Below are 55202 nucleotides of genomic sequence, written 5' to 3'. Positions count from 1 at the left end.
CGGACCAGCCCGCAAAGGCCGCACGAGCGGCTGCAACGGCGCGGTCTACATCGGCAGCGGAACCACTGGCAACGTGCGCCACGACCTCTTCAGTCGCCGGGTTGACCACCGCAATACTGACGGGGCTCAGCGGCGCAGACCAGTGACCATCGATGTAGAATTTTTGCGCCGTGTGCGGATCAACGCGATGGCTGTTCAAGGGCTGTGTGGTCATCCAGCGGGCTCCCTGGAGCGATAATGATTTGATAGCCATAAGCTAACAAAGCGGTCTGGACAAAGAGCGCCGATCTGGCGGGCTGCAAAGAATAATCTGCTGTATGCAGCCCGCTAACCTCGCGGACCTGTTTCAGCCCGCCATCCGCCCTTGGTTCAGCCAATCGCCTGAGTCACCAGCGCAAACTGCTGCACGTCCGGGCTCTTCGGCGGAGGCGTGCCGAGCACCATGCGCGGCGCTCTGTCGACACACGCCAGGCCCAAGCTTTCCAGCCACGGCGCGAGCCCGCAGTCGGCCATGATGTCGAAACGCACAAACCGCTCGGGTATCAGGCGCAGCAAGTGGGTGATCAACCGTTGCGCCTGCCCGACATCCTGCGCGACCACCGGGCCGATGATATGGCCGCGACCAAAGCGCCGTAGCAGGGCGATACCTTGCAACTGGCCATCATGCTCGATACCCACCGCCTGTTCGGCATCATGCAGCAGATCGGTCAGCACCACGCTGCGGTCCAGACCGCTGCCAGCGTTAGCCAGGCGGATCAACTCGGCGTGGTCGGCAGGCCCCAGTGTCCGAACAGGCAAGCCCTCGCCCAGCCTTTCAGCATCAGGCACCTGAGCAATGCCCTGATGCTGTTGAATCCGTGCAAAGTCAACGAAACCCATGCTCCTGTAGAGCGGTGCGCCCGACTCCGTGGCATTGAGGATCGGCGTGCGGGGCGCGGTGGCGTCCAGGCACAGGTTCATCAAGCGACGACCGAGGCCTTTGCCCTGATGTTCGTCACTGACAATCACCAGGCCAATCGACGACCAGTCGCCCTGATGACAGGTGAAGGCTACGCCCACCAGTTGCCCGTCATGTTCGGCGACAAAGCCATCCGAGGTGCGTTGCACCATCGCCCAGTCCTCTTCGCGGTGTGGCCATTTGAGGTGCACCGACAGCGCATGGGCTGCCAGTGTGTCTGCGGCAGTGGCCGGGCGGTAGTGATAGCGGATGTCCGAAGTCGTGGGCATGGCGCCTTCCTGAGAATGAATGATCGGGCTCATATCAGCTTGCCTGCGCTCATCAGGCTGGAGACAAACGGCGTTTCGATAGCACTTGGGTCAGTAAAGCGGCGGATATCGAATGGGCTGATCAGCGTGCGAGTGCTGCCGGTGCTGATCAGCTCGGCCATCACGTCACCGACACCAGGGCCGAGCTGGAAGCCATGACCGCAGAAGCCGAAGGCGTAGAACAGGCCATCGACCTTGCCGCTGCGGCCCATGATGGGCAGCGAGTCCGGGGTGTAGCTTTCGATGCCGCTCCAGACGCGGATGATGTTGAGCTTTTCTGCGCCGGGTATCAGGCGGCTCATCTGTTTCATCTGGTTGATCAGGCTTTGCGGCTTGAAATAGGCGCGACGGTTGACCATGTCCGGCTTGTTGCGATTGCCGCCGCCAATGATGATGTTGCCGCGTGGGATCTGGCGGAAATAGATCACTTCCTCTTTGATTTTGGTGAACACCCCGATGACCGTGGGCAGGGCGTAGGGCACCGGTTCGGTCACGGACATTTGCGGGCCGTTGGGCTCCAGCGGAACCGGCTCGCCAAACTGCTCGGCCAGCTTGGCCGCCCAGGCTCCTGCGGTGATCAGCAGTTGCTCGGCGACGAACAGCTAGCCGTCAGTGGTGGTGACGTGAAACTCGCCGCCGACCTTCTGCACCTCGGCCACTTCGGTGCGCTCTTCGATTCTTGCCCCGGCGCGAATCGCCGCACGGGCGAAGGCGGGTGCGGCCAGGCGCGGGTTTGCGTGCCCGTCGTGCGGCGCATAAGAGCCGCCTTTGACCTCCGGGCCGAGAAACGCGAAGCGCTCATGCAGCGCCTTGCCTCTGATGACCTGCAAATCCAGCTCGCGGGCTTCGGGTGCCGCGGCGTAGGCCTCCAGCTCGGCGATTTCGTCTTCGCGATAACACACGCGCATGTGGCCGCTGGGAATGAACTCCAGGTCTTCGCCGATCAGCTCGGGCAGGCGTTTCCACAGCGCCCAGGAGCGATTGGAGAGTTCAAGCTGGCCGAGAAACCGGCCCTGACGGCGCACATTGCCGAAGTTGACGCCGCTGGCGTACTGGCCGATCTGGTCGCGTTCCAGCAGGGTCACCGAGCGCCCGTGCTGGCGCAGGAAAAACGCCGATGACGAGCCCATGAAGCCGCCACCGATAATCAGAACGTCGCTTTTTTGCGGGGTCATGAGGTGCTCCCGATAATGTTCATCGTACGGCGCGCGCCAGGGCTTCGATCTCGATCAGGTAGCCGTGATGCAATTCTGGAACCGGCACCACAGCGCGGGCCGGACGATGCTCGCCCAGATAGCGCGCATAGATCCGGTCGAAATCAGGCCAGTGCCGGATACCGGCTACATAGACCGTCACTTTGAGCAGGTCATCCGTGCCACAACCTGCTGCGCCCAGTATCGCGACCAGATTGTCCAGCGCAATGGCCGCCTGCACCTCGAACGGCTCGTCAACGCTGTGGCTGCCGTCGGCGCGCACCGGCAATTGCCCGGAAACATGCAAAATGCCTAGGTGCAGCACCGCCTGGGAATAGTGCCCGCCCGGCGCTGCGGCCGAGGGGGTGCGAATCAGTTCGATATCACCAGCCATGCAGACGACTCCAGATGTGCACTGCGCCTTCGGCGTCGCAGGCGTGATAGTCCGGGAATTGCGCGCCGGTCGCGCACGCGTGATTGGGCAGAATGCGCAGCCGGCTGCCAATCGGGAAGCGGCCGGTGATGTCTGTGCTGTCGCCTGTGGCGAGGGTGATAATGCCGTGCTCCTGATTGGCCCCGGTCACTCGCGCGCCATCGATCCACTCGCCGGTTTCAGTGCAGACCTGGCCGTAACCGAAATCCTGACGCTGGCGCTGGGTGCCGCGATCCCGGCTCATGGCCATCCAGCCTGCGTCGACGATAACCCAGCCCTTGTCCTGCTGATGGCCGATAACGGTGGTCAGCACGCTCAAGGCCAGCTCGTCTGCACCGCACACGCCGATGTTGTGCATCACCAGATCGAAGAACACATACACGCCCGCGCGCACCTCGGTCACGCCTGCAAGACCTTGCGCAGACAATGCGGTGGGTGTCGAGCCGATGCTGACTTCCGGGCAGGGCAGCCCGGCTTGGCGAATGCGTTCGGCGGCGCTGACGCAGAGCAGGCGTTCCTGTTCGGCCAGGGCTTGCAGTGCTTCAGGCGTGTCGAGGTCGTAGCTGGAGCCTGCGTGGGTCATGACCCCGCGCAGTTGCATGCCGCCTTCGACCAGTGTTCTCGCCACCTCGATCAACGCGTTGTCTTCGACCGTCAGCCCCGAGCGATGGCCATCGCAATCGATCTCGATCCATACCTGGAATTGCTCATCGTGCTGCTGGCCAAAGGCAACAATGGCCTGTGCTGCGACCACGCTGTCGGTCAGGATGCTCAGGCGGCAGCCAATGCGCCGCAGCTTGAGTGCCTGATCCAGTTTGCCGGGTGCAATGGCAACGGCGTAAAACACGTCGCTGATGCCCTCGGCAAAACAGTGCTCGGCCTCTTTCAGGGTCGAGACCGTCACACCACGGGCACCCGCAGCCATCTGCGCCTGAATGACCGGCAGCGACTTGCTGGTCTTGACGTGCGGGCGCAAGCGCACGCCCAGTTCATTCATGCGTTGCTGCATGCGCTGAATGTTGCGCTGCATGCGCGGCATGTCCAGCAGTGCAACAGGCGTATCGAGAGAGGGCAGAAAAGCTGACATGGGCAAGGCTCGCATGACGGGGTACGACAGGCACTCTACTCACTGATGATGAAGCTGTGGTTCAATGGATTGTCATCAATCCTTAAGCTGAGCTGAATGATCGCCATCGAAGACCTGCGTCTGGCCGTGACGCTTTCGCGCTGTGAATCCCTCAGTGCTGCCGCCCGAGTGCTGAATGTCTCGCCGCCCGCGTTGTCGATGCGCTTGCGCAAACTGGAGACGCAACTGGGTATCACCCTGGCCAACCGCGACGCCAGACGCCTGAGCCTGACCGCCGATGGCGAACGTTTCGCACGGGAAAGCGCGCACCTGCTGGAACAGCTTGAAGCGCTTCCGGAATCTTTCAAACAGCGCGACGAACGACTGGTCGGCACCCTGCGCCTGGCTGCGCCGTTTGGTTATGGCCGGCAGCGCATTGCGCCGCTGCTGGCACGCTTCGCCAAGCTGCATCCGCAATTATCCCTGCACCTGGACCTGCGCGAAACGCCGTGGCCGGATCGCCACGACAGCGACGCGGTGATTCACATCGGTAACCTCAATGACAGCCTGTGGATCGCCAGGCCTCTGGCGCAGAACCATCGCTGGCTGTGCGCCAGCCCGGCTTATCTTGAGCAGCACGGCGTGCCTTCGATGCCCGATGAACTGGCCAGCCACCGCTGCATCTGCATTCGTGAAAACGACGAAGACGTGACCCTCTGGCACCTGAGCAAGGGGCACGCAAAAAAGACCCTGCGCATCGAGCCCGCACTGCTCAGCAACGACGGCTCGGTGGCGCGGCGCTGGGCCGAGCAGGGGCTGGGGATCGTGTTGCGCTCGCAGTGGGATGTCAGCGATGCGATCGCCAGCGGCAACCTGGTGCGCGTCCTTGCCGATTGGCAACTGGCCAGCGCCCCGATCAACCTGCTGGTGCCTGTGCGCAAGCACCGCAGCGCGAGGGTGCAGGCACTGACGGAGTTTCTGGAGACGACGTTGAAGGGCTGATCACGTCAGTCGCACAGGCGCTATTGGTCGCAGTATCGAACACCTCAATTGACGCTCACAGCAACGCGCGGGTATAAACCGCGTCTTGTGTTTTTGTCGGATTTTTCTCCATGAGCTTCAGCCCCCTGATTCGCCAGTTGATCGATGCCTTCCGCGTGCTGCCGGGCGTAGGTCAGAAAACCGCGCAACGCATGGCGTTGCAGCTGCTGGAGCGCGACCGCAGCGGCGGTTCGCGGCTGGCATTGGCGTTGGGGCAGGCAATGGATGGCGTCGGTCATTGCCGCTTGTGCCGCACGCTGACCGAAGAAGAGCTCTGCCCGCAGTGTTCCGACCTGCGTCGCAATGACACCCTGCTGTGCGTGGTCGAAGGCCCGACGGATGTCTATGCGGTGGAGCAGACCGGTTATCGCGGTCGTTATTTCGTGCTCAAGGGCCACCTGTCGCCCCTCGACGGCCTGGGCCCGGAGGCCATCGGCATTCCGCAACTGATGGAGCGCATCAGCCAGCAGGCCACCTTCACGGAAGTGATTCTGGCCACCAACCCGACCGTGGAGGGCGAGGCCACCGCGCACTACATCGCCCAGTTGCTCCACGACAAAGGCCTGGTGGCCTCGCGCATTGCCCACGGCGTGCCGCTGGGTGGCGAGCTGGACCTGGTTGACGGCGGCACCCTGGCGCACTCGTTTGCCGGGCGCAAACCGATTGCCTTGTGAAGCCGTTCAACTGCTTCGCTGTCAGTAGCGCGGGGTGATATCCCGCTCTACAGGCGGCGCATCGGGGTCCTGACCGGCCGGAAACTTGCCTTTCAGGTGCCAGGCGAAGGCGATGATTTCGGCAATCGTGCGGTACAGCGGCTCGGGGATGCTGTCGCCCAGCTCCATGCGGGCCAGCAGTTTGACCAACTCGGCGTTTTCGTAGATCGGCACTTCGTATTCGCGGGCAATGGCCAGAATGGCTTCGGCCAACTGGTCGTCACCCTTGGCGCTGAGGGTCGGCGCCTGTTGGCCGTCGTAGCTCAGGGCGATGGCCTGGCGCGGGACATGATCGGGTAGGGTCATCAGGCGTTCTCGTCGATCCAGCGTTGTTCGAGGGCGGTGCGCGGCCCTTGCGGCGGAACGCCATGGCTGCACGCCAGTTCCCCGACGGCCAGGCCGCAGGCAATCAGGCGCTCGCGCAAATGCCCCAGTTCATGTTCGATCAGTGTTGCGCTATCCGGGCGCTCGGCCCATAACTGGCTGGACAGCGTGCCGCGCAGCAGTTGCGCATGCACCTGCATGGGGCCAAGCGGCTCCAGGTCGAAAGCCAGATCGACTTTCCAGAGTTTTTCACGGGTTTCCTTGATCTCGATATCGTCGCGGTCTTCGGTGGCGTCCTGATCAGGCTTGTCTTCGCGCTGCACCTTGACCTGCAACGGCACGATGTCATGGGCGTTGCGCATCGGCACTTCCAGTTGCCATGTAGTCACCTGAGTGCCATCGGCATTGGTACGGGTCTGCTCCAGGCCGCCCAACTGGTGGCTTTGCAGGCGCGAAACAGCGGCGGCCGCGAGTTTGAGCAGAATCTCCAGGTCGTCCTCTTTTTCGCCACCGCTGACGTTGCGCGACGGCAACGGAAAGATGCTTGGCTGGGTGCGCGCAGCCACCAGCCCCAGGGTGCCCAGCGCATTGCGAATGGCGTTGGGCATGGCCCGCGCCAGGGTGTTGGACGCAGCGGCGGCGCTGTAAGTGGTGTTTTCCGGCAGGCCGGGCAGAATCTGCGCGATCAGGCGCATCAGGTTGGCCTTCATGTCCGGGACCTGCGCCGGATTGAGCCCGGCGAGCAGTTTTGCTTCCAGAAATGCGCCGCTGGCATTGAGCGCCTGCGCAACGCCTTTGGGTGTGGTCATCTGATCGATATCGGGCAAATCGTCCAGCAACTGGCCGATGGCGGCTTGCAGCGGCGCGCTGATGGCTGGCGTGTTCGCAACCGGATTGCTGTTCGCCGCCGTGTTGCTCTGCACGTTTTGCAGATTTTGCAGGGCATTGATCAGGGTGCTCAGCGAGCCCTGACGGTTTTGCTGGGTGGCCAGTTGTTGCGCCACTGCCAGTTGATCAAAGCGACCGGGCAGGGCGACGAAATTCAGTGCCTGACTGCCTTGCACCTGGGCACTCAACAGGCTGCCGACGGTCAACGGCTGCGGGCTTTCGATGGTCAGGCTGGAGCCTGCCAGTGCGGTGTTGAGCAGCATCACGATGGAGCGGTACGTGGGCGTTGCCGCAGCCGGGTTTTGCCCGGCCAGCAGGTTGACCGCCTGCGCGATCGCCTGGCTGGTCATGACCTTGCCTTGCAACAGGGTGCCGACCGGCAACCGCTGAGTATCGAGGCTGGTCATCGAGTTTTTCAGCGCGCTGTTGAGCTGTTGCAGGGTCAGTGTCAGTTCGTTGGACGACGCCTGCGCCACCTGCAACAGGCTACCGGGCGTGAACGGTACGCTGCTGGTGACCGGCAGGCTGGTCTGGGTGCCATTGGCCAGCACCAGACGCAGCAGCAACTGGAAGTTCTGGTTGACCTGCTTGAGGGTCAGTACTTCGGCGTCGGCGGTCTCGCCTTCGGGGATGAGATTTTCCGCCGATTGCACTAAGGTCAGGACCTGCGCAGGGGAGATGCCGGCGCGCAGCAATGTGGTGATGGCGGTAGCCGCCGGAACGCTGGTGATGTCGCCTGTCATTGAAATGTCGACCTGAGGAAATTGCCCCTTTGATAACAGGACTCGTATGTATAATACCGGCCGAAACCGGGCTGGCCGCCATTAAGTTCTCTTCATGTAACGGCTGCATCAATCCTGACTTGAACCGTCTTTTACTCCGTATGTGTCTGTTTTGACACATTTCGCGACGCAACAGCACTGGAAACGCCTGATGACCCCAGCCCCCCCATTTTTGCAAGCGACGGCTCTGGCATGCGAGCGGGACTGGCGGGTGCTGTTCGAAAACCTCGATCTGCACCTGTGCGCCGGGGACATGTTGCAGGTCAGCGGCCCCAACGGCAGCGGCAAGACCAGCCTGCTGCGCCTGCTGTGCGGGCTGATGCAGCCGACCGCCGGGCAGGTGCTGCTCAACGGGCAAGTGCTGGGCCGCCAGCGAGCGCCGGGCTGCGATCTGTTGTGGCTTGGCCATGCGCCAGCGCTCAAGGACTTGCTCACACCGCTTGAGAACCTGGCCTGGCTCTGCGCGCTGCATCAGCCAGCCGGTGCCGACGCTATTGGTCATGCGCTGAACGCGGTCGGGCTGGCCGGGTTCGAGGACGTGCCTTGTCACACCTTGTCTGCCGGGCAGCAGCGTCGCGTTGCGCTGGCACGTCTGCATCTGCCCGGCCCGTCGCTCTGGATACTCGATGAGCCCTTCACCGCGCTCGATCAACAAGGCATCGCCCAGTTGGAGAATCACCTGGCAGACCACTGTGAACAGGGCGGTATGGTAGTGATCACCACTCACCACACCCTGAGTCGCTTGCCTGCGGGTTATCGCAGCATCGATCTGGCAAAGGGGTCAGCATGAGCTGTGTCTTTGCGGCGCTGATCCTGCGCGAAGCACGCCTGCTTGCGCGTCGTCCGGCCGAGCTGGCCAACCCGCTGGTGTTCTTCGCGCTGGTCATCGCCCTGTTCCCGCTGGCCATCGGCCCGGACACGCAATTGTTGCAAGCCTTGTCGCCGGGACTGCTCTGGGTGGCGGCGCTGTTGGCTGTGCTGCTTTCGCTGGACGGGCTGTTTCGCGGCGATTTCGAGGACGGCTCACTGGAACAGTGGGTCCTTTCGCCGCACCCTCTGGCGCTTCTGATTCTGGGCAAAGTACTGGCACACTGGGTTTTTTCCGGGCTGGCGCTGGTACTGTTGTCGCCGGTGCTGGCATTGATGCTCGGTCTGCCGGTGCAGTGCCTGCCGGTGCTGATGCTTTCGCTGCTGCTCGGCACGCCGGTGCTCAGCCTGTTGGGCGCCGTGGGCGCCGCGTTGACGGTGGGCCTCAAGCGCGGCGGTGTGTTGCTCGCCCTGCTGATTCTGCCGCTGTACATCCCGGTGTTGATTCTGGGCAGCGCTGCGCTGCAAGCCGCCCTGCAAGGCGTGTCCGCGACCGGCTACCTGTTGTGGCTCGGCAGCCTCACGGTGCTGGCGATTACCCTGACACCCTTTGCAATCGCCGCGGGCCTGAAGATCAGCGTCGGCGAATAATTGAGGTGCCGGGCATCGGGTTACCGATGTCCGGCAAAAACCCTGGATACACCTGATGAAAAGCAACGCCATGAAAAGCAGCATCGGTTGGGCCTGGTTGCACAGGCTCGGCTCACCGAAAGCGTTTTACCGCATTAGTGCGCGCCTGCTGCCGTGGCTGAGTGTGGCTGCGTGTCTGTTGCTGGGCATCGGTATGGTCTGGGGCCTGGCGTTCGCGCCGCCGGATTACCAGCAGGGCAACAGTTTTCGGATCATCTACATTCACGTGCCTGCCGCCATGCTGGCGCAGTCCTGCTACGTGATGCTGGCGGTGTGCGGCGTGGTCGGGTTGGTATGGAAGATCAAACTGGCCGACGTTGCGCTGCACTGCGCGGCGCCCATCGGGGCGTGGATGACTGCGCTGGCGTTGGCAACCGGGGCGATCTGGGGCAAGCCGACCTGGGGCGCCTGGTGGGTCTGGGATGCACGACTGACTTCAATGCTGATTCTGCTGTTCCTGTATCTGGGCCTGATCGCGCTGGGCAACGCGATCAGCAATCGCGACAGCGCCGGCAAGGCCTGTGCAGTGCTGGCCATCGTCGGCGTGGTGAATATTCCGATCATCAAATACTCGGTCGAGTGGTGGAACACCTTGCATCAGGGCGCGACGTTCAGCCTCACGGAGAAACCGGCCATGCCTGCCGAAATGTGGCTGCCGCTGCTGTTTACCGTGTTGGGTTTTTACTGCTTCTTTGGCGTCGTGCTGCTGTTGCGCATGCGGATTGAAGTGCTGCGTCGCGAGTCGCGCACCCAGTGGGCAAGGGCCGAGATTCAGCGCAGCCTGGGGCACACGCCGACGCCGTTGGAGAACACGCCTTGAGCTTCGAGTCATTCAGCGATTTTCTCGCAATGGGCCGCCACGGGCTATTTGTCTGGTCGGCTTACGGCCTGTGTCTGCTGGTGCTGCTGATCAACGTGGCGTTGCCGGTGCTGGCGCGGCGGCGTTATCTGAAGCAACAGGCGCAACGCTTGAAGCGGGAGAGCCGGCCGTGAACCCGCTGCGCAGAAAGCGCTTGTTGATCATTCTGGCCGTGCTGGGCGGTGTCGGTCTGGCCCTGACCCTGGCACTCAGTGCGCTCAAGGAAAACATCAATCTGTTCTATACGCCAAGCCAGATCGCCAATGGCCAAGCCCCGCTCGGCACCCGCATTCGCGCGGGTGGCATGGTAGAGAAGGGGTCATTGCAGCGCTCGACGGATTCACTGGACGTGCGTTTTGTGGTCACCGATTTCAACAAGTCGGTGACCATCGCCTATCGCGGCATCCTTCCCGACCTGTTTCGCGAGGGGCAGGGCATTGTCGCGTTGGGCAAGCTCGATGCTCAGGGCGTGGTGGTTGCCGACGAAGTGCTGGCCAAACATGACGAGAAGTACATGCCCCCCGAAGTGAGCAAAGCACTGCGTGAAAGCGGCCAGGCGACACCGGCTCCGGCCTCCATGCCCGCTAGGCAGGCTGATCGATGATTCCCGAACTCGGCCATCTGGCCATGATTCTGGCGTTGGGTTTTGCGCTGGTGCAGGCCATCGTCCCGCTGATCGGTGCGTGGCGTGGCGACCGCTTGTGGATGAGCCTGGCGCGTCCAGCGGCGTGGGGCCAGTTCAGCTTTCTGATCTTCGCCTTCGGTTGCCTGACCTACGCGTTCATGACCGATGATTTTTCCGTTACCTATGTGGCGCAGAATTCCAACACCGCGCTGCCCTGGTACTACAAGTTCAGCGCCGTGTGGGGCGCGCATGAAGGCTCGTTGCTGCTCTGGGCGTTGATTCTCGGTGGCTGGACCTTCGCGGTGTCGGTGTTTTCCCGGCAACTGCCACAGGTGATGCTGGCGCGGGTACTGGCCGTGATGGGCATGATCAGCCTGGGCTTTTTGCTGTTTCTGATCCTCACGTCCAACCCGTTTGCCCGCCTGCTGCCGCAAATGCCTGCCAACGGGCGCGATCTCAACCCGTTGTTGCAGGATATCGGCCTGATCGTGCATCCGCCGATGCTGTACATGGGCTATGTGGGGTTTTCCGTAGCCTTTGCGTTTGCCATTGCGGCGCTGCTCGGCGGGCGACTCGACGCTGCCTGGGCGCGCTGGTCGCGACCCTGGACACTGGTGGCCTGGGCGTTTCTCGGCATCGGCATCAGCCTTGGCTCGTGGTGGGCGTATTACGAACTGGGCTGGGGCGGCTGGTGGTTCTGGGACCCGGTGGAAAACGCCTCGTTCATGCCCTGGCTGGTGGGCACGGCGCTGATTCATTCGCTGGCGGTCACGGAAAAACGCGGCGTGTTCAAGAGCTGGACGGTGCTGCTGGCAATTGCGGCGTTTTCCCTGAGCCTGCTGGGCACGTTTCTGGTGCGTTCCGGGGTGCTGACGTCGGTACACGCTTTCGCCTCGGACCCGGCACGCGGCGTGTTCATTCTGATGTTCCTGCTGGTTGTGGTGGGCGGCTCGCTGACCCTGTTCGCGATTCGTGCGCCGGTGGTGAAAAGCCACGTCGGCTTTGGCCTGTGGTCGCGGGAAACCTTGCTGCTCGGCAATAACCTGTTGCTGGTGGTGGCCGCGTCGATGATCCTGCTCGGCACGCTTTATCCGCTGGTGATCGACGCCATCAGCGGCGACAAGATGTCGGTCGGTCCGCCGTATTTCAACGCGCTGTTCGTGCCGTTGATGGGGCTGTTGCTGGCAGTCATGGCGGTCGGTGTACTGGTGCGCTGGAAGGACACGCCGCTGAAATGGCTGCTGGGCATGCTCGCCCCGGTGCTGATCGGCAGCGCCGTGCTGGCGGTGATCGCCGGGCTGGTCATGGGCGATTTTCAGTGGGCGGTGCTGGCCATCTTCATGCTCGCTGCCTGGGTGCTGCTGGCCGGGCTGCGCGACCTGTTTGACAAGACCCGTCACAAGGGGCTTCTCAAAGGCGCACGCAGCCTGACCCGCAGTTATTGGGGCATGCAGCTTGCGCACTTTGGCATCGTGGTGTGCGCGCTGGGCGTGGTGCTATCCAGCCAGAACAGCGCCGAGCGCGATTTGCGCATGGCCCCGGGTGAGTCCACCGAGCTGGGCGGTTATGTGTTTGTGTTCGAGGGCGCGAAGCATTATGAAGGGCCCAATTTCACCTCGGATCGTGGCACCGTTCGCGTCCTGCGTAACGGCGTGCAGCTCACTGAACTGCACCCGGAGAAACGCCTTTACAGCGTGCAGCAATCAATGATGACCGAGGCGGGCATCGACGCCGGTTTCAGCCGCGATCTTTACGTGGCCTTGGGCGAACCGCTGGGCAATGGCGCCTGGGCGGTGCGGGTTCACGTCAAACCGTTCGTGCGCTGGATCTGGTTCGGCGGCTTGCTGACCGGTCTTGGCGGGGTGCTGGCGGCGCTGGACCGGCGTTATCGCACGCGGGTCAAAACCAGAGTGCGTGAGGCGCTTGGCCTGTCGGGAGCTGCGCGATGAGGCGCTGGATCATGGTCGTGCCGCTGGCGCTGTTTCTCGGCGTGGCGGCGTTGTTGTACCGCGGTTTGTATCTGGACCCCGCCGAGCTGCCTTCAGCGCTGATCGGCAAACCTTTTCCGCCGTTCTCGTTGCAGGCAGTGCAGAGTAATCGGGTGTTGACCCGTGCCGACCTGCTGGGCAAACCCGCGCTGGTCAATGTCTGGGGCACTTGGTGCGTGGCCTGCCGGGTCGAGCATCCGCTGCTCACCCGGCTGGCGCAGCAGGGCGTGGTGATCTACGGCGTGAACTACAAGGACGTCAACGCCGATGCGATAAAGTGGCTCAAGGAATTTCACGATCCTTACCAATTGAATATCCGTGACGAAGACGGCTCGCTGGGCCTGAACCTGGGTGTGTATGGCGCACCGGAAACCTTCTTGATCGACCGTCAGGGCATCATTCGTTACAAACATGTCGGGGTCATTGATGAGGCGGTCTGGCGCGAGAAAATTGCTGCCCGCTATCAGGCGCTGGTTGACGAGGGCCGACCATGAAACGCTGCTTGAGCATGATTTTGCTGAACCTGTTGCTGTGCGGCATCGCCCATGCGGCCATCGACGCCTACACCTTTCGTGACGACGCCGAGCGCGCCCGCTACAGCGAGCTGACCCGCGAGCTGCGCTGCCCCAAATGCCAGAATCAGGACATCGCCGACTCCAATGCACCCATTGCGGCTGATTTGCGCAAGGAAATCTACCGCATGCTGGGCGAAGGGCAGAGCAATCAGAAGATCATCGATTTCATGGTCGATCGCTATGGTGACTTCGTTCGTTACAAACCGAGCCTCAACGCCCGCACCTGGCTGCTCTGGTTCGGCCCGGCCGGTCTGTTGCTCGGCGGCCTGCTGGTGATTGGTTTTATCGTGATGCGCCGTCGCAAACAGCGCTTTGCCCCCGCCGCTGCATTGTCCAAAGACGAGCAGCAGCGCCTCGCCCGATTGCTGGACGATCACCGCACATGATTGATTTCTGGATAGCAACCGGGCTGTTGTTGCTGGTGGCGTTGGGCTTTTTGCTGTTCCCGGTGCTGCGCGGCCAGCGTGCGCAGCGCGAAGAAGACCGCACCGCGCTCAATGTGGCTCTGTATCAGGAGCGCCTGGCCGAGTTGCAGGTTCAGCACGAGCAAGGCGTTTTGTCGGCGCAGCAGCTTCAGGACGCTCGCGCCGAGGCTGCCCGAGAGTTGCTTGCCGACACCGAAGGCACAGAAACCGTCCGCGCTTCCCGGCTGGGCAAGCCGCTGTTGTTTCTGGCTGCCGTGCTGGTGCCGCTGCTCGGCCTTATGGGCTATCTGCATCTGGGCGCCAGCGACCGGGTCGAGCTGAGCCGCGAATTCGCCAAGCCGCCATCCTCACTGGCCGACATGACCCAGCGCCTTGAGCGCAGCGTGCAGGCCCAGCCGGATTCTGCCGAGAACCTGTATTTTCTGGCGCGCAGCTACATGGCGCAAAATCGTCCCGGCGATGCAGCACGGATGTTCGAGCGTTCGGTGGCACTGGCCGGAAGATCGCCCGAGTTGCTCGGTCAGTGGGCGCAGGCGTTGTATTTTGCTAGCGACAAGCACTTCACCCCGCAGGTGCAGGCGCTGACCGACGAAGCGCTGCAGGCCGACCGCAAAGAAGTCACCAGCCTTGGCCTGCTGGGGATTGCCGCGTTTGAAACGCAGCGTTATCAGGCAGCGGTGGATTACTGGACCCGCCTGCTGGCGGCGTTGCCCGCGCAGGACGCATCGCGCTCGGCGCTGGAAGGCGGGATAGCCCGGGCACGAGAGAATCTTGCGCAACAGGGCCCGCCAGTCAAAGCCCGGCCACTCAAAGTGCGTGTCGCGCTGGCTGAATCGCTCAAAAATAACGTCCAGCCAACTGACAGCGTGTTCATCTTCGCCCGCGCAATCAAGGGGCCAGCCGCGCCATTGGCGGTCAAGCGCATCACTGTGGCGGACCTGCCCGCCGAGGTGGAACTGGGCGATGCCGACGCAATGATGCCGCAACTGAACCTGTCGAACTTTGCACAAGTCCAACTGGTTGCGCGAGTGTCTCGCGCAGGGCAGCCAACCACTGGTGAGTGGGTCGGCCGCAGTCAGCCGCTGGCCAGCGATACCGAGGCGCAGCAGGTATTGACCATCGACAGTCCGGATAACTAGAGAAAACGTTTATGTACCGTACCGCACGCATCACCTTGTTGGGTCTGGTCGTTGGCCTGAGTGCCTGTGCAGTCCAGTATCCGGCACCGCCACATAGCCAGGATCCGATTATTAACCTGCCGGGTGGCCAGCAGCCTGGCGCACCGCGCCCTGGCACTGCGCCTGCCGAGCCTGCCAAAGCGCCAGCGGCAGCACCGAAGACCTCGGCCAGCTTCGCCCCGCCACCGGGCGGTGGCAGCCATTGGGACCCTCGCCTGGGTGTGTACGTGATGGACGACCAGCCCAATACGTTCTATCGCCAGCGCACTTACTACCAATGGAACAACGGCTGGAGCTGGGCGACCAACCCCAACGGACCGTGGCAGGCGACCGACGCCAGCGGCGTACCGGCCGGGCTGGGTAAACAGTTCAGCAATTGATTCAAGTCTGCAAATAAAAACGGCGACCTTATGGGTCGCCGTTTTGCTTTGCGGGGGTGCTTACTTGCCCGGATAAATCTGGTCGAACACACCGCCGTCAATGAAGTGGGTCTTCTGCACAGTGCGCCAGTCGCCGAAGGTTTTCTCCACCGAGAGGAAGTCCACTTTCGGGAAACGATCCTTGTACTTGGCGAGAATCTGCGTATCGCGTGGGCGCAGGTAATTCTTGGCAGCGATTTCCTGACCTTCTGGCGACCACAGGTATTTCAGATATTCCTCAGCCAGTGGGCGAGACTGTTTCTTGTCCACCACCTTGTCGACCACACTCACCGGCGGCTCGGCTTCTGCCGACACGGACGGGTAGACCACTTCAAACTGGTCGCGACCGAATTCGCGGGCGATCATCTCGGCTTCGTTTTCAAAGGTGACCAGCACGTCGCCGATCTGGTTGGTCATGAACGTCGTGGTCGCACCACGGCCGCCGGTGTCGAGCACTGGCACATGGCGGAACAGATCACCGACGAATTTCTTCGCAGCGGCTTCATCGCCGCCGTTTTTCAGGGTGTACCCCCACGCCGACAGGTAGGTGTAGCGGCCGTTGCCCGAGGTTTTCGGGTTGGGCACGATGACTTCGACGCCATCCTTGATCAGGTCCGGCCAGTCTTTGAGGGCTTTCGGGTTGCCCTTGCGCACGATAAACACAGTGGCCGACGTGAACGGTGCACTGTTGTTCGGCAGGCGGCTGACCCAGTCTTTCGGCACCAGTTCACCATTGTCGGCCAGCGCATTGATGTCGGTGGCCATGTTCATGGTGATCACATCAGCCGGCAGCCCGTCGATGACCGAGCGCGCCTGCTTGCTCGACCCGCCAAACGACATCTGCACGGTCACGTCTTCATTCTTTTCGGCTTTCCAGTGTTTCTGAAAGGCGCTGTTGTAGTCCTTGTAGAAATCACGCATCACGTCGTAAGAGACGTTGAGCAGCGGCTGAGCCGCCTGAGTTGCGCTGGCAAAGGCCAGGCCTGCGGCCAGTAGCGAGGCGGCGAAGAGTTTGTTCACTGCAAGGTCCTTGAGATCATTGTGATGAAGTCTGATGGCGTAATGCCGCGACACTATCAGTATCGCGCCTGCTGTTTAAAGACTGAAAAGGTCTTTGCTTATGCCTTGTGCTCTACTTTTGCGAACAATTGATTACCACATCGCGAACAGAACGCTGCGCCATGCTCGTGGAAATTCTTCGAGCACACCGGGCAATCGTGTTTCAACTGCTCGCCGCGCATGGCGTTGGCCAGCTCGGCGGTGAATATCCCGGTGGGCACGGCGATGATCGAGTAACCGATGATCATCACAAGCGACGAGAGCATCTGCCCGACGGGGGTCTTGGGCACGATATCGCCGAAGCCGACGGTGGTGAGGGTCACGATAGCCCAGTAAATGCCCTTGGGGATGCTGGTGAAACCGTGCTCCGGGCCTTCGATCACGTACATCAGCGTGCCGAACACCGTGACCAGGGTTGAGACGGTGACCAGAAACACGATGATCTTCTGCTTGCTGCCGCGTAGCGCTGCCAGCAGGTAGTTGGCCTGGCGCAGGTAAGTACCGAGCTTGAGCACCCGGAAAATCCGCAGCATACGGATGATCCGCACGATCAGCAGGTATTGTGCGTCGCTGTAATAAATCGACAGAACCCCCGGCACAATCGCCAGCAAATCGACCAGCCCGTAAAAACTGAACGCATATTTCAGTGGCCGGGGCGAGCAGTACAGACGCATGATGTATTCAATGGCGAACAGCAGCGTGAAGCCCCATTCGATCCAGGCGAACAGCGTCGCGTAATCGCGATGAATGCTTTCGATGCTGTCGATGACCGTGACCAGCAGACTGAGCAGGATCGCCACCAGCACAATCTTGTCAAACATCCGCCCGGCAGGCGTATTGGCCTCGAAAATAACGATATGCAACCGCTCGCGACGGCTCAGAGAGGTGTCCATGGTGCTTCCCGATACAAAGATCAGCAGAGCCTAGGAGCATGGCCGGTCAAGTGCAAGCGCGTTGGCAGCACATTCAAGACCGGACGCAGAGCGTCCAGAACCGCGTTCCTACGCTGGAGCGTAGGAACGATAACCCCAACTATCGTGCGATGCTCCGCGTCGTCATGCCGTTTCGTGACGCTCTGCGTCACAACTCTGCGCCGCGCTGCACATTCAAGACCGGACGCAGAGCGTCCAGAACCGCGTTCCTACGCTGGAGCGTAGGAACTATAATCCCAACTATCGTGCGACGCTCCGCGTCGTCATGCCGTTTCGTGACGCTCTGCGTCACAACTCTGCGTCGCGTTGCACATTCAAGACCGGACGCAGAGCGTCCAGAACCGCGTTCCTACGCTGGAGCGTAGGAACGATAACCCCAACTATCGTGCGACGCTCTGTGTCGTCATGCCGTTTCGTGACGCTCTGCGTCACAATTCTGCGTCGCGTTGCACATTCAAGACCGGACGCAGAGCGTCCAGAACCGCGTTCCTACGCTGGAGCGTAGGAACGATAACCCCAACTATCGTGCGACGCTCCGCGTCGTCACGCCGTTTCGTGACGCTCTGCGTCACAATTCTGCGCCGCGCTGCACATTCAAGACCGGACGCAGAGCGTCCAGAACCGCGTTCCTACGCTGGAGCGTAGGAACGATAACCCCAACTATCGTGCGACGCTCCGCGTCGTCACGCCGTTTCGTGACGCTCTGCGTCACAATTCTGCGTCGCGTTGCACATTCAAGACCGGACGCAGAGCGTCCAGAACCGCGTTCCTACGCTGGAGCGTAGGAACGATAATCTCAACTATCGTGCGACGCTCTGTGTCGTCATGCCGTTTCGTGACGCTCTGCGTCACAACTCTGCGCCGCGCTGCACATTCAAGACCGGACGCAGAGCGTCCAGAACCGCGTTCCTACGCTGGAGTGGTAGGAACGATAATCTCTACTTCTGCGCCACGTCATCCTTCTCCCAACCTCCACCCAGCGCCAGAAACAGGTTGATCTGCCCCATGGCCACTTCGGTGTTGGCTTCGGCCATCTGTGCGCGTACGTCGGTGTAGGTGCGGGTGGCTTGCAGGTCGGCGAGGAACGAGGCGCGTCCGGCCTCGTAGAAGCGGTGGGTCTGGTCAGCAGCTTCTCTGGCCGATTGTTCGGCTTCCTTGAGGGCATCGCGGCGGTCGAGCAGGGCGGTGTATTGCGCAAGGCCGGTCTGGGTCTCACGGATGGCGTTGAGCACCACGCCGTCAAAGCGTGCCAACGATGCCTGCGCCGACGCTTCGGCTTGATGGATGCGTGCCCGAGAGCCGTTGGACGGGAGGGTCCAGTTCAGCAGTGGCCCGAAGCCCCAGCGGTTGGCGGCCGGTTTGCCGAGGTTCTCGATCAGGCCGGTGGTGCCGATGCTCGCGCCAATGCTGATGTCTGGATACAACTCGCCGGTGGCCACACCAATTTCGGCCGTCGACATCGCCAGATGACGTTCAGCCTGACGCACATCCGGGCGGCGTTTGAGCAGTGTGGCGCCATCGCCCACCGGCATGACCTGTGCGATGTGCGGCAGTTCGTTACAGGTGCTGACCCCGACAGGTAATTGTTCCACAGGTTTGGCCAGCAGCATCGACAGGCGGAACATCGCCGCCTGACGTCGCGCCTCGTAACGTGGCATTTCGGCACGTAACGATTTGAACTGCGTCTGTGAGCGCGTGACCTGGGTTTCATCGCCACGGCCCGCATCGCGCAGGCGCTGGTTGAGGGTCACGCTCTGCTGTTGCAGGGCCAGCGATTCGCGGGCGATGCCGAGTTCTTCGTTGGCCGCGCAGATCTGTGTGTAGGCCCGCACCACATCGGCGACCACCGTGATGCGCGCCGTATCGACCGCCGCCTGATTGGCATCGACATTGGCCTGCGCAGCTTCGATGCCGCGCTGCAACGTGCCAAACAGGTCGAACTGATACGAAGTGGTCAGGCCAACGTCGCCGACGTTGGACACCGGCACCTTTTCGGTCAATAGATACGCCTCGCCCGATTCCTGCACACGCTGCGCGCCGATCTTCGCACCGTTGGTAAAACCGCCTGCGGCCTGGGCTTCGGACGTCTGATAGCGAGAACGTTGCAGGTTGGCGGCAGCAATGCGCAGGTCGGTATTGGAGGCGATGGCCTGGCGCACCAGTTCATCCAGACGCGCATCCTGATACAGCCGCCACCAGTGCGCAGGCACTGGCGCCGAAACGGTGTTGACCGAACGGCCGGCCAGTTCGCCCTGTAAATCCGGGCGATTGATCGCGCCGTCTTTCGGCAGTTGGTAATCCGGCCCGACCATCTGGCAGGCCGACAGCACTGCACTGAACCCCAGGGCCGCCACGCGTAAAGCGCGTTTCATCGTTGCGCCTCCTGCGTATCGTCAATGATCGACACCGTCGCGGTGCGCCCGGCGATCATGCGAAAGTTGCCAGGCACCTCATCGAAGGCGATGCGCACCGGAATCCGCTGCGCCAGGCGCACCCAACTGAACGCCGGGTTGACGTTGGGCAGCAGGTTCGAGCCGCTGCTGCGGTCACGGTCTTCGATGCCGGCAACGATGCTCACCACGTGACCGGTCAGCCGTGCGTTGTCACCAATGACCCGGATGTCCACGCCCTGGCCAACATGAATGCCGTCCAGTTTGGTTTCCTCGAAGTAGCCGTCGATATGGAACGACGCCGAATCGACCACCGACAGCACCGGCCGCCCGGCCGTGACGAACTCATGATCGCGGGGCGCGCGGTCGTTGAGGTAGCCGTCCACCGGGCTGCGGATCACCGAGCGATCCAGGTTCAGTTGTGCGGCATCCACGGCCACGCGGGATTCACCCAGTGCCGAGAGGGCGCGGGCTTCGCGAGACTGGCTTTCTTCCAGTTGCTCACGCGCGACCAGATTGCCCAGGCCGCGGTTACGCTTGTTCTCGCGGCGCGCTTGCTCCCAGGTTTCCTGACGCTCGGCAACCGTTGCCTGGGTCTGACGCAGGGTCAGGCGGAAACGGTCCTGGTCGATGGTGAACAGCACCTGGCCCTTGTGCACGGGCTGGTTGTCCGTCACCTCGACCTTCTGGATCAAGCCGGACACGTCCGGCGCGATCTGCACGACATCGGCGCGAATGTGCCCGTCGCGGGTCCACGGCGCGTACATGTAATACATCACCATGCGCCACACAACGACGGCAGCCAGAGTGACAACCAGCAGGGTCAGGACCACGCGGCCCAGTGTCAGTATCGGTTTTTTCATGTCATCAGGTATCGACTGAGAGTATCCACGGCGCCGAGCAGCAAAGCGTATAGACCTACGTTGAACAAAGCCCGGTGCCAGACCAGACGGTAGAAGTGGGCGCGCGACAGCACGGCGTGCACGCCGAGGAACAGCAGATAGGCAATGCCCATCATCGCCAGAAACGTGGGGATGAAGATCCCGCTGATGTCCAGATCACCGATCACAGCGGCGCTCCATCGATGTTGTGTGGCAGTTGCTCGGTCAGCTCACCCCCCACAGTGACGATCTCCACGCCCGGCAATAGCGCCAGACGCAGGCCGCTGAGCGCGTGCAGCAGATGAACGCGAGCCGGGTTGTCGCCCATTTCCTGATCGGTCAGCGCGCGGCGTGCGCGGTCCATGGCCATCAACAGGCCTCTGGGCGCGGGCAGTCGCTCGCCGGCTTTGCTGCAGTGTTTGAAATAGCCGCTGACCTCATCGATCACCTGCCGCAATAACACCTGAGCGGCAGGTGTTGCGCGCCGGGTGTAAGCGAGCAGGTCAAGCATGTTCAGCGCCACCCGCAGCTCACGCAGAGCAATCCCGGTGTCCTGCGCGGTAATCGTCAGGCGCGGCAGTTGCTGCATCAGGCGGTCGAGCATTTGCACGCCCATGCGCCGGTGCTCGGCCAGAGACGAGTGTTCGCTGAGGCTGGCGATGTCGCGCCAGCTGAAACGGGTCAGGCGCTTCACCGCCAGATCGACGCCAAACGGGCGGAACACCAGCGTCCAGATAAAGGCGAACAGCAGCCCGGCAGGCCCGGCCAGATTGGAATTGAGGAAGTTCATGAAATCCGCGTCGTAGGCGCTCTGGATGCTGATGAACGACGAGGTATTGACGATGGTCAGCAGCGTGCCCAGAAAGAAGCGCGGCTGTACGGTCAAGGTGCCGACGCAGATAAACGGTACGGCGAAGGCGAGTACCAGCATCGGGAAGTCATGCAGGTTGGGCAGCACCACGAACAGGTACAGGCTGGCAAACACCACCGACAGCAGGGTCCAGAAGAAGAACCGGTAGATTTGCGGGGCCGGGTCGTCCATGGCGGCAAAGAAGCTGCACGACACCGCGGCCAGCGCGACCGCACTGGCGCCGTCTTTCCAGCCCAGCAGAATCCACAACACCGATGCGGCGATGATCGCCAGTACCGTCGAAGTCACTGAATAGAGCATCAGGCCGCGGTCCAGAAACGGTGTCAGGCGACCCAGACGCCAGTGGCGATAGACGGCGCGCCATGGCGACTGATCGTCGGTCTTGATCGCGTACTGCAGCGTGCGGCAATCCTGCCACAGGTCGATCCACTCGCTCAGGCGGAACAGGGTATTGGAGAGCAATAACCGGTCTCGGTCATCGAGTTGCGCAGAGCCCGGTTGCAGGCCTTCCAGCTCGCGGTGCAGTTGTCGCCACGGCTCATGTTGCGGACCATCGGCGGTGCTTTCGAGCCAGTCGCAAGCCCTTTGCAGCATGGGTTTCAGGCTGGCCAGCAGCTCGGGCGTGCGCCGCTCCAGTGCCCACAACGCATCGTCCAGCGCATCAATGACCGGCAGCAGGTGAATCATTCGGCCGCGTAGTTCATTGGCGTTGCGCACGGTCTGTTTGCGTGCGCCCTCGTGGCTCAACTGGCCGATCATCATTTCCAGCGAATTGAAGCTGCCGACCATGGAATTACGCAGCGTGCCGATTTCTTCGGCCTGACAGGTGCGGCTGATGAAGCGCTGGCTGTAGGTCGCGGCGTCACCGAACCACTTTTCTGTGGTGGCCTGAAACACCGGAGCCAGACGTCTGGGCCAGAACATCGCGCCGACAACGGAGGCGCAGATGATGCCAAGGAAAATTTCCTCGGTACGCGACACTGCAATGTCGAACACGGCCTGTGGATTATCGACCACCGGCAGCGAAATCAACGGCATGGTGTAGCCCGCCAGCATCAACGCGTAACTGTTGGCCGTGCGCAGGTGCAGAGACAGAAACAGCAGCGTGCCGGTCCACAGCCCGACCACGATGGCCAACAGCAAGGGCGTCTGCACGAACATCGGCACCAGCAGCACCGACGCGGCCGCACCGGCCAGGGTTCCGGCGGCGCGATACAACGCTTTGGAGCTGGTCGGGCCTACGAACGGGCTGGAAACGATGTACACGGTGGCCATTGCCCAGTAGGGGCGGGGCATTTCCATCAACAGCGCGATGTAAAGCGCCAGCATGGAAGCGCCGAAGGTACGCACACCGTAGAACCAGTCGCGCGCGGGTGGCACGCTGGAGAAAAATCCGCTCAAGCCGATCCTCCCAATTCAGTGTGCGCCGCCTCGGCGAACGCCTGGAACACACGCAATGTGGCTTCCAGGTCAGAAAGCTGCAGACCTTTGAGGACATCGGCGCGCAGCCGGGTCAGTTCCAGTTCGATGGAACCTGCCAGCGTGCGGCCCTTGTCGGTCAGGCTCAGGGCCTTGGCGCGGCGGTCGTTGGGGTCTTCGCTGCGGCACACGATGCCGGCCTTGCACAGCTGATCGAGCAGGCGCACCAGCGTCGGGCTTTCCATGCCGGCGGCTTGCGCCACTTTGACCTGATGGACACCGTCACCCAAGCGCGCAATCGCCAATAAAGGCCCTGCGCACGCTTCGGAAATCCCGTAGGTGACCAGCGTGTTCTGACAGATGCGTCGCCATTGGCGAGACGCTGCTACCAGACCGCTACTGACCGCCCGATGCAATGAATCGACAGGCATGAAAACACCGATAATTTAGTTAGGAGCAACATTGTTAGTGAGAATATTAATAGCTTGCTAACTAATATCTCGTAACAAGATCTTACGGTCAACCCGTAACTGCCAGACGGTGGCTTTGAATAGGGCCAGGGGGATCATCGACCCGGATCAAGCCAGAAATCGATAATAAATGGTCGCCTGGGTCAACGTGGCTCAGGGAAAGTTCATTGTTTACGTCAATTGTTCCGGAACCTTACTAACTGTTACTAGCAATTAATATCATACGAAACAGTCATTTAGATTTTGTAACCGTTTGTCGGATGCATTTCAGCTGAACTATTGGATTTGGATTCAGCGCAGTGGCTGGATTGCAGTGGCATCTGACGCCTTCGAGACCGTTGGAGAGCGATAAATGGACGCTCTTGAGGTTTTGGCATGGTATTCAGTAGCTATTAGGAAAAAACTACAGGAAGAGATAGTGTCGCCGGTCGTGACACGCCCCATTCGACCCAATGCAGCCGTTTAGCGTGGGCGCGGGGATCTGCCAAAAAACGTCTAAGCGCTTAGACGCACGAATCGAATCCCACTGTATGGCATTTCCCTAGCGCAGCATGGCCTTTTGACTCTATGATACAGCTCAAACCTCGGATGGTAACTGTACGCACATGAAGTCAGATGACGAAGAGTACAAGCTTTACGAAAAAATTTACCTCGCAGAATCCGAGCGAAAAGAAAAACTGATGTCTCGTCTCAATCTACCGTTGGCAATGATTGTGGCACTGCTTAGTTTTCTTTCTTACCTGTTGTCGAAAGCACCAAGCGTAGAGACTTCCGAAGGGGTTGTCTTTTGGACTGCTTATCTTATGGCTGGAGTTTATCTCTTAGTGGGGATGGCCCACTTTTCAAAAGCCTGGCGAGTCCGCAAGGACGATTTGGTTATCCCGACTGCTGAAAAGCTTGAAAGTCACCGGAAGTCGTTGCTCGAGTATTATGGCGGAAATGTCGAGCTAGCCAACGGGCAGTTTATGCAGACCATGATGGACTATTATATTATGGGTGCAACGAGAAATGCGACGAATAATGACAGCCGTAGTGCCCAGTTAGACCAGTTTTCAAAATATGTAATTTACGCTGTTGTCGCCTCAGTTATCGCATTTGTTCCAGCATATTCAGCAAATCACAACAAGGAGATATATGATGTCCGACCAAAAGCCTCCACCTCCGCCACCTCCACCGATGCGCAATGTTCGAGGTGATGTCCCTTTGCCAAATCGCGAGCTACCGCCAGCCCCACAGCCCAAGAAAGGTTAAGTCGATAGAGAAGTCAACCCTGAGCTGCTAAAAGCACCCCAAGGGTTGACTCTTCTCTGAAATGGAGCGGGATTTCGCAATTCTCAAACGCAGTAAAAACATGGAGTTATTCAATGAAAACGCGCGTATTCATTTCTTTCGATTACGACAACGATGTAGTCTTGAAAACTTTTCTCGTCGGCCAAGCGAAGCTTGATGACAGCCCTTTTGATCTAGCGGACTGGTCGATCAAAGAACACATTGATGACAACTGGAAGGCAAAGGCTCGAGCGAGAATTAAAGCAGTTGATGTCGTTTGCGTATTATGTGGTGTGAAAACCGATACGGCCGTCGGAGTAAGTGCTGAAGTAAAAATTGCTCAGGAAGAGGGGGTTCCGTATTTTTTCCTAAAAGGCTACTCCGAAGCTGTATGTGTAAAACCCAAAGCGGCATTACTAAGCGACAAAATTTATAACTGGACTTGGGATAACCTGAAGGTTTTGATCGGCGGGGGACGATAATGAAAAAGGCTTTGGTAATTGGCATAGATAATTATCCTACTGCCCCGCTGATGGGTTGTGTCAATGACGCAGTTGCTATTGCTGAACTTCTGGAGAATGATGGAAATGGCGATCCTAACTTTTCTGTTATTAAATTGGTTAGCAATGAGCAGGATGTAACGAGTGAATCGCTGATTAACGCGATCTCTGAGCTATTCAGCGGAGAAGCTGATACAGCGCTTCTATATTTCGCTGGGCATGGAATCATCGTTCCTGAGACAAATGCGGGATATATTGTAAGTTGTGATGGGCGTCGAGGCGCCTGGGGTACTTCACTTTCTGAAATTCTTGGACTGGCAAATAAAGCTCATCCGAAGATAAAGTCTTGCGTGATCATCCTTGATTGTTGCCATTCGGGTTACGCTGGAGAAGTGGCAGGAGTTGATGGTAATGCCTCAGCTATCGGTACTGGGGTCACTATATTGACTGCGAGCCATCGCGAAGGTGGCGCAATGGAGGAAGATGGTCGGGGGATTTTCACGGATATTTTGCTTGATGGTCTTAGGGGCGGCTGTTCGGATATTCTAGGCAACATCACGCCAGCCGCAATTTATTCCCATGTGGATCAAACCCTTGGGCCATGGGAGCAGCGGCCAATGTATAAAGCAAATGTTCAACACTTTGTAACATTGCGAAAAGTTGAGCCGAAAGTCCCAAAAGATGTTTTGCGAAGGCTGGTTACATACTTTCCAAACAAGACTGATATATTTGCGCTTGATCCGTCTTTTGAGCCCGACAGAATAAACGTGCCAGAGGAGTTTAGGCATTTACCGGTTAATGATGAACATGTAAATATCTTTAAAGAGCTCCAAAAATGTAATCGTTACGGACTAGTAGTGCCTGTAGATGCTGACCATATGTTTTACGCTGCCATCAACTCGACGGGATGCAAGTTGACAGGCCTTGGGGCGCATTATAGAAAACTAGCAGAGATGAAAAGAATATAATTTTAGTTTGTCTCCTGCTGGATATGGGAGGCAGTAAAACATACGACACTCAGGAAGGAGACCTTGCAGTAGTCTCCCTCCTGCCTTCAAAAAACCTCTCATTGGTAAGAGAGTCAATTGTTGTGCTTTAAAGCTAGCTGTCTAGTTTGGTTTGCTTTATGATGAAATTTAAATAGCGCATCACTTGCTCTTTATCGCTATCTTTTTCTTTTTCTGAAAGTTCTAGGTATGGCGTTTCCATTTGCCGCTCCCATCTATAGACTAGTTCGCGAGGAATCGTCAGGGAACCGTCATCATTCTTTGAGCACTGAGAGTGAAGATATTTCTGCCAATGTGCCCAGCGATCATGTTCGATTGCGGCTAGTGGCTCTAGTAGTTCCAATAAATTTTGCGCTAACATTTGTCTGCTCCTTTGTCCGGTAAATTTTAGTAATTTCTGAGATGCAAAACTGTCGCGACTTATAAAGTAAGTTGGGGGCTCTAGATTCAACTCAGTTCAAAATACCGTGTTTTTCATCACGATTCTAGTTTATTACGTACGTTATCAATCCAATCCTGTACAGCCGAAACGAACTAGAAGCGCAGGCTTACACCCGTCTTTGCCATCTAAATGCCCTTTTTTTGACACGCGGAATGACTGATAGTTGCCGGTTGCAGATGACGCGTTGTCAATTTCAGGTCGACCTCTACCGATGAAGGACACGAATGATACTGGTTACATTCGGTGCAGAAGCTTGCTCAGCCCGAATGCCATTGACTGATTAGAACAGTGACTGACCTTAGCCCGATTTGCGAAGCAGTCGCTACGTATAACTCACGAAATTTCAGCTATCTTTGGGATGCAAAATGGTAAGATTTGATACAGATTGGTTAGCTCGTAGCTCACGATTTTCTGCAGCTAGCATCTCGTTTAAAGAAGCTAGATCAGCGATTTTGACCAATAATTTCTGCCTCTCATCACGCAACAGAGTATTTTTTTCGCGCTCAGCGATCAGATCCTGATGCTTAACTTCACGCTGAACTCGGCTGCTACGTCCTTGAGCATCACGAATGGCTTCAGCGATACCAGGATAGTGATTGTGAATCAGAGCGGTGGAAACACCGGCTTCTCGTGCCACAGCTGCGATCGTTATTCGTGTTTCCCCTGAACGTGAGCGACCGCGTTGAATGCGCAGAAGAGCGAGTTCTAAATCTTTTTTACGGCTGTCAGCAGGCTTGCGTGTAGTAGTCATGACCTTTCACTCCTGAATATAGCCGAGCTCTAGTAACACTGTCTTGCAACGCTCTAGATCGCGGAGAACCCGGCGGCGTCCGCCTTCACCAATGTCATCGTACTGTAGAAGGTCTATCAACTGGTCCGCAGCAGAGCTATATACACTTGCGTGCTGTGCGCCTACAACACTACTTGTGCAGCCACCGCAGCGGGTACGTTCAGTCGAGTTGCCAACACAACGGTCATCATCAGCGGTACACCAGGCGTGCCCGTTGCTTCGAATAGCAGTACTTTCGGCTATCGCTTTAACCATCGAAGAATGATCCTTGAATAAAGTTAAATTATTAGGATCTCGTTTCCAGCGACCTAACGATTTTCCGTATCCGCCACTCAGCGAGTCTGACTCTAGCCACTGGCTGACTGTATCGGTTTTGATATCCCCGAGCTCAGACTCAATCTCATCAAACAAATCCAAGTCGAAATGCTGACCCCAGTCTTGATCCATGGCATAACCTAGTGTCATATTCATAGACCAATGGGTGAAATGCTGACGAAGATATCTGAGATCACCAAACCTACTGTGCGCTGCATAATTTGCAAACTTTCGTCGAAATTGGTGCGTCGCGAGATCCCACGACAGTCCAGCGCGCCTGGAGAACCTTTTTAGGTTCTCATTCCATGTTGAACCGGTCAGCGTTCGGATAACGCGAATGTTATCACTCATGGTCGCTAAAAATAGTGAATCTCGGTGTAACATGGCTTCCGCAGTTAGCGGATCGGCGGGGTTTTGAATTGTTCGCAGGTTTATTTCCGCTTCAATGCGCTGCTGGTATGGTACAGCCCACCGCTCCAGCAGTTCATGCGTTGTTATCGCAATTTCCGGAACCATCCAATCGTGGATACCACTTTTCGTTTTCTGTGTTTCGGTCCTGAGCCAATGATAAACCGTGCCGTCATCGCCTTCTGTAGAATGCCGGCTACCAGTTTTAAGATTTGCTAGCTCATGGTTTCTACAGCCAGAAACGCTTGCCAGCACGATGTAACATGATGTCCTGAGGTCAAGCAGGGCCAAGTTGAACGCCACCAATCCTCCAATCCAGCCGCGTTCAGTCAGCCGACGATTCTGGGCAGATTGGGTCATCCTGAACACTTGATGCTGCAGGGAGAGCGCGACACTATCCAACTCATCTCGAAGATCTAAGAGCCAGCTGCCTTTTGTAATGTTTTGGTGCGCGGCACTGAATAATGCGCAGAAAACATCATCAGGTATAATTGGTGTCTTGCCCGAGGTGCTATTAGCCAAAGCGCTGGATGCCCGAGCGATTGATGCAGCGGCTCCATTTGGCCAGGGATGCCGAGGCATTGGGTCAGCAGTGTACTGACTCAGTTCATATATTGCTTCAACTGCAGCAAAGCGTCGCGTTAATGAGCTCGCAGACAGCGGTTTACCTTTGTAGCGATTGGTTTGGATTATTGAGTAACAGGTTTGGATGTAGGAAGTACATGCCAACGTAACCACAGAAGCCATGCTGGTAATTTGAATGGATTTCAAATAATGGACGAATGGTAGAAAGTTCTCAAAAAGGTTTCGCACGGTACTTGCACTTGGCCGCTTTTGTCCAGGCAAACCTCTTCTCATATACCTAAACAGAATTAACTTAAGGAGACGCTGAAAAATTAACCCGTTCGCACCGTCTTCATTTCCAAGCCGGTTTTTTTCAACCTGCCGGCCTTGCTTTGCGTTTCTCGGGCAGATTTCTGCCCTCCTTTTGCTGATTGGCGGGCCAGTCCCGCCTTTCAGACGGATTTATCCTGCCGCCTGTTGCAAATACCGCTTGGCCAGCATCAGATTGGCCAACCCAAACAAACTGAACAACTGCGCTGTATTCTTTTCCAGCCCACGGTAGCGAACCTTGCGATGATTGAAGCGCACCTTGATTACCTGGAAGGGGTGCTCGACCTTGGCGCGCAGTTGCGCCTTGGCATATTCAATTTTACGCTTGACCCGATACAGCACGCTGCCTTCGCCGTGCTGCTTGTAACTGCTTGGCCGTGCTGCAATCGACCAGATAACGTCCCGTTCAGCATGCTCCGGTCGCTTGGCCGCACCGGTGTATCCAGCGTCACCCGAAACATAGGTTTCGTCACCGTGCAGCAACTGGCCAACCTGGGTGACATCCGCCACGTTAGCGGCCGTCCCTACTACGCTGTGCACCAGCCCCGACGTGGCGTCTACACCAATGTGGGCCTTCATCCCGAAGTGCCATTGATTGCCTTTCCTGGCCTGATGCATCTCAGGATCACGCTTGCCTTCTCGGTTCTTGACCGAGGGCGGCGCGGCGATCAGGGTAGCGTCGACGATAGTGCCTTCCTTGAGCAGCAGCCCCCGGCTGGCCAGATGCTGGTTAATCGTTTCAAACAGCAGCCGCGTTAGCTGATGGGTTTCCAGCAAGCGGCGAAAACGCAGCAAGGTGGTGGCATCCGGTGCCGACTCGCGACCCAGGTCGATACCCATAAAACCGCGGATGGCCTGGCTGTCGTAGACGGCATCTTCGCAACCTTCATCGGAGAAACCGAAACACTGCTGCACGACGTACATGCGCAACATGCGCGACACCCCTATCGCAGGGCGTCCGCGCTTGCCTGCGGTGTTGCTATAAAACGGCGCCACTTGCGCCTCCAGCTGGGCCCAGGGCACCAACTGTTCAAGGTCAGCCAGGAAGCGATCTCGGCGAGTCTGCTTTTTCTTGCCGGTATATTGTAAGCGATCCACCAACCACACCTACCATCAGATGCGGCTTCCGTTTATCTTGGCATTTCCGGTGAGCAGTTCCACGGCAGCAACGCCTCATAGTCGGCCACCGACTGCGCAAGTGGCAACCTCTCCAGTACGTGGCGCAGCCACGTATAGGGCTCCTGGCCGTTGACCTTGGCGGTCTCGACCAAGCTATAGATCTGTGCACTGGCGGTGGCGCCTTTAGGCGTGTCGCTGAACAGCCAGGCTTTGCGCCCAATAACAAACGGCTTTATTGCGCGCTCTGCCGGGTTGTTGTCGATCGGTAAAAAGCCGGCTTCCACGTAACGCTTCAGCCGACTCCAGTTATTCGCCAGATAACCAACTGCCTTGCCCAGCACGCTTTGCGGCGTCACGTGGGACTGAGTTTTATCCAGCCAGCTTTTCAACTGAGCCAAGATTGGCAGGCTTTTCTCCTGCCGACCGGTAAAGCGCTGTTCGTCGCTGCCGTCTTTCAATTCGCGCTCGATACCGTACAGCTTATTGATCATCGTCAGCGCGATATCGGCACGCCCGGTCTTGCCTTTAGGTTGCACTTTTTGTGCTTCGACAAATTTGCGCCGCGCATGGGCCATACACGCCAAGCGCTCCACGCCCGGTTGTAACGCCAGCGCGTTATAGCCCGCGTAATCATCAGTCATCACATAGCCGCGATAACTTTCCAGCAGCCGTAACGGTACGTCCTGCGCGCGGCTGGAAGTGTAGTCGAACAATACGACTTTATGATCTGGAGGCCCGCTGGCCTGTACCCACATCCAGGATTGGCTGGTCGGGTCTCGATCTGGTTCTTTCAGTACCTGAACGCGGGTTTCGTCACAGTGGATGACCGGGCTTTCCAGCAATCGATCACGCATCAGATTTAACAGCGGCTGCAAATGTTCGCCGCACTGGATAATCCAGCGGGCCAACGTTTGACGCGGGATTTCTATGCCATGTCGGCTTAGCACCGTTTCAAAACGATGCAGCGGCAAGCCGTCGACATACTTGGTGGTCAGCAGCATGGCCAACACGCTGGGGCTGGCCATGCTCTTTTCAATCAACTGCGCAGGCTTGCCGGCTGTGACCGGTGCCGACTCACAGCCACGACAGCCGTAGACTTTGCGGATGTGTTTGATCACCCGAATCTGCATCGGCACGATATCCAGTTGCTCGCTGGTTTCCTCGCTGACGACATGCTTGCGGCAACCGCAGGCACAGGTCAGTTCGTGTTCGGGCAGCTCGTGGATGACTTCAATGCGCGGCAGATCAGCCGACAGTGGCTTGCGCTTGCCACGGCGTGGCGCAGGAGCAACTACTTCCTCATCAGCATCGCCGACCGGGAGCATAGGCTCGCTTTCAGGTTCATTGAACAAGGCAAGTTGAGGGGTATTAGGCTCGACGGTTTGTTCGGACTTTCGACCAAAAATACGGTCACGCAGCAGCTTGATCTGCTCTTTGAGATCAACGATGTGAGTGGCGTAGGCGTCTTTAACTTCCTGTTCGCGCGAGCGTGCTTCGTAGCTCTCAAGCAGCATCTGTTTGAGCAATACGGGATCGTCAGGAAGGTTGTCGGGCAATGGTCGCATGCCCTGGATTATACCCGTCAGGCAACAAACCTTGGAGTCAAAATCTTATGAGGACGGTTGCGCCACAGATCAAATCCATCCAGCAGCCAATTCAATTCCTGAACCGTCAGCACAATGGCTTCGTCGACATCATCTGGCGAGATTTTGAAACGCTCGGACTCGAGACGCTTGAGCCAAAGGCAGAAGCCGTTACGCTCCCAATACAAAATCTTCACTCGATTCCGGGATTTGTTGAGAAAGACAAAGAGCACCGGATCAAAGACCGCCACTTTAATATCCAACTCGACCAAAGCAGCTAAGCCATCGATGGATTTTCTGAAATCCACGGGTTTGGGATAGAGGTAGACTTTCTCGACTTTGGCGTCGGGTCGCATCATGGTGCTGGCTCCTGAAAGAAAACGGGAGCACAGCATCAGGCGTCAGCCAGTGGCTTGAAATGTGGGGTTCGTGGATCGGATACGGTATATTCGAGTTCGGAGAAGGTTTTCTGCACGCGCGTAACGCTCACGGAGAGGGAGGCTGGTTGAAGGAACTTAGTGTGCCAAGGGTGGGGACAGTTGGCTATTTTTGCAGCGCCTCCTTAATAACAGGTTGGAACTCAATAGGAAGTCTGTTGAAATCGACTTCCCTAGCGTGGTAGGGAACGTTCGATGGAAATCCGTTTAATCTCCACGTTGAGTCACCCAATCGGCTAGTGACTACCCATAAACCTTCGACCTTGATAGCGCTTATGATAGTTAGATCACGCTCATTGGCAGGGATTTGCTCGATATTGACAGGGAAAGATTGCTCCCAGTGGTCATCTAGATTTGGGTCATCAATACTTGCGTTCAAAGAAATGCCTCTAATGAGTTCAATGCATCGCAGGTCCAAAACGGGTGCGGAGTATTTCTGGCGCGAGTTCGCGCTATCTCGACCTCTTCAGGTTTAAATATTTTCCTGCGCAAACCTTCTTCGATGATGTAGTTGTCGATAAGGCGAGGGATATGGCTTAGTTCTTTCTCCCAACGTATCTTGCCTATGCTCGATCGTTCAGAATAAATTCGATAGTAAAAGCTGAACAGCTTGTAAAGATCGTCAGCTGTCACCGCGTAATGCTTGCAGCGCACGCAGTTGAGGAAGGAAAAACATACCCCTCCGCTAGATTTTGGTGCGAACTGGCCTTCTTCAGGATCTCTGCATTTTCCAACGGGGGTGGGGTGAAACGTTGCACCAATAGTTTTGGTCATGAGTTCCCGAACTAAAAACTCGCCCATAAACTTCCAGTTTCGCTTGGATTCGGTGGTTGGCCTTAGATAGTCTTGCTCTGTCACAGCGGGTGTATTGCCTAGTGCAATTGCGGTAAGTTGAATATTTCCGCCAAGCAATTCATAAATACGGTTTGCAAATGTTTTGCGCAGTCTAGAAACATTCAGCTGCAATGGCTTTCCATCTGTGTCCTTAAGGTCATACTCCTTAACTAGTTTCTGAATCGCGAATTTCAGCATGGCATCGTTTAGCTCGACTACCTTTCCCCGTGCGGACGCAGCCTGTCCACGATAAATCCAGGCGCGATTGGCGATGTCCTCCGGTGCGTCGCTGAGCAGGCCACTGGTCAGGTGCAGAACTCTGCGTATGAGTTGTTCGATGTTTGTTCTAACGGTCGGAATGGACTCAAGCGCTCGATCTTGTGGAGGTGGGGAACGAAGTGTAGATTTGTATGACGTGTGGCCTCTGCGCTTCCAGAGCACTAGAAAAGTAAGATTGTCTTTAGGATGTGCCCGCAGGCAGTTTCTATCCATTTCCAGCAGTGGAGTTGTGTTACGGCCGGTGTGCAGAGCAATCGTTAACAACGCATACGAGAGTAAAGAGCTCGTGATAACTACATCATCCTTCCAAATAGGCGCGGTTGCTAATTTCAACGCAGCCGCTACTTCTTGACGTTGACGCTTGGGAATAGGCGACGGCCCATCTGTTTTTGGAGTGTTTGGAAAAGGGTTTTTTGGGAACGTGGCATGGTCTCCAGAATCAACATATGCAATCAGACCACGAGCACATAAAGCCATTAAAATTGACTTGGCAGCTGTGAAGTTGGATCGCTGGGACTGTCTGCTTATTGCCAGATCGTTCAGATAACCAAGAAATCCATCAATTAGACTTCGATCAACATCTGCCAGACGCAACTCACGCTCGTAAGCCTTAGCACGCAGCATGACGTAGTCTAGAAAGTGTCTTAAACCACCTTTGCAGAGGCTTGCAACGGTGGATGGCTCAATGTCGCGATCTTGCCTTGCAACAAATCGTTCAATCTGTCGTTGACACGCGTACGCAATTTCATCAATGTCAGCTCGATACCATCTTTCAAAATCAATCCACCTCATGCGCGTGGCATTTTTACCAATATCAACTCGAGTCACTTCTGGCGGAAACCGATCGGTTAATTTGAGCGTTTGATTCTCAGTGCTAAAGTTATGGTTGACGGCCGGAATGGAAAGATCCGTCGTTATGAAGGTCTTCTTCTTACCTGTCATGCAACCTCACTAAGATTTGCTAACTCGTCGTCATACGCAAGAACTGCTTCATCGGCTAAGGCGTTGACTAGATGCAAGTAAACCATTGTAGTTTGAATCGAGCTGTGACCGAGCTGTCTTTGCAAGAAAACCAGAGGCTCGATTTCGCTGTTTTTCTGTAGCGATAAAAGCGTTTGCGTAGCATAGGTATGGCGTAGCATATGCGTGCTTACGACTATGCTGACTTTCTTGCCGATATTGCGTATTGTTCGGCATATGCTTTTACCGAAATCTGCATAAGGCTCGCCTCTGTGATTCAGAAAAAGCTCCTTAGCATTGGAATTCGCCAGTGTGGATCGTTCTCCACGCATCTTCGTCAGGTACGCATGGAGTTCTAGCATGAATCGTCTGCTGATGAAGATGTCCCGCATCTTGCTTCTCTTGGTACGCATGCCTGTTCCATCACGAGGGTCGAGGCGGATTTGAATGTTGCGTGAAGTGTTTTTCCCTTTTTCTGGGTTAAACACGTATGCAGTGGGAAACGACGCGATCTCGTCTTGGCGCATCCCTGTATGTAGAGCGAACCGAATCATCATGCGATGGTGGGGGTTCTGGGCGTGTGTCAGAAGTTCTTTAACTTCACTCATTCTGAGGAAGCGTGGCAGACTCTTGGTTAGCACCGGCAGCACGTCTTTAACGAGCACTGTTTTCGACGCTATTGGATGACGACTAGAGTTGAAAGAACGGGATTTTACCTCTCGCGAAACTTCATTGTAAGGTAACTTCTCAGTCCATTTGTTTTTTAATGAGAAGTCGTAAAACTCACAAACATATCTCACGCGTTGCCGTATCGTTGAGGTGGCAAGGCTGCATGTATCCCGGCAGTAATCCCTATAACCGGTGACAAGATCCTTTTTCTCGCCACGATCAACGTCCTTCCAGTGGAGACTATGCGCCTGGAGAAAGCTGAAGTAATCGTAAAGAGCCCGGCCTGTACTTTCCCATGACCTCCTTGAGCCAATCTCTCCCCTGAGTGTCACCGCCACTGTAAAAATGACCCCCTAACGCCAACCTAGAATTGACCCCCCTGGGTAAAACTGGCGGCTTTGAGCTGCCAATATGTTGACCCAGGAGCAGTCTGTGGAAATTAAAGTGTTGGCCCGTCAGGGCCATGGCATCAAATTCATCGCCCGTGAGCTGGGTATTTCGCGTAACACCGTGCGCAAGTACCTGCGAAAGGCCCGGTCGCTACCCAGTGACAAGGTGAGACCCGCACGTCCGTGCAAAATCGACCCCTTCAAGGACTACCTGCACGAGCGTATTGAGGCGGCGCGCCCACACTGGATTCCGGCGACCGTCCTGCTGCGTGAGATCACGGCATTGGGGTACAGCGGCGGCGTCAGTCGTCTGAAGGCTTATATTCGCCCCTTCAAACGTAAGGCAGAAGAGCCGGTGGTACGTTTCGAGACACTGCCCGGCAAGCAGATACAGGTGGACTTCACCACCATTCGACGAGGCCGTCAGCCGCTTAAGGCGTTCGTGGCGACACTTGGTTTTAGTCGAGCAAGCTTTGTCCGTTTCTCCGAGCGAGAGGACAGCGAAGCCTGGCTGACAGGGCTTCGGGAGGCGTTCGCTTACTTTGGCGGCGTGCCCGAGCAGGCATTGTTTGATAACGCCGGAACCATCATCACCGAGCGAGATGCTTTTGGGGAGGGCCAGCACCGTTGGCATCCCCGATTGGCTGCGCTGGCCGATGAGTTTGGTTTTATTCCCAAGGTCTGCCGCCCTTACCGTGCCCAGACCAAGGGCAAGGTTGAGCGCTTCAACGGGTATCTGAAGGGCAGTTTCATTACCCCGTTGGCCGCTACGCTCAAGAGTGCGGGTCTGACGCTGGATGTGGTGACGGCCAACGCACATATCGGCCAATGGCTCGACGAAGTCGCTCATCAGCGGATTCACGGCACGACGGGTGTTCAACCGGCGGTACGTCTGGCCCAAGAGCAGCAGGTACTATTACCACTGCCAACACAGAGCCTGCGCCCACAACCCGCCCAAGGCCTACGCCTGGGACGGGTCCTGCCGTACGAGAGCTTGCAGCATCCGCTGTCGGTTTATGAGCAACTGCTGGAGGTGAGAGCATGAACCTTCAACATGCTCGCCTGACAGAACTATGCAAGGGGCTAAAGCTTGAGCGCGTCGGGGTGGACTGGCCGCACCTGGCCCAACAAGCAGCAAGCGGCGAAGACAGCTTTGCCGACTTCCTCGAAAAGCTGCTGGCTGCCGAGACCGATGCCCGAAGTGAACGCTCTCGACAGGCCCTGCTGAAAACTGCCGCGCTGCCCGCTGTGAAAACGCTGGAGCAATACGACTTCGCGTTTGCCACCGGCGTCCCCCGGGCACAGCTCCAGGAGCTGGCAGCACTGAGTTTTGTTGGACGTGCCGAGAACATCGTGTTCCTGGGGCCTAGTGGTGTAGGCAAGAGCCACCTGGCTATCGCCCTGGCCTACCGGGCAGTGATGGCCGGTATCAAAACCCGCTTCGTCACGGCGGCTGACTTGATGCTGCAACTGACCGCTGCGCACCGCCAGGAACGGCTCAAGGAATACTTCAGTCGTGTGGTGATGGCCCCTGGGTTGTTGGTCATCGATGAAATCGGCTACCTGCCGTTTGGTCGTGATGAAGCCAACCTGTTCTTCAATGTTGTCGCCAAGCGCTACGAGCAAGGCAGCCTGATCCTCACGAGTAACTTGCCGTTTACCCAGTGGGCCGGAACCTTTGCGGATGATCAAACACTGACAGCGGCCATGCTGGACAGGCTGTTACATCATGCCCATATCGTGCAGATGACAGGTGAAAGCTATCGACTCAAGGACAAGCGCAAAGCAGGAACCAAATCTTCTCGGGCCGAACCGGCTCGAAAATATGAACCCGAGGGGGGTCAAAACTAAGTTGGCGATTTAGCACGGAAGGGGGTCACTTTTTAGTTGGCGTTGACACCTGAGCAACGAAGCGCGAAGGAATTCATTGACGGGCGCACAGCTAGCCATGCTGTCCCAAAGCAGGATTGGAAATCCTGCGTACGAATGACCGGCAATCTTGAACGATGATGTTGCCCAGACCAGCTCCATAGCGACAATCCCGAATCTGAGGATGACTGAAAAAGTAGCCTATTGAGTCAGAATGTTTTCTCTCCTAACTGATTGCAAGCCCCCGATAAATAGTTTCTACCGCTCGTCGGAAATAAGCACTTTGTTCAGGCTGTTTTGTGATGTTCCTTCCAAAAAAATGACGCAGCACCCGAATCGACGCGTGCAGATAAATCGGCACCTGCAGCCTATAGCTGGCACTTGGCCGCAATTGGTAAATTGGCATCAAAATAGTGGCATTTGGGTTTTTCAGGCAGTTTTTTGGCGTCATCGAGTTGTCGGCGCTGTTTAAAAAATAAACGATTCAGCCGATAGTCTGCTTGAACGGAACGGGCCAGCACGCCCATTCCAGAGCCCTATTTGCCGGTACGGATGCGTACCTTGCGAGCAACCCATGATCGATCTTGCCACCTGGAATTTGTCCGTACCTGTCGGAGATCCCGCCACCATCATCGAAACGCCCAAGCTGCTCAAGGGGTATCGGGACGGTTATTTTCAATCCGGGGACACGCTGTTTTTCTGGGCACCGGTGACCGGTTCAACGACAGAGAACGCCAAGTACCCGCGCTCCGAGTTACGCGAGACGACGTCCGATGGCAGAGTCTTCAACTGGGCCTATTCGAGCGCCGACAATTTTCTGCGCGCTACGCTGGAAGTCGATCAGGTGCCTTCCACCGGCAAAATCGTGATCGGGCAGATTCACTGCTACCAGAGCACCGAGCCGTTGCTGAAGGTGGAGTATCAGTACAAGGAAAAACTGAAAACCGGCAATATCGTCGCCAAATTCCGTCGTACGCCGGATTCTGAAATCGAGGTGATTACCATCGCGCAGGGTGTGCCACTTGATCAGCAGTTCAGCTATACCATCAACCTGTCGCCTTCCGGCGATCTGACGGTCAGTGCTTTCGACGCGGTCTGGTACGCCAAGCTTGATTCGGCCTGGAGCAGCAAACTGTTCTACTTCAAGGCAGGGGTCTATACCCAGGACAATACCGGCTACACCACCGAGGGCGGTTCGGCGACGTTCTACAAGCTGGCAATCGCTCACGACAAGAAGTCCTGATCGTGACCCGGCGGTTGATCAGGCCGCCGGAAACACCAGACTGAAACAAATCCTGCCGACAGCCGGTTGCGCCACTTCGACACACCCGCCATGCAGGTGCATGATTGCCGTGACGATGGCCAGCCCCAGGCCGTTGGAGTCTGAGCGTTCATGGCGCGAGGCGTCGCCACGATAAAAGCGGTCGAACAGCCGGGCCAGGGTGGCGTGTGGCAGCACCGGCCCCTGGTTTTCCACTTCGATTCGCCACTGCTGATCAACGGTCACTACACGAATCAGAATCTCGCTGTCTTCATCCGCATAACGGATGGCGTTGGCCACCAGGTTGCTCAGGGCGCGACGCAGCAATATCGGATCGGCCAGCAGCGTACCTCGCCCACTGGGGCTCAACTTCAGATTGCGCTCGTCGGCCAGGCCCTCGAAATAACCGGCCACGCGCTGCAATTCATCGTGCAGGTCGAGCGGCTGGCGTTCCAGGGCCGCTTGCGCCTCGTCCGCCCTGGCCAGAAACAGAATGCTTTCGACCAGCCGCGAGATGCGCTCCAGCTCTTCCAGATTGGAAGCCAGCAATGCCTGGTATTCATCGACGCTGCGGTCCTGACGCAGCGCCACCTGGCAATGGCCCATCAGCGAGCCAACCGGCGTGCGGATCTCGTGGGCCAGATCGGCGGAGAACTGCATCAGGCGTCGATAACCGTCGTCAATCCGGTCGAGCATGGCATTGAAGGCATTGCTCAACTGCTGCAACTCGACAGGCGTGTCGTGACTGTCCAGGCGTTTGTGCAGGCTGGCCGGGGTGATCGCTGCAGCGTGCGCGGCCATTTTGCGCAACGGGCGCAGACCGCGTCGCAGCAGTACGTAACCCAGCACGGCGGTGATCAGAAACGCCAGTGCCACGGCGATGTAAATGCTCTGGCGGAAGCTGGCGAGCATGGCCATTTCCTTGACCATCAGGTGCGCGGCCTGCAAGCGCACTTCGACGCCGTTGGACATGACTTGCGCCGCCGCCGCGCGCAACGGCACGCCTTGCAGACTCATGCCGCTGCGCAGGTCATCGACCCGCAGCGGCTGATCCTGGGCAACCGTCGGCAAGTCCGGCAGCGGTGCGTGTTGCGGGTTGACCGAAACCACCGGCGGCTTGCCTGGCTCGCCGATAATAAAGATGTCTTCCTCGCTGTCGAGCATGTTCTCGAACAGTTGCGGGCTGCCTTTGAGGTTGTCCATCGTCAGGTCGTAGCGCAGCAGTTTGCGAAAGTGATCGAGCCGCGCCAGGACCGCGTGGTCGCTGCGTTGCAGCACCGTCTGTTCGATGGACTGGTAGAGATAAAGGCCTGCGCCGCTGACCGTGAGCATTGCCACCAGCGCAAAGGCCAGGGTCGAGCGCAGGGTCAGGGAAGGCTGGCGTCGCATGGCCGCACCTCGCACACATAACCGATGCCGCGCACGGTGTGAATGAGCTTGACCGGGTAGGGCAGGTCGACCTTGCTGCGCAGGCGCTTGATGGCGACGTCCACTACATTGGTGTCGCTGTCGAAATTCATGTCCCAGACTTCCGAGGCAATCTGTGCCCGTGACAGCACATCGCCTTCGCGGCGCAACAAAAGGTGCAGCAGGGCGAACTCCTTGTTGGTCAGCACGATGACCTGTTGCTGACGTGTCACGCGGCGGCGCAACAGGTCGAGTTCCAGGTCGGCCAGATGAAAGTGATCGGCCTCGCGCACCACGCCACGGCGCAGGATGGTGCGAATGCGCAGCAGCAGTTCAGTGAAGGAAAACGGCTTGACCAGGTAATCGTCGGCGCCCAGCTCCAGGCCGCGAATCCGGTCCTGCAATTGATCGCGGGCGGTCAGGAACAACACCGGCACGTCCTGCCGGGCGCGCAGCACTTCGATGATCTGCCAGCCGTCGATACCGGGCAACATCACGTCCAGCACGATCAGGTCGTAGCGGTTTTCCAGCGCCAGGTGCAGGCCGTCGGCGCCGTGCTGGGTCCAGTCCACCTTATAGCCGGATTCGCCCAGGCCCTTCTTCAGGTACTCGCCGGTCTTGGTGTCGTCTTCAATCAGCAGGATATGCATCGTTTTGTCCGCTACGCTTTTGCAGGCACCCTCGGTGCACCGATGCCGAAGTCTAACCAGTTGCCGACGGGGTGTCCGGCGAATGACAAAAATGTCATTGCCCGGTCATTCTGCGGTGCCGGTAGCGGTGCAAGGATGGGTTTCAGATATCAACTGCCAAGGAAGTACCGATGAAGACTGCACTCTCTACTACGTTCGGCCTGCTGTTGCTCAGCGCTGCTGTCATGACTCAGGCTGCTGACATGAAGGTTGTCAAGCCGATGCGCGGCACGGTTGACAGCGTTCAGGCCGACACGTTGAACTTCACCACCCGTGCGGGTGAGCATCAGAGTATTCAACTGACTGACAAGACCGGCATTCGCCTGGTTTCCAAGGCTGACCTGGAGTCGATCAAGGCCGACAGCTTTGTCGGTTCTGCGGCAATTCCTCAGGCTGACGGCACGCTGAAAGCGCTGGAAGTCACGGTCTTTGAAGCAAGCCTGAAAGGCAGCGGTGAAGGTCACTACGGCTGGGAAAATGCCGACGGCAGCACCGGCACCATGACCAATGGCACCGTGGGCACCCTGTCCAAAGCCAACGGCCGCACCCTGACCGTCAAATATGAAGGTGGCGAGAAGAAGCTGGTGGTGCCGGAAGACGTGCCCATTGCCTACGTTGAGCCTGGCAAAAAAGAACAACTGACCAAAGGTGCCAAGGTTGTGCTGTTCCCGGCCGATGACGGCAAGTCGGCACGCGGTGTCGCAGTCGGCAAGGACGGTTTTACCCCGCCGATGTAATCGCAGCCGAGGCTGTCAGTGGCAGGCTGCTGCTGACACCCTCGGTTACACCTGATCTAGAGGGATCTGCGCATGAAAACCCGCCCCATTCATCCGTGGCCGGTGCGCCTGACGCATTGGGTCAATGCCGTGGGCATGGTCTGCATGTTCATGAGCGGCTGGGCCATTTATAACGCATCGCCATTGATGCCATTCACGTTCCCCAAATTCCTGACACTCGGCGGCTGGCTGGGCGGCTCCATCGCTTGGCACTTTGCGGTGATGTGGCTGTTGGTCGTCAATGGCCTGATTTATGTGCTGTACGGCGTGTTCAGTCGCCATTTCAGGCGAGATCTGTTGCCGGTTCGGCCGTCCGAGGTAAAGCGCGACATGAGTGACGCGCTGCATTTTCGCCTGGCCCACGTCAAAGGTCAGTACAACGCGGTGCAACGCTTGATGTACTGGCTGGTGTTGATTATGGGCGTGTTGGTCGTGGTGTCCGGTCTGGCCATCTGGAAACCGGTGCAGTTTCAGGGGCTGGTTGCCTTGCTGGGCGGTTTTGATTTTGCCCGCTGGGTGCATTTTGGCGCGATGACGGCGATCGGCGCGTTTGTCGTGGTTCACCTGGTGTTGGTCGTGCTGGTGCCCAGTACCTTGTTACCGATGATTACCGGCGGCCGCCAGCCGAACGAAGATGGAACTGCTCAACCATGAACGAACCTCGTAAACGCATCACCCAGCGTATTCGCCTGGAGCCTGCACAGCAGAGCCAACTGATCGATATCCAGCGTCGTTCGTTCCTGCGCGCAGGGCTGACCGTAGGCGCTATGTCGATGCTCACCGGCTGTAATCTGCAGGACGGTGATCAGGTGGACAAGGTGCTGTGGGCCATGTCGCGCTGGAACGACCGGGTTCAGGCCTGGCTGTTCAACGGCCAGAAACTGGCCCCGACTTATACCAAGGCGCAGTTGACCAACCCGTTCCCGTTCAATGCGTTTTACCCTGAATACAACGTGCCTGAGCTGGAGCTTGCCGAGTATCGGCTGGCGGTGTCCGGGCTGGTACGCGACAAGCAGCCGTGGACGATAGACGCGCTGCGCAAATTGCCGCAACGCACGGACATCACGCGGCTGATCTGCATTGAAGGCTGGAGCGCGATAGGGCAGTGGGGCGGTGTGCCGCTGAAAACGTTTCTGGAGTACATCGGAGCGGATACTACGGCGCGCTTCGTCGGCTTCAAGTGCGCCGACCGCTATTACTCAAGTTTGGACATGCCCACCGCGCTGCACCCGCAGACCCTGCTGGCGCTGGACTTCGGCGAAGTCGCGCTGCCTCCGGACTACGGTTACCCGCTGCGCGTGCGGGTGCCGACCAAACTGGGCTTCAAGAACCCCAAGCACATCGTCGAGATTTTCGTCAGTAACGAAAACCCCGGCGGGTACTGGGAAGATCAGGGCTACAACTGGTTCAGCGGGATCTAGGGGCGCAGGGCGACGCTTCGCTCCCACGCCCTCCGGGCAGAAAACCCATTCTTGGGGCGCCTCAGCTCAGTTCAGGCCCAGTTTTCCGCGCAGGGTCGAGAGGTCTTCGGCCAGGGTGTTGACCGGGCCGACCAGGGCTTTGCGGTCGTTTTCCTTGACCTTGTCGTAGGTTTCAAAGCCACCGTCCTTGGTCTTGTACTTGCCCAGGATCTTGTCCACGGTGGCGAAGTTCTTGTCGACTTTGGCGCTGAAGGCCTTGTCCTGCTGCTCTATTTGCGGGCGGAACAGGTCGACGATTTTCTTCGCGCCGTCGATGTTGCCCTGGAAGTCGTACAGGTCGGTGTGGCTGTAACGGTCTTCTTCACCGGAAATCTTGGTCGCGGCCACTTCTTCCAGCAGCGCTGCTGCGCCGCCGACGACTTTTTCAGGCGGGAAGGTCAGCTCGGCCACGCGCTTTTCCAGGTCCTTGACGTCGCTCAACAGCTTGTCGGCAATCGGGCCCTGGTCCTTGGTGGAGTTCTGCGAGAACAGTGCATATTCCAGGCGATGGAAGCCGGTGAAGTCTTCAGCCGTCACGCCTTTTTCGTGGTCGTCGACGCGCGAGTCAATCGAGGCATCCAGGTCACTGAACAGCTCGGCAATCGGCTCGACCGACTCGTAATACACGCGAGTCGGGGCGTACAGTTTTTTAGCGGTTGCGATGTCGCCTTTCTTTACCGCATCGGTGAACTTCTGGGTGTGGCTGACCAGTTCTTCGATGTTCTCGGTCACGTAGATTTTGTAATCCGAAACCGGGCCTACCAGGTCCAGCGGCGCGGTGGCGGCGAAGGCGGACAGCGGGGTCTGAAGCAGGCCAAGCGTCAGGAGCAAAGCCAGAGGCGTCTTTTTCATGGGTGTCTTCCGGGTCGGGAGTGGGTAGGTCATGCGGTTTGAGTGGACGATGCAGCCGCCAGCAACGAGCGACCGATGAAATCCTGTTCGCCGGTTACCCCCGGCAGGGTGAAGAAGTAGCCGCCACCGACCGGTTTGAGGTATTCCTCAAGCGGTTCGCCGTTGAGGCGGCTCTGGACGGTGATAAAGCCTTTTTCCAGGTCGGCCTGGTAGCAGATGAACAGCAGGCCCATGTCCAGCTGGCCGTTCTTGTTCACCCCGTTGGAATAGTTGAACGGGCGACGCAGGATCAGGTTGCGCTGGCTTTCGGCAGTACGGGGGTTGGCCAGGCGGATGTGCGAATCCAGCCGGGTTTTCTTGCCTTCGGGGTCAGCCGCGTAGTTGGGCACATCGCTCTCGACCTTGCCGTCCATGGGCGCACCAGTGGTTTTGCTGCGGCCGAAGATCGACTCCTGTTCCTGCAGCGGCGTGCGGTCCCAGCGTTCGACGAAGTTGCGGATGATGCGCACCGCCTGATAGCTGCCGTTGGCGGCCCACGCCGGCTCGTCGCTGCCCGGTTGCACCCAGACCAGTTCGTTCATGGTCTTCTGGTTGTTGGAATCCGGATTGGCCGAGCCATCTCGGAAGCCCAGAAAGTTGCGTGCGCTTTCCGCCGGCTGGCCGGGTTTTTTCGGTGCCTGGGGCGGCACGGTGCCTTCCTGTTTCCAGCGCACCAGCAGCAGGTCGGGCAGGTTCTTGACGATGTCGCGCAGGGCGTGAATGTTGCTGTCAGCGGTGTTGGCGCAGAACTGAATGCTCAAATCGCCGTGGCAGCTGGCCGGGTCCAGCGCGTCATTGGGAAAGCCGGTCATGCGGCTCAGGCGTAGGGGCTTCAGCGCAGCCAGACCAAAACGCTCATCGAACAGCGACTCGCCCACTGACACGGTAATGGTCAGATTATCCGGGGTAACGATCGGGCCGAGAATGCCTGAGTCCGGCGGCGGCAGTTTCGGGTCGATCTCCGGCACCGGGCCACCGGTCATCAGGAACGCGATGCGTTCGTTCAGCGTGCGAAACAGGCGTTCCAGGTCGTCACGGTCGGCGGCCAGCACATCGAATGCCACCAGCATGCCGGCGGCCGGGCGCGGGTTGACGATGCCGGTCTGGTGCAGGCCGTGGAAGTCGTTGTGGTCCTGTGTCTTTTCGCTGTTCGGTGCTTCGGTGACCTGCGCAGGCGCGGCGGCCAGCACGTTGCCGCTCAGGCTGCTGCCAGCCAGCGCGGCACCTGCGGCACCGAGGCCCATCAGGACACGGCGACGCTGCAGGGAAACAGGGGCGTTAGTGGCGTCTGGATTGCTGTCTGGGGTTTTCATCGTGGTGTACGGTGCTCCGGTGGATCAGAGGTCAGAAAGGCCGAGTGCCGAATCGATGTCGCCGAGTGCATCGGCCAGTGCGCCAGCCTTGGCCGTGATCTGCTGGCGCTGCGTGGCGTCCACCTGATCGTAAGGGCGATAGCCGTCAGCGGTGGCGAGCGCATTCAGCGTGGTGTCCAGGTCAGCAGTTGCCGCATCGATTTTCTGCAACAGCTCGCCTGCGCTACGCGTCAGCAAGGGACGCAGCAGATCGACAATCTTGCGCGTGCCGTCCAGATTGGCGGCAAAGCCGTTGAGGTCGCTGTGGCTGTAGCGCTCTTCTTCGCCATTGCTGCGCACGTCCGCCAGGCTGCGCATCGTGCGTGTGGCGATGGCAGGCAATTGCTCGGGTGTCAGTGATTGCGCCATCAGCTGTTTCTTGAGCTGGGTGACATCGCTTTGCAGACGCTGCGCCACCGGCGACAGTCCCTCGACGCTGCATTGCTCGAACAGCGCGTATTCGACGCGGTGGAAGCCGGTAAAGCCCGGATCCTGCTCGCGCTTTTCGTAGTAATCGGCGCGCGCGTTGATGGCATTGTCCAGTTCTGACAGGCGCTGTGCGGCAGGTGCAATGCGCTGATAGGCTGCGCGGGCGGGCAGGTAAGCCGCCTGCGCAGCGCTCAGGTCGCCGGCGTCAATGGCCTGTTGCAGGGCGGTCACGGCTTTGATCAGCGCCGAACCTTGCAGGCTCAGGTACACGCGGTATTCGGAAAGCGGGCCGATGAACGCGGTCATCGACGGGCGCGCCTTGGCCTTGGCGTCGGACTCGGCGGTCGGTGTCACGTGCAAAGTGCCGCGCGGGTTGCTGAGCAGGCCGCAGGTGATGGCGTAATCGCCCGGTGCGAGGTTGGCGTTGATCACCTGGCTCAGGCCAGGCGCGATGTTTTCCCGCTCTTCGATCACTAGCACACCGTCGAGAATTTCCCACTCAACGGCCCGCTCGGAGCGGTTGACGATACGGAAGGCATTCTTGCCAGCGGCCACGGTCAGGGCATTCGGTTCGCAATTGTGCGCGTGAATGTTGACCACGGTTTCAGTGCCGGCATTGGCTGCGCGTTTTTTGGCGGCCACTTGCGAGGCGTAGTAGAACAGCCCGCCTGCGGCAATCATCAGGATCACTGAGCCGGCGACGGCCAATCGCAGGACACGGGGCGGCCTGGCTTTCTCGCAAAGCCCTGAGGGACGGTTAGACATGGGTGCCCTTATTCGTTCGTAACAGAAGATGGGTGTGGCTGGACCGGCTTGCCGGCCTTCGGGGTGTGCGGCATGAAAAACAGCACCAGTGCCCCGATCAGGTAGATCAGATAAACGCTCAGGGTGCTGACCGTCGGCGCATCCTGATAACCGAACATGCCGGCCAGTACCGAGCCTGCCGGGCCGTCCATCGGCAGCAGCGCGCTGATGTCGAACACCACGCCTTGCAGGTGATTCCACACGCCGGCTTCATGCAGCGCCTGCACAGAGTTGGCCAGGATGCCCGCCGCCACGACCAGAATGAACAGCCCGGTCCAGCGGAAAAACAGGCCCAGGTTCAGGCGCATGCTGCCGCTGTAGATAGCCACGCCGAAACCGACGGCCAGCAACAGGCCGAGCAGGGCACCGAGTGGCGCACTTGAGCCTTCGCTCTGTTGAAACACGGCAAGCAGAAAAAACACGGTTTCCAGCCCTTCGCGGGCCACGGCGAAGAACACCATGGCGATCAGCGCGTAGGTCTGGTTTTTCGAGCCGGCGAGGGCGGCGTCCAGTGATTCGTGCAGCGCGTGCTTGATCGAGCGCGCCACTTTGCGCATCCAGAACACCATCGAACTGAGAATGCCCACGGCAATAAGGCCGACAATGCCTTCGAACAATTCCTGCTGCTTTTGCGGGAATTCAGCGCTCATCAATTCCAGCCCGCCACCGACGAACAGCGAAAGGGCGGCGGCGAGGAACACGCCAACCCACACCGCAGGCATCCACTCGCCGCGGCCGGTCTGTTTCAGGTAGCTGGCGATGATGCCAACAATGAGGGCGGCTTCGATGCCTTCGCGCAGCATGATCAAAAACGGAACGAGCATATCCCACCGGGTCGAGACTAAAGGGTGAAGGTGTTTCGACGAGCCATCAGCTGGAAACACTGCGTAACATAATGATACTCATTCTTGAATGCGGGTAGTTGTTTTTTGTCTGCGTCTCTTTTTTGGCAGCTTGTTCAGGTCAGGTTCAGCTGGCTGATTTTTACGCTTGGCGCTTTTTTCTGTGCCGTTGTGAATTTGAAAGCAAGACTCGGGGTGCTTATCAGCGCTGACAGGGATAGGCTCACTGAAACTCAAGGCAGGGCAACACATGGACAGCATCAACGCCTCGGCGCCAGAGCAGGCACTGCGTACTGAAGATGACCCGCGCTGGGATATTTTGCTCAACCGCCGCTCTGGTTCTGCGGTGAGTGCTGATTTTGTCTACGCGGTGCGCACGACCGGTGTCTATTGCACACCCGGCAGCCCGAGCAGGCTGCCACGGCCGGAAAATGTCGTGTTCTTTGACAGTGCAAGCCAGGCCGAAGCCGCCGGTTTTCGGCCCTCCATGCGCAGCGCTGAGGATCAGCAAAGCGTCGATCTCAAGCACGCGGCGGCAGTCTCTGACGCGTGCAGAGCGATAGACGCCTGCGATTCGATGCCTAACCTGGCCGAGCTGGCAGAAGCGGTCGGGATGAGCAGCTTTCATTTTCACCGCACGTTCAAGAAAATTACCGGGCTCACGCCCAAGGCTTATGGCGCTGCTTCCATGCGCTCGCGGGTGCAGGCCCAGCTTTCCCGGGGCGTGACCATCACCAGTGCGCTGTACGAGGCGGGCTACAACTCCAACAGTCGTTTCTATGAGGCTTCGCAGAACATGCTCGGCATGAAACCTTCCGAATACCGGGCCGGCGGCGCCAACATCGATATCAGATTCGCGTTGGGTGAAAGTTCGCTAGGGTCGATTCTGGTGGCGACCAGCCGCAAGGGGATCTGCGCGATTTCCCTCGGGGATGACCCCGATGCACTGATTCAGGGTTTTCAGGACCAGTTTCCCAACGCCAACCTGATCGGCGCAGACGCACAGTTTGAAGCGCTGATTGCGACCGTCGTCGGCTTTGTTCAATCGCCAGCGACCGGTCTCACGCTGCCGTTGGACATCCGTGGCACGGTATTTCAGGAGCGGGTATGGCAGGCGCTCAGAGACATCCCGGCCGGATCGACCGCCACTTACACCGAAATCGCGCGGCAATTGGGTATGCCCAGCGCAGTTCGGGCCGTCGCCAATGCCTGCGGTGCCAACAAGCTGGCGGTGGCCATTCCCTGCCACCGGGTGGTGCGCAGTGATGGCTCGTTGTCCGGTTATCGCTGGGGTGTCGAGCGCAAGCGCAAGCTGCTGGACATCGAATCGGGCGGCGGCACAGGGCTGTTCAGTTGAGCGGCTCGGCGTGTTGCAGAATCCGGTAGGCCAGCTTGACCCGCTCTTCGTTCGGGTAGTTTTTGTTGGCCAGGATCACGATGCCGAGTTGCTTCTGCGCTATGAACGCCACGTAGCCGCCAAAACCGTTGGTTGAGCCGGTCTTGTTGACCCAGGCGGTGGGCTGAGCTGCCAGCGGCGGTTCGATAGCGTCAGCCTTCTGCGTGTTCAGCATTGCGCTGGCATTGCCCGCAAGCAGCACGTCCAGATGAATCGGCGTCGGATACTGCTCCCAAGCCAGGTCCTGAGTCATGCCGCCAACCTTGAAATAACCGATCCGCGTGTCGCTGAGCGCGCGTTGCAGTGGTGCGTCGTACTGGCCGAGGCCGATGTTGGCTTCGACAAAACGGATCAGGTCGCGGCTGCTGGATTTCACGCCATAGGCTTCGGCGGCCAGTATGCCGGGGTTGACCCTGACCGGTTCGTCGAGCGTGTTATAGCCCTGCGCGTAAAGCGTCTGTTTGTCGTCGGGCACGTTGACGTAGGTGCTATTCAGGCCCAGTGCCGGGAACAGGCGTTGTTGCATCGCCTCTTGAAATGGCATGTTCATGCTGCGCGCGGCGATCACTCCCAGCAGGCCAATACTGGGGTTGGCGTAGGTGCGATGCGTCCCGGGCAGGTATTCGGGCTGCCAGGCCTTGAAATAGTCCATCAGTTGCCGGGTGTTCTGCACTTTTTCGGGCACCTGAATCGGGAAGCCGCCCGCCGTGTGCGTGCCCAGATGGAACACCGGTATTTTGCCCAGGCGCGTGTCGCGCAACGGCGGCATGTAGGTGTCGATGCTTTGCGTCAATGACAATCGCCCGTTGGCTTGCGCCCAGGTGGCCAGCGTGGCGGTGAAGGTTTTGCTGATCGAGCCGAGCTCGAACAGCGTATCGCTGGACACCGGCTGGCCCGTGGCCTTTGAGGCAACGCCATAATTGTAGAACTGTTGCTTACCGTGACGGGTGATGGCGATGGACAGGCCCGTGATGTTGTTTTCCTGCATCACCTTGCGCGCTTCTGTCTGCACCAACGTATCAAGGGCGGCAGAGTTGTCCTCGGCAAACGCGACTGAACTGACCAGCAGAAGTCCTGTGCAGAGCAGCGTTCCATTGCGTTGCATGGGGTAATTCCTTGTTGTTTTGAGGGTGTGCCAATCATCAGCGGGCTTGCATCAGGGGCCTGCCGCGGTGGTCGGTCGCTAAAGGTTTGCGTAATATGCCCACTTTTTTGCGCTTCCTCCACGGAACGCCGCTCAGGTAAACCATGAAAACTATCCGTATGCGTGCCGAAGTCCTGGCCGGGCTCACCACATCCTTCGCGCTGGTGCCCGAGTGCATTGCCTTTGCGCTGGTTGCCCATCTCAACCCGCTGATGGGGCTTTACGGTGCGTTCATCATTTGCACGCTGACCGCGTTGTTCGGTGGGCGTCCGGGCATGGTCTCAGGTGCGGCCGGTTCGATGGCGGTGGTGATCGTGGCGCTGGTGGTGCAGCAGGGCGTGCAGTACCTGCTGGCGACCGTGCTGCTTGGCGGCCTGATCATGATTCTGTTCGGGCTGTTGCGGTTGGGCAAGCTGGTGCGGCTGGTGCCGTATTCGGTGATGCTCGGCTTCGTCAACGGCCTGGCCATTGTGATTGCGATGGCGCAACTGGAGCATTTCAAGGTCGGCGAATCGTGGCTCAGCGGTACGTCGCTGTACGTGATGCTCGGCCTGGTGGCGCTGACCATGGCAATCGTTTATCTGCTGCCACGCATCACCCGCGTTGCACCACCGGCGCTGGTGGCGATCCTCAGTGTCGGGCTGGCGGTGTACCTGCTCGGCCTGCCGACCCGCACCTTGGGCGACATGGCGCACATCGCTGGCGGCCTGCCGGTATTTGCTTTGCCGGACATCCCGTGGAACCTCGACACCCTGCGTATCATTGCGCCGTACGCGATCCTGATGGCGCTGGTCGGCCTGCTGGAAACCCTGCTGACCCTGAACCTCACCGACGAGATCACTGAAACACGTGGCTACCCGGACCGCGAGTGTGTGGCGCTGGGCGCTGCCAACATGGTGTCCGGTGCTTTCGGTGGCATGGGCGGTTGCGCGATGATCGGCCAGACGGTCATCAACCTCAGTTCTGGCGGGCGCGGTCGGGTTTCCGGCGTGGTCGCGGGCTTGATGATCCTGATGTTCGTGCTGTTTCTGTCGCCGCTGATAGAGCGCATTCCGCTGGCAGCGCTGGTGGGTGTGATGTTCGTGGTCGCGCAGCAGACCTTCGCCTGGGCATCGCTGCGCGTGTTGCGCAAGGTGCCGGTCAACGACGTGCTGGCGATCATCGCGGTGACGGTGGTTACAGTGCTGACCGATCTGGCCACCGCTGTGGTGTTCGGCATCATCATCGCCGCCATCAACTTCGCCTGGCAGCAGGCCCGCGAGCTGTACGCCGACAGCCATGTCGAGGCAGACGGCAGCAAGATCTACCACCTGCACGGCACGCTGTTCTTCGCCTCGACCACGCCTTTTCTTGACCAGTTCAACCCCTCTGAAGACCCTGCGCAAGTGACACTGGACTGTCGCCACCTGAGCTTTGTCGATTACTCGGCGATTGCTGCGCTGAAAACCTTGCGTGAGCGCTACGCCAAGGCGGGCAAGCATTTGCGGGTGGTGCACTTGTCCGACCGCTGCAAGCGTCTGCTCAAGCGCGCGGGCGTGCAGCACGCTTGAGCCGTGTGCCCAGGCCCTGTCTTGTGTAGGCTGACTGTCATTTCCTGAACCGAAGGTGTGTGCCTGATGGATGCCGTCTCTCCGCTGGATGCTTATGAACGTGCGGTCCAGCGTGGTTTTCAGCCCGATCAGGCGCAGTTGCAGGCCGTGCAGCAGCTGCAAGCGTGTTACCTGGCGCTGACCGAGTCTCGCGGCCAGGCGCAGGGCGTGTACCTGTGGGGCCCGGTCGGGCGCGGCAAGACCTGGCTGATGGACCGTTTTTTCGAAAGCCTCAATGTGCCGGCAAGGCGTCAGCATTTTCATCACTTCATGCGCTGGGTCCACAAGCGCATGTTCGAACTGATGGGCACGCCCCAGCCGCTGACCGTGGTCGCCAAAGAGCTGGCGCGGGACGTGCGGGTGATGTGTTTCGACGAGCTGTTCGTGACCGACATCGGTGATGCGGTGATCCTCGGCGGCCTGCTGCAAGTGATGTTCGAGCAGGGCGTGGTGCTGGTTTGCACCTCCAACCAGCCACCGGACCAGTTGTACAGCCACGGCCACAACCGTGAGCGCTTCCTGCCCGCCGTTGCGGCTATCCAGAAATACATGAAGGTCGTGGCGGTGGACGGCGGTGAAGACCATCGCCTGCACCCCGGCCAGTTGCACCAGCGCTATTGGGTGGCCCAAGCGGGTCAGCCGAGTGCCCTGCAGGGGATATTCGAAGCCCTGAGTGCCGGCCAGCCGGTGCACGACTCCCAGGTCATGCTCGGTTATCGCAGCATCAATGTGGTTGAGCATTCCGACACGGCGGTGTGGTGCCGCTATCGCGACCTGTGTGAGCAGCCGCTGGCGGCGATGGACTTTATCGCGCTGTGCGATCGATTTTCGGTGATCCTGCTCAGCGAAGTGCCGGTTCTGGGCGCTGTGCAGCGCGAGGCGAAGATTGCCCGTGGCACCGAAGATGGTGTGGAGCAGGTCACGGCGGGGGATCGTGAACTGCCGCAACTGTCGCCCAACGACGATGGCGTGCGGCGTTTCATTGCGCTGGTGGATGAGTGCTACGACCGGCGCATTCCGCTGTACGTCGAAGCGCCAGTGCCGATGGACCAGCTCTACACCCAGGGTTATCTGTCATTTGCCTTCCGTCGCACGCTCAGCCGGCTGCAGGAAATGCAACTGGAGCGCTTCACCGAGTCGTGATACTCACGCCGCATCCCGGCGGCGCTGGACCAGCATGTGTTTGGCGCCTTCGATCATCAGCACCACGACCGCCAGCCAGATCGGCAGGTAAGTCAGCCATTCATCACGACCGATGCTTTCGCCCAGCAGCAGGGCAACGCCCACCAGCAGGATCGGCTCGACGTAACTGAGCAACCCGAACAGGCTGAACGGCAGCAAGCGGCTGGCGACGATGTAACTGACCAGCGCCGAGGCGCTGATCACCCCGAGCAGCGGAATCAGCAGGTACAGCAGCGGTGCCTGCTGAATGGCGTGCGGGTGGCCGTTGCTGATGAACCACAAGCCGATGGGCAGCATCAGCAGCATGTCAAACCACAGGCCGCCCAGGTGATCGGTCTTGAGTTTACGGCGCAGCACGAAATAGAGCGGATAGCCGCCTGCAACCAACAGGGTTTCCCAGGAAAAGCTGCCCAGCCGCCACAGTTCATGACCGACGCCGATCATGGCAAACGCCGCAGCAACCTTTTGCAGGTACGACAGGTGCTCGCCGTATACCACCCGGCCGGTGAAGATCATGCTCAGCGGCAGCAGGAAATAACCCAGCGATACTTCCAGGCTGCGCCCGTGCAGCGGCGCCCACATGAAAATCAACAGTTGCGCGCCGAGCAACATCGATGACAGCAGCAGCCCGAAGATCAGCAGCGGTCGCTGCCAGAGCCGCGCGGCCAGGTCGCGGACTCGCCGCCAGTCACCGCTGACCAGCATGAACAGCGTGGCGCACGGCACCGTCAGCAGCATGCGCCAGCCGAAAATCTCTTCGCCGTCGAGAGGCTTCATCAGCGAGGTATAGAAATACATGACCCCGAACAGCACGGAAGCCAGAACCGACAGCACGACACCTTTGTACACAACCGCCTCTTGAATCGAGTCTGCCCCGGTATGGAGCATGCGGCCGCCATTTTAGTGCGCTGGCGTGTAAAAAGCTGTAACTCCTGCGACCAGGAGGGCGTGTTGTTCCGCGTCTGTCGAGCGAGCAGTGACCGCTTCAATCAGCCGTTTGCAGAAACTGCCACAGGGCATCGGCATTGAAGTCACGGATCACGTCACGCGCACCCGCCTGCCGAAGCTGATGTTCCTGCAAACCCGACAGCACGCCAAACGTGTGGATGCCCGCCGCATGGGCTGACTGCACGCCGGCCAGCGAGTCCTCGAAGGCAATGGCCTGGTCGGCCTTCACGCCCAGCAGCTCCAGCGCCGTGAGGTAGGGTATGGGGTGCGGTTTGCCGCGCTGCAGTTCTCCGCCGATCACGATGGCCTCGAAACGGTCCACGATGCCCAGGCCAGTGAGCATGGCCACCGCGTTTTCCCGCGGCGCATTGGTGACGACTGCGGTGCGCAGTCCGGCTTTTTGTGCGTGATCAAGAATGCGCAGCACGCCTGCCACAGGGATCGTCTCACCCAGCTGGGCGCGAAACATCGTTTCCTTCTCGGCAGCCAGACCCGCGTATTGCGAAGCGGGAATATCGGGAAACAGACCGCCAAAAATCATGTCGTCCGGAAAGCCCATCACATGGGCCTTGTAGTATTCGATATCCGTCGACCGGTCCCAGCGTGCCAGCAACTGGTTATAGGCGTTCAAATGCAGTTCATCGGTGTCGATGAGGGTTCCGTCCAGGTCAAACAACAGCGCAGAAAGGGCCATTGATGCTTACTCCTTATTATTGTGTTTCAGCCAACTGGTAATCTTTAACCTTTCGGTGGCGGTGAATCTAGACCACGCCCGCAGGCTTCGCCAATCAATGTGCCGGGAACGCTGGTCTGTCGCGCGCGTCAGACGTTTGGTTAATCGATCAGCTTTGTTAGGCTGTCGCGCTGGCTGGCGCGATTCTGTCCGGCAATCACAAGGAGCATGCATGACCTCTTTCAGCACCGCAGCCCAGGACGCCAAGGCTGGGGCGGAACAATCTTCGACGCGTATCGCGTTTTTCATTGCCGGTTTCAGCGTGGCGTCGTGGGCGCCACTGGTGCCGTACGTCAAGCAGCGCATGGGCCTTGATGAGGGTACGCTGGGTCTGTTGTTGCTGTGTCTTGGCGTCGGCTCGATTCTTTCCATGCCCTTGGCAGGCGCATTGGCTGCGAGGTTCGGTTGTCGGCGATTGCTGGTCTGTTCGACGCTGCTGATCTGTCTGTGCCTGCCGTTGCTGGCGACGATATCCAGTCTGCCGCTGCTGATCGCCACACTGTTTGTGTTCGGCGCAAGCATGGGCGGGGTGGATTGCACGGCCAACGTTCAGGCGGTGATTGTCGAGCGCAACAGCGGCAAGACCATGATGTCGGGGTTTCACGGCCTGTTCAGTCTTGGCGGTATTGTGGGTGCTGCCGGGGTTGCCGGCCTGCTCAGTCTCGGCATTTCGCCGTTTTATTCGATGCTGGTGGTGGTCGTGCTGACCCTTGTGGCGTTGGCCAAGGCGGCGCCGAACCTGTTGCCCTACGGCAGCCCGTCGGACGGGCCGGCTTTTGCGGTCCCGCGTGGCGTAGTGCTGTTTATCGGCCTGCTGTGTTTTACCGTGTTTCTGGCCGAAGGCGCGATGCTCGACTGGAGCGCGGTGTTCCTGACCTCATTGCGCGGCGTCGAAGCCTCTTATGCCGGGCTGGGCTACGCGGTGTTCGCGGTGACCATGACCCTGGGGCGGCTGTTCGGTGATGCGATTGTCCGACGGGTCGGTTCCAACCGGGTAATCATTCTGGGCGGGCTGTGTGCGGCGGGCGGGTTGGCAGTGGCGACCTTGATTCCGGTCTGGCAGGCGGCATTGCTGGGCTATGCGCTGGTGGGCGCGGGCTGTTCGAATATCGTGCCGGTGTGTTACAGCGCAGTCGGTCGGCAGAAAACCATGCCGCAAAGTGTGGCCATCCCGGCGATTACCACAGTGGGCTATGCCGGGATTCTGATCGGTCCTGCGGCGATTGGCTTTATCGCTCACG

General features: G+C 58.7%; 56 protein-coding genes and 1 pseudogene (2 of these 57 only partly in view). 25 read left to right on the top strand and 32 right to left on the bottom strand.

The features are described 5' to 3' along the window. The 5 genes and pseudogenes from PSPTO_RS18835 to PSPTO_RS18815 form a co-directional block, all read right to left on the bottom strand. Positions 1 to 214, bottom strand: partial view of an aldehyde dehydrogenase family protein gene (locus tag PSPTO_RS18835; RefSeq protein ID WP_011104646.1) — the start only. The gene continues 1262 nt to the left of window position 1, outside the view; only the first 214 of its 1476 coding nucleotides appear in the window; its start codon is at positions 212 to 214; its stop codon lies beyond the left edge, outside the window. Between the two features lie 155 nt (positions 215 to 369). Then, positions 370 to 1227 (bottom strand): GNAT family N-acetyltransferase, encoded by an 858-nt coding sequence (locus PSPTO_RS18830; RefSeq protein WP_011104645.1) that lies wholly within the window; start codon positions 1225 to 1227, stop codon positions 370 to 372. A 29-nt stretch (positions 1228 to 1256) separates the two neighbouring features. Then, positions 1257 to 2441: pseudogene (locus PSPTO_RS18825) on the bottom strand (NAD(P)/FAD-dependent oxidoreductase). A gap of 19 nt (positions 2442 to 2460) precedes the next feature. Next, positions 2461 to 2853: a RidA family protein gene (locus PSPTO_RS18820; protein ID WP_011104644.1), complete on the bottom strand. Its 393-nt coding sequence runs from the start codon at positions 2851 to 2853 to the stop codon at positions 2461 to 2463. Next, a complete protein-coding gene (locus PSPTO_RS18815; protein ID WP_011104643.1) occupies positions 2843 to 3979 on the bottom strand; it encodes a DSD1 family PLP-dependent enzyme in 1137 nt (378 codons plus the stop codon). Before PSPTO_RS18815 ends, PSPTO_RS18820 begins: the two co-directional genes overlap by 11 nt. Before the next feature lie 96 nt (positions 3980 to 4075). On the opposite strand from PSPTO_RS18815, the gene PSPTO_RS18810 reads away from it, so the two are divergent. Together PSPTO_RS18810 and recR are read left to right on the top strand one after the other, a co-directional pair. Next, on the top strand, positions 4076 to 4960 hold the full coding sequence (locus PSPTO_RS18810) for a LysR family transcriptional regulator (protein ID WP_005765268.1): 885 nt from the start codon (positions 4076 to 4078) through the stop codon (positions 4958 to 4960). A gap of 110 nt (positions 4961 to 5070) precedes the next feature. Next, positions 5071 to 5673, top strand: coding sequence for a recombination mediator RecR (recR, locus tag PSPTO_RS18805; RefSeq protein ID WP_011104642.1), 603 nt, complete (start codon positions 5071 to 5073; stop codon positions 5671 to 5673). Between the two features lie 21 nt (positions 5674 to 5694). Here the strand turns inward: recR and PSPTO_RS18800 are convergent, their stop codons facing one another. After that, positions 5695 to 6018, bottom strand: coding sequence for an EscU/YscU/HrcU family type III secretion system export apparatus switch protein (locus tag PSPTO_RS18800; protein ID WP_003383046.1), 324 nt, complete (start codon positions 6016 to 6018; stop codon positions 5695 to 5697). After that, entirely contained in the window at positions 6018 to 7667 is a 1650-nt protein-coding gene (locus tag PSPTO_RS18795; RefSeq protein ID WP_046463732.1) for a flagellar hook-length control protein FliK, read from the bottom strand. Before PSPTO_RS18795 ends, PSPTO_RS18800 begins: the two co-directional genes overlap by 1 nt. Before the next feature lie 190 nt (positions 7668 to 7857). Here PSPTO_RS18795 and ccmA point away from each other — a divergent pair, with 190 nt between their 5' ends. Genes ccmA through PSPTO_RS18745 form a run of 10 tightly spaced genes read left to right on the top strand, consistent with a single transcriptional unit; the run spans position 7858 to position 15233 of the window. Then, complete coding sequence (gene ccmA, locus PSPTO_RS18790) at positions 7858 to 8496, top strand: cytochrome c biogenesis heme-transporting ATPase CcmA (protein WP_007245274.1); 639 nt, start codon at positions 7858 to 7860, stop codon at positions 8494 to 8496. Beyond that, positions 8493 to 9164 carry a heme exporter protein CcmB gene (gene ccmB / locus PSPTO_RS18785; protein ID WP_011104640.1) on the top strand — a complete coding sequence of 224 codons (672 nt, stop codon included), beginning with the start codon at positions 8493 to 8495 and terminating at the stop codon, positions 9162 to 9164. Before ccmA ends, ccmB begins: the two co-directional genes overlap by 4 nt. 55 nt (positions 9165 to 9219) lie before the next feature. Further along, the gene (locus PSPTO_RS18780; protein ID WP_005765259.1) at positions 9220 to 10023 is read left to right on the top strand and encodes a heme ABC transporter permease; all 804 of its coding nucleotides are present in this window, start codon (positions 9220 to 9222) and stop codon (positions 10021 to 10023) included. Next, positions 10020 to 10196: a heme exporter protein CcmD gene (ccmD, locus tag PSPTO_RS18775; protein ID WP_005765257.1), complete on the top strand. Its 177-nt coding sequence runs from the start codon at positions 10020 to 10022 to the stop codon at positions 10194 to 10196. Before PSPTO_RS18780 ends, ccmD begins: the two co-directional genes overlap by 4 nt. Beyond that, positions 10193 to 10666: a cytochrome c maturation protein CcmE gene (gene ccmE, locus PSPTO_RS18770; RefSeq protein WP_005765255.1), complete on the top strand. Its 474-nt coding sequence runs from the start codon at positions 10193 to 10195 to the stop codon at positions 10664 to 10666. Before ccmD ends, ccmE begins: the two co-directional genes overlap by 4 nt. Further along, the gene (locus tag PSPTO_RS18765; RefSeq protein ID WP_005765253.1) at positions 10663 to 12636 is read left to right on the top strand and encodes a heme lyase CcmF/NrfE family subunit; all 1974 of its coding nucleotides are present in this window, start codon (positions 10663 to 10665) and stop codon (positions 12634 to 12636) included. The genes ccmE and PSPTO_RS18765 overlap by 4 nt, the downstream gene beginning before the upstream one ends. Continuing rightward, positions 12633 to 13169 carry a DsbE family thiol:disulfide interchange protein gene (locus PSPTO_RS18760; RefSeq protein ID WP_005765251.1) on the top strand — a complete coding sequence of 179 codons (537 nt, stop codon included), beginning with the start codon at positions 12633 to 12635 and terminating at the stop codon, positions 13167 to 13169. Before PSPTO_RS18765 ends, PSPTO_RS18760 begins: the two co-directional genes overlap by 4 nt. Next, entirely contained in the window at positions 13166 to 13636 is a 471-nt protein-coding gene (locus PSPTO_RS18755) for a cytochrome c-type biogenesis protein (protein ID WP_011104639.1), read from the top strand. The genes PSPTO_RS18760 and PSPTO_RS18755 overlap by 4 nt, the downstream gene beginning before the upstream one ends. Beyond that, positions 13633 to 14814 (top strand): c-type cytochrome biogenesis protein CcmI, encoded by a 1182-nt coding sequence (ccmI, locus tag PSPTO_RS18750; RefSeq protein ID WP_046463733.1) that lies wholly within the window; start codon positions 13633 to 13635, stop codon positions 14812 to 14814. Before PSPTO_RS18755 ends, ccmI begins: the two co-directional genes overlap by 4 nt. A gap of 11 nt (positions 14815 to 14825) precedes the next feature. Further along, on the top strand, positions 14826 to 15233 hold the full coding sequence (locus PSPTO_RS18745) for a lipoprotein (protein WP_011104638.1): 408 nt from the start codon (positions 14826 to 14828) through the stop codon (positions 15231 to 15233). A 60-nt stretch (positions 15234 to 15293) separates the two neighbouring features. Here the strand turns inward: PSPTO_RS18745 and PSPTO_RS18740 are convergent, their stop codons facing one another. The 7 genes from PSPTO_RS18740 to PSPTO_RS18690 all read right to left on the bottom strand — a co-directional run bounded on the left by PSPTO_RS18740 (position 15294) and on the right by PSPTO_RS18690 (position 23255). Further along, positions 15294 to 16292, bottom strand: a complete 999-nt coding sequence (locus PSPTO_RS18740) for a sulfate ABC transporter substrate-binding protein (RefSeq protein WP_011104637.1) — start codon at positions 16290 to 16292, stop codon at positions 15294 to 15296. A 98-nt stretch (positions 16293 to 16390) separates the two neighbouring features. Further along, positions 16391 to 17224 carry an ion transporter gene (locus tag PSPTO_RS18735; protein ID WP_005619395.1) on the bottom strand — a complete coding sequence of 278 codons (834 nt, stop codon included), beginning with the start codon at positions 17222 to 17224 and terminating at the stop codon, positions 16391 to 16393. A 977-nt stretch (positions 17225 to 18201) separates the two neighbouring features. Then, positions 18202 to 19635: an efflux transporter outer membrane subunit gene (locus tag PSPTO_RS18710; RefSeq protein ID WP_011104636.1), complete on the bottom strand. Its 1434-nt coding sequence runs from the start codon at positions 19633 to 19635 to the stop codon at positions 18202 to 18204. Further along, entirely contained in the window at positions 19632 to 20516 is an 885-nt protein-coding gene (locus PSPTO_RS18705; protein WP_011104635.1) for an efflux RND transporter periplasmic adaptor subunit, read from the bottom strand. Before PSPTO_RS18705 ends, PSPTO_RS18710 begins: the two co-directional genes overlap by 4 nt. Further along, positions 20513 to 20722, bottom strand: a complete 210-nt coding sequence (locus PSPTO_RS18700) for a DUF1656 domain-containing protein (RefSeq protein ID WP_003378219.1) — start codon at positions 20720 to 20722, stop codon at positions 20513 to 20515. Before PSPTO_RS18700 ends, PSPTO_RS18705 begins: the two co-directional genes overlap by 4 nt. Continuing rightward, a complete protein-coding gene (locus PSPTO_RS18695; protein WP_046463355.1) occupies positions 20719 to 22806 on the bottom strand; it encodes an FUSC family protein in 2088 nt (695 codons plus the stop codon). Before PSPTO_RS18695 ends, PSPTO_RS18700 begins: the two co-directional genes overlap by 4 nt. Beyond that, positions 22803 to 23255, bottom strand: coding sequence for a MarR family winged helix-turn-helix transcriptional regulator (locus PSPTO_RS18690; RefSeq protein WP_011104633.1), 453 nt, complete (start codon positions 23253 to 23255; stop codon positions 22803 to 22805). Before PSPTO_RS18690 ends, PSPTO_RS18695 begins: the two co-directional genes overlap by 4 nt. A 644-nt stretch (positions 23256 to 23899) precedes the next feature. Between PSPTO_RS18690 and PSPTO_RS18685 the strand changes: the two genes are divergently transcribed. From PSPTO_RS18685 to PSPTO_RS18675, 3 genes are all read left to right on the top strand, one after another. Then, on the top strand, positions 23900 to 24490 hold the full coding sequence (locus tag PSPTO_RS18685) for a hypothetical protein (RefSeq protein WP_046463356.1): 591 nt from the start codon (positions 23900 to 23902) through the stop codon (positions 24488 to 24490). Between the two features lie 168 nt (positions 24491 to 24658). Further along, positions 24659 to 25045, top strand: coding sequence for a TIR domain-containing protein (locus tag PSPTO_RS18680; RefSeq protein WP_046463357.1), 387 nt, complete (start codon positions 24659 to 24661; stop codon positions 25043 to 25045). Next, positions 25045 to 26031, top strand: coding sequence for a caspase family protein (locus PSPTO_RS18675; protein ID WP_011104632.1), 987 nt, complete (start codon positions 25045 to 25047; stop codon positions 26029 to 26031). The genes PSPTO_RS18680 and PSPTO_RS18675 overlap by 1 nt, the downstream gene beginning before the upstream one ends. A gap of 133 nt (positions 26032 to 26164) precedes the next feature. Here PSPTO_RS18675 and PSPTO_RS18670 read toward each other — a convergent pair whose 3' ends face one another. From PSPTO_RS18670 to PSPTO_RS18635, 8 genes are all read right to left on the bottom strand, one after another. Then, complete coding sequence (locus PSPTO_RS18670) at positions 26165 to 26431, bottom strand: hypothetical protein (protein WP_046463358.1); 267 nt, start codon at positions 26429 to 26431, stop codon at positions 26165 to 26167. A gap of 424 nt (positions 26432 to 26855) precedes the next feature. Further along, positions 26856 to 27263, bottom strand: coding sequence for a TetR family transcriptional regulator (locus PSPTO_RS18665; protein ID WP_080946545.1), 408 nt, complete (start codon positions 27261 to 27263; stop codon positions 26856 to 26858). A 6-nt stretch (positions 27264 to 27269) separates the two neighbouring features. Further along, complete coding sequence (locus tag PSPTO_RS18660; RefSeq protein WP_162491831.1) at positions 27270 to 28838, bottom strand: integrase; 1569 nt, start codon at positions 28836 to 28838, stop codon at positions 27270 to 27272. Positions 28839 to 29051: 213 nt separating this feature from the next. After that, the gene (locus tag PSPTO_RS18655) at positions 29052 to 30017 is read right to left on the bottom strand and encodes an IS5 family transposase (protein WP_226992643.1); all 966 of its coding nucleotides are present in this window, start codon (positions 30015 to 30017) and stop codon (positions 29052 to 29054) included. A gap of 32 nt (positions 30018 to 30049) precedes the next feature. Beyond that, positions 30050 to 31603 carry an IS66-like element ISPsy5 family transposase gene (locus tag PSPTO_RS18650; RefSeq protein ID WP_003409202.1) on the bottom strand — a complete coding sequence of 518 codons (1554 nt, stop codon included), beginning with the start codon at positions 31601 to 31603 and terminating at the stop codon, positions 30050 to 30052. A 17-nt stretch (positions 31604 to 31620) separates the two neighbouring features. Then, positions 31621 to 31980 (bottom strand): IS66 family insertion sequence element accessory protein TnpB, encoded by a 360-nt coding sequence (gene tnpB, locus PSPTO_RS18645; protein ID WP_003409203.1) that lies wholly within the window; start codon positions 31978 to 31980, stop codon positions 31621 to 31623. A 453-nt stretch (positions 31981 to 32433) separates the two neighbouring features. Next, entirely contained in the window at positions 32434 to 34113 is a 1680-nt protein-coding gene (locus PSPTO_RS18640; RefSeq protein ID WP_011104630.1) for a hypothetical protein, read from the bottom strand. Continuing rightward, positions 34110 to 35138: a tyrosine-type recombinase/integrase gene (locus PSPTO_RS18635; RefSeq protein WP_226992642.1), complete on the bottom strand. Its 1029-nt coding sequence runs from the start codon at positions 35136 to 35138 to the stop codon at positions 34110 to 34112. Before PSPTO_RS18635 ends, PSPTO_RS18640 begins: the two co-directional genes overlap by 4 nt. Positions 35139 to 35211: 73 nt before the next feature. Here PSPTO_RS18635 and istA point away from each other — a divergent pair, with 73 nt between their 5' ends. Both istA and istB read left to right on the top strand, forming a co-directional pair. Further along, the gene (gene istA, locus PSPTO_RS18630) at positions 35212 to 36234 is read left to right on the top strand and encodes an IS21-like element ISPsy4 family transposase (protein WP_002551322.1); all 1023 of its coding nucleotides are present in this window, start codon (positions 35212 to 35214) and stop codon (positions 36232 to 36234) included. Beyond that, on the top strand, positions 36231 to 37040 hold the full coding sequence (gene istB, locus PSPTO_RS18625; protein WP_005741073.1) for an IS21-like element ISPsy4 family helper ATPase IstB: 810 nt from the start codon (positions 36231 to 36233) through the stop codon (positions 37038 to 37040). The genes istA and istB overlap by 4 nt, the downstream gene beginning before the upstream one ends. A 386-nt stretch (positions 37041 to 37426) precedes the next feature. Here the strand turns inward: istB and PSPTO_RS18620 are convergent, their stop codons facing one another. Then, positions 37427 to 37579: a hypothetical protein gene (locus PSPTO_RS18620; protein ID WP_161797779.1), complete on the bottom strand. Its 153-nt coding sequence runs from the start codon at positions 37577 to 37579 to the stop codon at positions 37427 to 37429. Positions 37580 to 37632: 53 nt separating this feature from the next. Here PSPTO_RS18620 and PSPTO_RS18615 point away from each other — a divergent pair, with 53 nt between their 5' ends. Continuing rightward, complete coding sequence (locus tag PSPTO_RS18615; RefSeq protein ID WP_003378216.1) at positions 37633 to 38301, top strand: polysaccharide lyase family 7 protein; 669 nt, start codon at positions 37633 to 37635, stop codon at positions 38299 to 38301. 18 nt (positions 38302 to 38319) lie between these two features. On the opposite strand, the gene PSPTO_RS18610 is transcribed toward PSPTO_RS18615, so the two are convergent. Together PSPTO_RS18610 and PSPTO_RS18605 are read right to left on the bottom strand one after the other, a co-directional pair. Then, on the bottom strand, positions 38320 to 39708 hold the full coding sequence (locus PSPTO_RS18610; protein ID WP_011104627.1) for a heavy metal sensor histidine kinase: 1389 nt from the start codon (positions 39706 to 39708) through the stop codon (positions 38320 to 38322). Beyond that, a complete protein-coding gene (locus PSPTO_RS18605) occupies positions 39687 to 40376 on the bottom strand; it encodes a heavy metal response regulator transcription factor (protein ID WP_002554192.1) in 690 nt (229 codons plus the stop codon). The genes PSPTO_RS18610 and PSPTO_RS18605 overlap by 22 nt, the downstream gene beginning before the upstream one ends. Positions 40377 to 40546: 170 nt before the next feature. Here PSPTO_RS18605 and PSPTO_RS18600 point away from each other — a divergent pair, with 170 nt between their 5' ends. The 3 genes from PSPTO_RS18600 (at position 40547) to PSPTO_RS18590 (ending at position 42612) form a co-directional block, all read left to right on the top strand. Beyond that, positions 40547 to 41152: a hypothetical protein gene (locus tag PSPTO_RS18600; protein ID WP_003378210.1), complete on the top strand. Its 606-nt coding sequence runs from the start codon at positions 40547 to 40549 to the stop codon at positions 41150 to 41152. A 72-nt stretch (positions 41153 to 41224) separates the two neighbouring features. Further along, positions 41225 to 41845: a cytochrome b/b6 domain-containing protein gene (locus tag PSPTO_RS18595; RefSeq protein WP_007245289.1), complete on the top strand. Its 621-nt coding sequence runs from the start codon at positions 41225 to 41227 to the stop codon at positions 41843 to 41845. After that, complete coding sequence (locus PSPTO_RS18590) at positions 41842 to 42612, top strand: molybdopterin-dependent oxidoreductase (protein ID WP_007245290.1); 771 nt, start codon at positions 41842 to 41844, stop codon at positions 42610 to 42612. The genes PSPTO_RS18595 and PSPTO_RS18590 overlap by 4 nt, the downstream gene beginning before the upstream one ends. A gap of 66 nt (positions 42613 to 42678) precedes the next feature. Here PSPTO_RS18590 and efeO (PSPTO_RS18585) read toward each other — a convergent pair whose 3' ends face one another. The 4 genes from efeO (PSPTO_RS18585) to efeU are packed head-to-tail and all read right to left on the bottom strand — an operon-like array spanning position 42679 to position 46951. Next, positions 42679 to 43503 (bottom strand): iron uptake system protein EfeO, encoded by an 825-nt coding sequence (efeO, locus tag PSPTO_RS18585; protein ID WP_011104625.1) that lies wholly within the window; start codon positions 43501 to 43503, stop codon positions 42679 to 42681. Between the two features lie 29 nt (positions 43504 to 43532). Beyond that, complete coding sequence (gene efeB, locus PSPTO_RS18580; RefSeq protein ID WP_005765224.1) at positions 43533 to 44855, bottom strand: iron uptake transporter deferrochelatase/peroxidase subunit; 1323 nt, start codon at positions 44853 to 44855, stop codon at positions 43533 to 43535. Positions 44856 to 44879: 24 nt separating this feature from the next. Next, complete coding sequence (gene efeO / locus PSPTO_RS18575) at positions 44880 to 46088, bottom strand: iron uptake system protein EfeO (RefSeq protein ID WP_011104624.1); 1209 nt, start codon at positions 46086 to 46088, stop codon at positions 44880 to 44882. A gap of 8 nt (positions 46089 to 46096) precedes the next feature. Beyond that, positions 46097 to 46951 carry an iron uptake transporter permease EfeU gene (gene efeU, locus PSPTO_RS18570; RefSeq protein ID WP_005765220.1) on the bottom strand — a complete coding sequence of 285 codons (855 nt, stop codon included), beginning with the start codon at positions 46949 to 46951 and terminating at the stop codon, positions 46097 to 46099. A gap of 268 nt (positions 46952 to 47219) precedes the next feature. On the opposite strand from efeU, the gene ada reads away from it, so the two are divergent. Then, on the top strand, positions 47220 to 48326 hold the full coding sequence (gene ada / locus PSPTO_RS18565) for a bifunctional DNA-binding transcriptional regulator/O6-methylguanine-DNA methyltransferase Ada (protein WP_007245293.1): 1107 nt from the start codon (positions 47220 to 47222) through the stop codon (positions 48324 to 48326). On the opposite strand, the gene ampC is transcribed toward ada, so the two are convergent. Continuing rightward, positions 48319 to 49470, bottom strand: a complete 1152-nt coding sequence (gene ampC, locus PSPTO_RS18560) for a class C beta-lactamase (protein WP_005765215.1) — start codon at positions 49468 to 49470, stop codon at positions 48319 to 48321. The two genes, ada and ampC, sit on opposite strands and share 8 nt — an antisense overlap. A 143-nt stretch (positions 49471 to 49613) precedes the next feature. On the opposite strand from ampC, the gene PSPTO_RS18555 reads away from it, so the two are divergent. Next, positions 49614 to 51059 carry a SulP family inorganic anion transporter gene (locus PSPTO_RS18555; protein WP_005765213.1) on the top strand — a complete coding sequence of 482 codons (1446 nt, stop codon included), beginning with the start codon at positions 49614 to 49616 and terminating at the stop codon, positions 51057 to 51059. 66 nt (positions 51060 to 51125) lie between these two features. Continuing rightward, positions 51126 to 52241 (top strand): cell division protein ZapE, encoded by a 1116-nt coding sequence (zapE, locus tag PSPTO_RS18550; RefSeq protein WP_005765211.1) that lies wholly within the window; start codon positions 51126 to 51128, stop codon positions 52239 to 52241. A 3-nt stretch (positions 52242 to 52244) separates the two neighbouring features. Here the strand turns inward: zapE and rarD are convergent, their stop codons facing one another. Beyond that, positions 52245 to 53129, bottom strand: a complete 885-nt coding sequence (rarD, locus tag PSPTO_RS18545) for an EamA family transporter RarD (protein ID WP_032710497.1) — start codon at positions 53127 to 53129, stop codon at positions 52245 to 52247. A 136-nt stretch (positions 53130 to 53265) separates the two neighbouring features. After that, a complete protein-coding gene (locus PSPTO_RS18540; RefSeq protein WP_011104623.1) occupies positions 53266 to 53922 on the bottom strand; it encodes an HAD family hydrolase in 657 nt (218 codons plus the stop codon). Positions 53923 to 54133: 211 nt separating this feature from the next. On the opposite strand from PSPTO_RS18540, the gene PSPTO_RS18535 reads away from it, so the two are divergent. Next, positions 54134 to 55202, top strand: the 5' portion of a protein-coding gene (locus PSPTO_RS18535; protein ID WP_005619360.1) for an MFS transporter. 83 nt of this gene lie beyond the right edge of the window; the window shows 1069 of its 1152 coding nt (coding positions 1–1069); it begins with the start codon at positions 54134 to 54136; its stop codon lies beyond the right edge, outside the window.

Source organism: Pseudomonas syringae pv. tomato str. DC3000 (assembly GCF_000007805.1).
In the GTDB taxonomy this organism is placed as follows: Bacteria; Pseudomonadota; Gammaproteobacteria; order Pseudomonadales; family Pseudomonadaceae; genus Aquipseudomonas; species Aquipseudomonas avellanae.
This window is presented reverse-complemented; position numbering and strand designations above follow the sequence as displayed.

What these genes read in the sequence shown, in the direction of transcription:
- PSPTO_RS18830 (WP_011104645.1), bottom strand. Translation starts at nt 1,227, where the DNA reads ATGCCCACGACTTCGGACATCCGCTATCACTACCGCCCGGCCACTGCC.
- PSPTO_RS18820 (WP_011104644.1), bottom strand. Translation starts at nt 2,853, where the DNA reads ATGGCTGGTGATATCGAACTGATTCGCACCCCCTCGGCCGCAGCGCCG.
- PSPTO_RS18815 (WP_011104643.1), bottom strand. Translation starts at nt 3,979, where the DNA reads ATGTCAGCTTTTCTGCCCTCTCTCGATACGCCTGTTGCACTGCTGGAC.
- PSPTO_RS18810 (WP_005765268.1), top strand. Translation starts at nt 4,076, where the DNA reads ATGATCGCCATCGAAGACCTGCGTCTGGCCGTGACGCTTTCGCGCTGT.
- recR (WP_011104642.1), top strand. Translation starts at nt 5,071, where the DNA reads ATGAGCTTCAGCCCCCTGATTCGCCAGTTGATCGATGCCTTCCGCGTG.
- PSPTO_RS18800 (WP_003383046.1), bottom strand. Translation starts at nt 6,018, where the DNA reads ATGACCCTACCCGATCATGTCCCGCGCCAGGCCATCGCCCTGAGCTAC.
- PSPTO_RS18795 (WP_046463732.1), bottom strand. Translation starts at nt 7,667, where the DNA reads ATGACAGGCGACATCACCAGCGTTCCGGCGGCTACCGCCATCACCACA.
- ccmA (WP_007245274.1), top strand. Translation starts at nt 7,858, where the DNA reads ATGACCCCAGCCCCCCCATTTTTGCAAGCGACGGCTCTGGCATGCGAG.
- ccmB (WP_011104640.1), top strand. Translation starts at nt 8,493, where the DNA reads ATGAGCTGTGTCTTTGCGGCGCTGATCCTGCGCGAAGCACGCCTGCTT.
- PSPTO_RS18780 (WP_005765259.1), top strand. Translation starts at nt 9,220, where the DNA reads ATGAAAAGCAACGCCATGAAAAGCAGCATCGGTTGGGCCTGGTTGCAC.
- PSPTO_RS18765 (WP_005765253.1), top strand. Translation starts at nt 10,663, where the DNA reads ATGATTCCCGAACTCGGCCATCTGGCCATGATTCTGGCGTTGGGTTTT.
- PSPTO_RS18760 (WP_005765251.1), top strand. Translation starts at nt 12,633, where the DNA reads ATGAGGCGCTGGATCATGGTCGTGCCGCTGGCGCTGTTTCTCGGCGTG.
- PSPTO_RS18755 (WP_011104639.1), top strand. Translation starts at nt 13,166, where the DNA reads ATGAAACGCTGCTTGAGCATGATTTTGCTGAACCTGTTGCTGTGCGGC.
- ccmI (WP_046463733.1), top strand. Translation starts at nt 13,633, where the DNA reads ATGATTGATTTCTGGATAGCAACCGGGCTGTTGTTGCTGGTGGCGTTG.
- PSPTO_RS18745 (WP_011104638.1), top strand. Translation starts at nt 14,826, where the DNA reads ATGTACCGTACCGCACGCATCACCTTGTTGGGTCTGGTCGTTGGCCTG.
- PSPTO_RS18735 (WP_005619395.1), bottom strand. Translation starts at nt 17,224, where the DNA reads ATGGACACCTCTCTGAGCCGTCGCGAGCGGTTGCATATCGTTATTTTC.
- PSPTO_RS18710 (WP_011104636.1), bottom strand. Translation starts at nt 19,635, where the DNA reads ATGAAACGCGCTTTACGCGTGGCGGCCCTGGGGTTCAGTGCAGTGCTG.
- PSPTO_RS18705 (WP_011104635.1), bottom strand. Translation starts at nt 20,516, where the DNA reads ATGAAAAAACCGATACTGACACTGGGCCGCGTGGTCCTGACCCTGCTG.
- PSPTO_RS18690 (WP_011104633.1), bottom strand. Translation starts at nt 23,255, where the DNA reads ATGCCTGTCGATTCATTGCATCGGGCGGTCAGTAGCGGTCTGGTAGCA.
- PSPTO_RS18685 (WP_046463356.1), top strand. Translation starts at nt 23,900, where the DNA reads ATGAAGTCAGATGACGAAGAGTACAAGCTTTACGAAAAAATTTACCTC.
- PSPTO_RS18680 (WP_046463357.1), top strand. Translation starts at nt 24,659, where the DNA reads ATGAAAACGCGCGTATTCATTTCTTTCGATTACGACAACGATGTAGTC.
- PSPTO_RS18675 (WP_011104632.1), top strand. Translation starts at nt 25,045, where the DNA reads ATGAAAAAGGCTTTGGTAATTGGCATAGATAATTATCCTACTGCCCCG.
- PSPTO_RS18670 (WP_046463358.1), bottom strand. Translation starts at nt 26,431, where the DNA reads ATGTTAGCGCAAAATTTATTGGAACTACTAGAGCCACTAGCCGCAATC.
- PSPTO_RS18665 (WP_080946545.1), bottom strand. Translation starts at nt 27,263, where the DNA reads ATGACTACTACACGCAAGCCTGCTGACAGCCGTAAAAAAGATTTAGAA.
- PSPTO_RS18650 (WP_003409202.1), bottom strand. Translation starts at nt 31,603, where the DNA reads ATGCGACCATTGCCCGACAACCTTCCTGACGATCCCGTATTGCTCAAA.
- tnpB (WP_003409203.1), bottom strand. Translation starts at nt 31,980, where the DNA reads ATGATGCGACCCGACGCCAAAGTCGAGAAAGTCTACCTCTATCCCAAA.
- PSPTO_RS18640 (WP_011104630.1), bottom strand. Translation starts at nt 34,113, where the DNA reads ATGACAGGTAAGAAGAAGACCTTCATAACGACGGATCTTTCCATTCCG.
- istA (WP_002551322.1), top strand. Translation starts at nt 35,212, where the DNA reads ATGTTGACCCAGGAGCAGTCTGTGGAAATTAAAGTGTTGGCCCGTCAG.
- istB (WP_005741073.1), top strand. Translation starts at nt 36,231, where the DNA reads ATGAACCTTCAACATGCTCGCCTGACAGAACTATGCAAGGGGCTAAAG.
- PSPTO_RS18615 (WP_003378216.1), top strand. Translation starts at nt 37,633, where the DNA reads ATGATCGATCTTGCCACCTGGAATTTGTCCGTACCTGTCGGAGATCCC.
- PSPTO_RS18610 (WP_011104627.1), bottom strand. Translation starts at nt 39,708, where the DNA reads ATGCGACGCCAGCCTTCCCTGACCCTGCGCTCGACCCTGGCCTTTGCG.
- PSPTO_RS18605 (WP_002554192.1), bottom strand. Translation starts at nt 40,376, where the DNA reads ATGCATATCCTGCTGATTGAAGACGACACCAAGACCGGCGAGTACCTG.
- PSPTO_RS18600 (WP_003378210.1), top strand. Translation starts at nt 40,547, where the DNA reads ATGAAGACTGCACTCTCTACTACGTTCGGCCTGCTGTTGCTCAGCGCT.
- PSPTO_RS18595 (WP_007245289.1), top strand. Translation starts at nt 41,225, where the DNA reads ATGAAAACCCGCCCCATTCATCCGTGGCCGGTGCGCCTGACGCATTGG.
- PSPTO_RS18590 (WP_007245290.1), top strand. Translation starts at nt 41,842, where the DNA reads ATGAACGAACCTCGTAAACGCATCACCCAGCGTATTCGCCTGGAGCCT.
- efeO (WP_011104625.1), bottom strand. Translation starts at nt 43,503, where the DNA reads ATGAAAAAGACGCCTCTGGCTTTGCTCCTGACGCTTGGCCTGCTTCAG.
- efeB (WP_005765224.1), bottom strand. Translation starts at nt 44,855, where the DNA reads ATGAAAACCCCAGACAGCAATCCAGACGCCACTAACGCCCCTGTTTCC.
- efeO (WP_011104624.1), bottom strand. Translation starts at nt 46,088, where the DNA reads ATGTCTAACCGTCCCTCAGGGCTTTGCGAGAAAGCCAGGCCGCCCCGT.
- efeU (WP_005765220.1), bottom strand. Translation starts at nt 46,951, where the DNA reads ATGCTCGTTCCGTTTTTGATCATGCTGCGCGAAGGCATCGAAGCCGCC.
- ada (WP_007245293.1), top strand. Translation starts at nt 47,220, where the DNA reads ATGGACAGCATCAACGCCTCGGCGCCAGAGCAGGCACTGCGTACTGAA.
- ampC (WP_005765215.1), bottom strand. Translation starts at nt 49,470, where the DNA reads ATGCAACGCAATGGAACGCTGCTCTGCACAGGACTTCTGCTGGTCAGT.
- PSPTO_RS18555 (WP_005765213.1), top strand. Translation starts at nt 49,614, where the DNA reads ATGAAAACTATCCGTATGCGTGCCGAAGTCCTGGCCGGGCTCACCACA.
- zapE (WP_005765211.1), top strand. Translation starts at nt 51,126, where the DNA reads ATGGATGCCGTCTCTCCGCTGGATGCTTATGAACGTGCGGTCCAGCGT.
- PSPTO_RS18540 (WP_011104623.1), bottom strand. Translation starts at nt 53,922, where the DNA reads ATGGCCCTTTCTGCGCTGTTGTTTGACCTGGACGGAACCCTCATCGAC.